Consider the following 57671-nt stretch of genomic DNA (forward strand, 5'->3'; position numbering starts at 1 on the left):
CTCGCCAGCCATAGGTATGAGTTTCATCGCTTACCAGAAACTTTGGCGCCTGGCGGGTATTGATCACACTCATGTCAATGGCATCGACAATAAATTCTGCGAATCCAACGACAGTGTTATCGCATCGGCCAGAGAGTGCCTGACACCCATGTTTGATGCTCCGGCCAAAGGCTGTGAGATCATGCCGGTTTTTTCTTCCGGCCAGTCAGTTCATCAGGTGGAAAAGACCTTTCAGGCAATGCGTACCACTGATGTTATGTATGCTGCGGGTGGTGGCATAATGGCCCATCCAATGGGACCTGCCGCGGGTGTTACAGCACTCAGACAAGCCTGGGATGCGGCAATTTCAGGTATCCCGGCGATTCAGGCTGCCAAAGATCATGCTGAACTGGCGGCTGCTTTGGGAGTATAACGTGGCATTACTGTACGGTTATTACGCAGATGATTTTACTGGCTCCACTGATGTGCTTGAACAATTAGCTGAGGGGGGAGTGAGTGCAGTATTGTTTCTTCGGGTTCCGGACAAGGCGCTGTACCAACGATTTGAAGGGGTGAAAGCCATCGGTATTGCCGGTGACAGCAGAAGTCGTTCTGTGAGTTGGATGCAAGACAAGCTGCCACAAATGTTTAGCGTGTTACAGCACGCTGAAGTGGTGCACTACAAAACCTGCTCGACATTTGACAGCAGCCCGACGGTGGGCTCTATCGGCAAGGCACTGGAAATCGGTGTCGATTTGCTGGGTGGCCCGGCGGCAATTGTTGTGGCGGCTCCTCATCTGGGGCGCTATGTGGCATTTGGCAATCTGTTTGCTAAGGCCAATGACACTTTGTATCGCATCGACCGGCACCCGACTATGTCCTGCCATCCGGTTACACCTATGGCGGAAGCTGATCTCAGATTGCATCTGGCTGAGCAAACCGGGCGCAAGATATCCTTACTGCCTCTGCCGGATTTGCACGCAGAAAATCAGCAAACCCAGTTTGAAAGCGCTGGCAACAACGTCGATGCAATCCTCTTTGATGGTGTATCCGCCGATGATCTGGCAGCGACAGGAGCCCTGATTGCCAATAACAACATGCATTTTGCCGTTGGTAGTTCGGGCCTTACCAGAGCGCTCGTGTCTCAGTGGCGCAACAGGTCGCTGACCGAAGAAGATAAAATTCAGGCACCTGCTTCGGCAGTTGAACAATTACTGGTATTGAGTGGTAGTTGCTCACCGGTGACCGGAGAGCAAATCGCAGTCGCAAAATCCAAAGGCTATGACGCCATACCGGTGGATATGACGGCATTGACCCGGGACGACGCAGAAGAGCGCCGTTTAGTCGCCGCTGCACTGGCTTCTCTGGCAGCGAAAAAAAGCTGCATTATTTATTCTGCTCAAGGGCCACTGTCCGGCCAACCTGAAGCAGCCGGGGAAGTGCTGGGTGCGACGCTGGGCCGAATAGCCAAAAAGGTCGTGCAGGAAACCGGGCTTAAGCGCATCCTGTTTGCCGGAGGTGACACTTCCAGTCATGGTGTTGCGCAACTTAACGCGGATGCCATGACCTGGCAAGCGCCCATTGAAGTGGGGGCACCACTGGTGAAGATTCACTCTCTGGATACCAGCATCGATGGTCTGGAAATGGTGCTGAAAGGCGGTCAGATGGGCCAGCCCAATTTTTTCGAATCTGTGCGTTGTGGTCGTCAACTGGCAGAATAATCATAGGTTTATTATGTGTAACCTGGCAATTGCTTCCGGTACATCGCGCAGATCATCACGGCCGATAAATTTTTGTGCCCGGTTGGCCGGCGAATTCGATACCGACGATGCGCAGCCATGCACACTTTAGAAGGATAATTATTGTGAAAACGTTAGCTTTAGTTCATACCTCACCGACACTCAGTCCATTGTTTAACGAGTTGACTGCGCGCATCATGCCGGATGTACGCATTCTGCATTTTGTCGATGAAAGTCTGATCAAAAATACCATCGCCAAAGGTTTTCTGGAAAAGTCTTCCATGAGACGCCTGATCACTATGGTAGGCTCCGGTTTTGATGCCGGTGCTGATGCTGTTCTTGTCACCTGTTCATCTATTGGTCCGGCGGTTGATATCGCTGCACAGCTCTACGATAAGCCGGTGTTGCGGGTGGACCGTCCGATGGCGGAAAAAGCGCTTGATGCCGGTCGTCGTGTAGGAGTTATTGCAACTTTACCTACTACCTTAAAGCCGACTTCGGATCTGGTGCGCAATGTTGCAGCGCAGCAGGGCAAAGAGGTAGAGATTGTTGAGTACCTTTGCGAAGGTGCATTTGAAGCGGTCATGGCCGGAGACGGCGAAACTCATGATCGCATCGTTGCTCAGGGGTTAACCGAGGGGATGAAAAGTGTCGATGCGATTGTATTGGCGCAGGCTTCAATGGCACGGGTACTGAGTACTTTACCGGATGATGCCTTAACTGCACCCGTATTTTCCAGCCCCGAACTTGGCGTACAACGTGCCCAAGCAGTATTGCAAAGTCTCAGTTGCTAAGCAGGAATTAAGAAGGTAAGCATGCCAGACAACTCGTCGCAACATACCGTAGTCATTGATATCGGCAAAACCCATATCAAGCTGCACCTGTTAAATCGCGATTTTCAATCTGTGTTCTCCAGGCAGATGAAAAACAGCGTTGTAAATTATGGGGACTATCCAGGTTTCAATACTGAAGTCATTTGGCAATGGTTGATGGATGGTATCAAAGCTGTTGCGCAGGAATATCACATTGCGGCGCTGACGGTGACCACTCACGGCGCCACCGCTGCCTTGATAAATCGCGAAAACGACGCTGATGGTGGGTTAGTTTTTCCGATACTGGATTATGAATTTCCGGGGGTTCAAAGCGACACGTCGGATTACAGTGCCTTGCGACCAAATTTTAGTGAAGCTTACTCTCCGGATTTGCCGGCGGGACTGAATCTGGGCCGACAACTGCACTGGTTAAAGCAAAGTTTTCCGGAACAATTTTCTCAGGTAACCGACATTCTCATGTATCCCCAATATTGGGTGTGGCGCTTTACCGGCCAGAGATATTCTGAAATCACATCGTTGGGTTGCCACACCGATCTGTGGTCATTTTCGCGATGGGACTATTCAGCACTGGTAGACAAGTTAGGTCTGCGCCAACTAATGCCGCCCGTGAAACCCGCCTGGCATGAATGTGGTCAGCTGTTACCGGCGTTGTCTCAACAGCTGGGCCTTAGCGCTGATTGTCGTTTTTTTAATGGCGTTCACGACAGCAATGCCAGTTTTTTACGTTACCGCCTGACACAGGGCGATGCTCCTTTTACGGTAATTTCAACGGGTACCTGGACCATATTAATGGCTTCCCGAACACCATTGGACAAGTTGAATGCCGACAAGGATATGCTCGCCAACATTGATGTGACTGGTCAGCCGGTAGCCTGCGCCCGGTTTATGGGCGGGCGAGAGTTTGAAGTTATTTGCGAGCAAGCCGGCTCCTGGCTTGGTGAGCAGTTCAGCAATCAGGATGTAGCGCACATTATCCAACAATCGGTGTTTGCATTGCCGGATTTCAGTGAGGGCAGTGGACCTTTTGGCGGAAAAAAAGGGCGCTTTGTCGGTGATATTAATCAGATAAGCGGCATTGCATTGGCAACGCTCTACTGTGCGCTGATGATTGACTATCAGCTGGATATGCTGGGCACACAGGGATCGGTATTCATTGAAGGTGCTTTTTTGAAAAACCCGTTGTTATGCGAACTTGTGGCTCAGTTACGCACTGAGCAGCCGGTATTTTTGTCCCGCGACAGCACCGGAACCGTGCAAGGTGCTGCCTGTTTAACTCATTGGGATAATGCTCAATGTGAACTCGGATTACGAGAAGTACACAAATCGACTCTTTCAGGACTGACGTCGTATCGCACTCAATGGCGTGCACTGGCTGAACTGTAGCCGGCAATGTCATGCTGTTGAAAGGTTGGTTTTTGCGGATGTGGTGCCCGAAGCACAGTTAATTTTAGGAAATTTTTATGCAAGTTTTGTTGTTTATGGTGTTGGGTCTTTTGGTTTTGTTGGCTTCCAGCCTCAGTGTTGCTCAACCGGTCACGCTCAGTGAAACAGACTGGCACGGAAGTGACACCTATAAAATTACTATGCCGATGGGAACCGTGTATTTTGAAAAGGGCAATGGCATATCAGGGTTTAAGAGTTTCATTGATTCTCAAGGCAACGACTGGATTGCTTCGTACCTGCCTCCGGGCCCCAAAGGCGAATACCGTGGATTTCCAAATAGCGTGGGGGGCTTTGGTCACGCGGGTCGCGATAGCGGCTCGGTGACCAGGGTTGTCAATAATATTATCCAGGGCGATGTGGTTATACTGGAGTCCAGCAATCCGTATTTCACCTTTCGGTATCACTTTTTTGCAGATCGCATCGCTGTTGAAGTTCTGGAGTCTTCGGGTAAAGCCTATCCCTTTATTCTTGAAACGGTCGCCGGAGGGAGTGCAGATGCTGAAGATTTTTTCGTCACTGCTGATGGTGTCAGGCACATTCCTACCGTAGCGGGGGAGCTGGATGATTTCACTCCGGAGTGGATATACATTGGCGATCCCAAGGTCAGGGATGTGATGTTTTTTGCGAAGACACCGGAAGATGATGCCCCTAACGAGAATCATCGTCAGATTCTGGATGGCAATGTTCACAATATGGATCTGTACAGTTTTGGTCGCACCGGACCGGAACAGGGTTATACGGTTAAAGGGATGCAGGGCAACCGACATGTCGCCATTATTGGGTTTACGTCAGGAGAAAAGTCTCACCAGGAGATTGCCACCCTGATTGAAGGGTTTATGGCGCAACCTTTCACACCCTGATGCCTTATCGGCAGTGCATCAGGGCTGCTACTTTGCTTAATTGCTGCGAGCCACTGGTGCGAGAATAACTTCCACGTTGTGCTTTTTCAGCATATCCAGCTGTTCTTCAGTGACGCCATCATCGGTGATTAGCACGTCTACTTCTTCCAGCTCGCACAAGATCAAACTACTGCGCTTTCCAATTTTAGAACTGTCGGCCAAAACAATAAGTTGATCGGCTTGTTTCAACAATTTGCGCTCAGAAAGGATCAGCAAAGGATCTGTTTCCATCAGGCCGAACTCGCTAATGCCGGGAGTGCCCATAAACATTTTGGAGCCGTGGTAATTGGGGATACAGTCATTGTCAAATGAGCTTAATATGATGCTTTGTTTGCGGTAAATCTCTCCACCCGGTAACGTAATCTGACAATCACTGTTTTCTGCCAGTTCGGTGGCTAAAGCAAACGAGTTCGTCAGTATATTCAGATGGCGACTATACAGCGCGTCCTTCATCATATAGGTACTGCTACCGCCATTGATAATGATGGACTCGCCGTCTTCACACAATGACACTGCCTTGGCGGCAATGGCTTGCTTTTTGTCCTGATGTGTTTCGGCATCCACCAAAAAAACGGAGCCTTTTAAATGGGTTCGTCCTTTTGTTGACCCTACCGGGTTGTTTGACTGAGCGCCACCGCGGATCTTGGTCAGCAGGTTGCGTTTCGCAAGCTTGGTCAAATCACGTCGTATGGTAGCCTCAGATGCTCTCAGTTGTGAGGACAGCGTAGGCACGGACGCAAAACCACTTTCGGCCAGCAACTCCAACAATAAATGGTGTCTTTGTTTTTCAAGCATATAGTGCACGTTTCCTTGGGAACAATAATCATTATTAAGGTCCTTCAATCAACGGCCATCAATTTCAACGCGACAAAACACTTGTGTCAGCAATTTTCATGACTAAAAAAGGCACCTTTTGAAAGAATAATACCAGTAAAGCCTTCCAATGACTAAATTTACTTGAACAAATTGTGAAAAAATTCATCCGCTGCTGCAGCCATAAAAATAATCTGAGACTGGCGACAATAGTCGCTGTAATGCTGCTCTACTCGTTTGGCAGAGCATGAATCAACGATACAACCAACAGGAACTCGCCAACACAATCATCCCTGTACGAAATGGCCTATAAATTTGCTGTATTATGATTTCCGCACAGTTTGCTTATTTAAAGATTGATACGACGTACCCTGTACGCCTGGTAGAAAAAGGTACTGGCACTGATTCAAAAAAATTAAACGTTAGATTTTACGTAGCAGGAAGCTATGAATGAATTTCTGGAAGGATGGCGCACCCGAGAGGATTCGAACCTCTGACCTCTGCCTCCGGAGGGCAGCGCTCTATCCAGCTGAGCTACGGGTGCGTAACCGGGCGCTAATAATACGGATGTCGGGCCATTCAGGCAACCGCTTTGTGGGCTTTCCTAAAATAAAAACTAATTAGCAGGCCTGATATTCCAGTTTCCGGTTGTCGGCAGGTTTTAACTGGCTATAATCGTTACAGTTTATTAACTATGGTTTACGAAAGTCATCGCGGAATAAAAGATATGAAAAAACTGCTTACCCTGATTTTAACTACCTGCATGTTTGTTTCTGTGGCACACGGAGCAAAGAAAGATACTGATGAAGAGATAAAAGAGCGTATCAAGCCGGTAGGTAGCGTTCATGTGGCTGGTGCAGCTGCTGAATCTGCTGCAGCGGCAGGGCCGCGTTCTGGCGCAGATATTTATAATGCCTCTTGTGTTGCGTGTCATGCCAGTGGGGTTTTAGGTGCCCCTAAAAAAGGTGATGCGGCTGCATGGCAGGCGCGGGTAGATGAGAAAGGTTTTGAAACGGTTTGGCAAAACGCCCTGAACGGTATCGGAGGTATGCCTCCCAGAGGAACCTGTGGCGATTGCTCTGATGATGACATCAAGGCTGCCATCGAATTTATGATGGAATAACAGACACCCGATAGCCTTTGTTAAATTGGTGTAATTAATTTCTCCAGGCGAATGTAATACAAAACAGCTTTGAGTAAAAAGTCACAATTTTGCATTAATTTCATTCCAAATATTCTAAGAAAAGGTCACCTCAAAGGTGGCCTTTTTGTTAATGTTACGTTATTTTTAGCAACGTCTATTCTGGCGAATAATTATAATTAAATTTTGACAACAATGTGTGATGGAACAAAATAATCAGGCTGGCGTACTGTCTGAGGACGAATTGCGAGAGTTGGTCCCGCAGCTTCAAAAGGTGACAGAGAAGTACAAGCGCGCCGAAGCCATTCAAAAAGCGTTATTCGATATTTCTGAACTCTCCAGTTCAGTTAGCGAATTGTCACGCCTGTATTCTGCTGTCCATGACATTATCGCCAGTTTTATGCATGCTCGTAATTTCTATGTCGCTTTCTACGATGACAGCGAGAGCATGGTAGATTTCGTTTACTTCGTTGATGAATTCGACGAACTCACTATGAACGAAATGCCCGCGGAAAAGTTAAAAGATGGTTTCACCGGCTATGTATTAGAAACCGGTAATCATCTGTTCCTCACCAAAGAGAACTACGATCAGAAAGTTGAAGAGATCGGTATCAGCAAGCTGGGTACCCGGCCCGTTGACTGGATTGGTGTGCCGCTGAAGCGAGGTCAACGCATTATTGGTGTGATGGCGGTACAAAGCTATGACGATGCGGTTCGCTACACCGAAGACGATCTGGATATTTTACTGTTTGTGTCGCAGCACATAGTAACCACAGTGGATCGGGTTAAAAACCGTGAGTTAACCGAAAAGACGATCAGACAGCGTACTAAACAATTGCGCGACATTAACAACGAGTTGCAGGAAGAAATCAAAGAACGCCAGAAAATAGAATCTCTGCAACAGGCTTTATTTGAAATATCAGAGCTTTCCGCCACGATGGAAGGTGATATCCCTGATTTTTATGCCAATCTGCACGATATCCTGGCTCGTCTTATTCATGCTCCTAACCTTTATATTGCCACTTTGGATAAAGAACGCCAGTTCTTACGCTTTCCCTATTTCAGTGATCAAAAGAGTAAGGCGGCCACCCCCCGACCGTTGGGCCTGGGGCTGACGGAATATGTACTCAAACATGGCCATGCCGAACTGATAGATGCAAAACGTGCGCAGGAACTTGCCGAAGAAGGTTTGTTATGCCCGGATATTGCTGGGCGCATGTTGGCCAGTAAAAACTCCTGGATTGGCGCACCTCTGATTGTCGATGGCGAAGTGTCGGGCGTTATAGGGATTCAGGCCTATAACGAAGATTACACCTATGGTTTTAAAGATCTGGAATTATTGCGCTTTGTTTCTCACCATATTGCGGTAGCACTGGAGCGTAAAAAGGCAGCTGAAGCGATTTACGCTTACAACAACGAACTGTCTTCCCGGGTCAAAGAGCGCACTCAGGAATTGGATGAAACCAATGCCCACCTGAAAAAACAAATCGAAGAGCGTAAGCAAATCGAATTAAAGCTGATCCACGATGCGCATCACGATGCGTTAACTGGATTACCTAACCGCGCTATGTTCCTCAATCGACTGGAGTTGGCATTGGCCAACAAACAGCGTTTCCCTGAGAACAAATTTGCGCTGTTGTTTATCGACCTGGACCGTTTCAAATTAATCAACGACACCTTGGGTCACCACGCGGGCGACAGCTTTTTAATTGAAGTGAGCTTGCGGGTTGATCAGTGCATCCGGGGGCACGATTTGTTAGCCCGACTGGGCGGAGACGAATTTGTGATCCTGCTGGACAACTTTGACGACGATGAAGATGTTGAAGAGGTTTCACAGCGCATTCTGGAAACCCTGAGCAAACCTTTCTGTCTGGATGGTTCAGAAATGTACTCAGGCGGCAGTATCGGTATTGCTTACGTTGAAAGCTGGTATCAAAGTGCCGATGAAATTATTCGTGACGCCGATTCCGCAATGTACCAGGCCAAATCACTGGGGCGTGGTCGCTATGTGATGTTCGACCAGAGTATGCGTGAAAAACTGCTGGAAGAGCTGGAGCTGGAAAATGACTTCCGCCGCACGTTAAAGTTAAAAGCATTCGATTGCAATTATCAGCCGGTGATCCACCTGGGCAGTGATGAGACCATTTACCATGAATGTTATGTGCGTTGGGTGCACCCGACTATCGGCAGTGTAAAGAAAGATCAGTTTGTGCGCATTATCGAACACAGTGGCATGACGATGGAAATGGATAATTTCATGCTGGAAAAGGCCTGTCAGATTTTGTCTGAGCAGGAAGATGTACCTTTTATTTCCAGGACCGACAAGGTTGCTATCAACCTCTCAGGTAATCACCTGATGCAGGCTTCGCTGGTCAATCAGTTGATTGAGAATGTCATGTCGTCGGGTATTTCTCCGGAAAGACTGGTGATTGAAATCGACGAAACCTTATTAAACCGCAAGTCTCAGCAGGTGTTACAGTCTATTAAAATGCTCAAAAAAGCCGGGGTTACCCTGGTGCTTGATAACTTTGGTAATGGCCTGGCATCCCTGAACTACCTGTGTTCTTACCCCTTTGATTACGTGAAGTTTGATCGCAAATTTATTCGTTCGCTGCCCGGGTCAGAACAAAACCTGAAGCTGATCCAGTCAGTGCAGCAGATTTCGCAACACTTTGGCTTCCAGTTAATAGCAGAGGGTATCGAGAATGCCGCACAATGTGAGGCATTGGTGGGAATTGGCTGTGAGTTAGGGTAGGGCTCGTTTCTGACCGAATTTCAGAATAAATCCATCGACAAGCCGAAGGCCGAACAGGATCAAAAAAAAGTCGAAAATGAAGAAAAAGTCATTCCATTGACTGCCTGAGCCAGGTTTAACGCAGCATATTGCGTAAATTGGCAATTCCGACTTCGCCCTTTTTCTGTTTTTCTTCTTTACTGGCCGACGGCTTTTTGGTTTCCCAAACGACATCATCAACCGGAAGTTCATCCAGAAAGCGGCTGGGTTCCGGAAAGTTTATCTCTCCAAACTGTCGACGCTCTTTTGCTAATGAGAATATGAGTTCTCGTTGCGCGCGGGTAATTCCCACATAGGCCAGACGTCGTTCTTCCTCGACATTGTCCTCGTCGATGCTGCTTTGATGGGGCAACAAACCTTCTTCCATACCCACCATAAATACGTAAGGAAACTCCAGGCCTTTCGAGGCATGTAAGGTCATTAATTGTACGGCGTCACTGGCGTCTTCTTCCTCGTTCTTTTCCATCATGTCCCGCAGAATAAGGCGGTTAACCACTTCCACCAGACTCATGGGAGGATCGGTATCCGTGCCTTCCAGCATACCCTGTACCCAGCCGTATAAAGTACTGATATTGGCCAGGGTCATTTCCGCAGCTTTGGGTGACGCACTGGTTTCATAGACCCATTCTTCGTATTTGGCACCTTTGATCAGATCCCGCAACGCAGCATGGGTATCTCCGCGCTGGGCATTATCTGCCAGCTCTACTATCCAGCGACCAAAACCCTGTACGGCGGCCAGTGATTTGCCGCTGAGTACCTGTGGTAATTGCGATGACAGTGACGCTTCAAATAGCGATATTTTCAGTTGATTGGCCAGATTACCCAGCTTTTCCAGTGTAGCCCGGCCAATGCCACGGGTGGGTGTGTTGATTACGCGTAACATCGCGGTATCGTCGTCGTGATTCACCAGCAATCGCAGGTAGGCCATGATGTCTTTGATTTCTGCCCGTCCAAAAAACGACATTCCACCACTGATTTTGTAGGGAATGCGATTGAGCATCAGGGATTTTTCAAAAGGCCGGGACTGGTGGTTACCGCGATATAATATGGCATAGTCTTTATAACTGGTGCCATTCATAAACTTGTGGGACATCAGTTCTGCCACCACCCGCTCTACTTCGTGATCCTCGTTTTTACACTGGATAACGCGTAATTCTGCACCGTAACTGAGTTCCGAGAATAAGCGTTTCTCAAACTCATGGGGATTATTCTGGATCAGAATATTGGCACAATGCAGAATACGACCAGAGGAGCGATAGTTTTGCTCCAGCATGATCACTCTCAGGTTAGGGTAATGTTCTTTCAGTAGGATCAGGTTTTGCGGCTTGGCACCACGCCAGGAATAAATAGACTGATCATCATCTCCCACCACGGTAAATCTGGCCCGCTCACCTACCAGTAGTCGCACCAGTTCATATTGACTGGTATTAGTATCCTGATACTCATCCACTAACATATAGCGGATTTTGTTCTGCCACTTTTGTCGGACTTGTTGGTTTTGCTGTAACAATAAGGTTGGCAACAGGATCAGGTCGTCAAAATCCAGGGCATTGTAGGCTTGCAGATGTTCCTGATACCGCAAATAAACATGGGCAAACTCTTTTTCTCCGGTGGAGCTGACCTGGTTTAACAATTGTTGTGGCGTGATGAGATCGTTTTTCCAGTTGGAAATGCAGCTTTGCAGCAAGGACAACTGTTCCTTGTCACCGTCAATGGTGTCTTCAGTGAGATCCTTAAGCAATGCCAGGGTATCTTTATCATCAAACAAAGAAAAACCAGGCTTGATGTTCAAAGCCCTGGTTTCTGATTTGATGATATTCAGACCGAGAGTGTGAAACGTCGATACTTTTAAACCCCGGGCTTCTGCTTTGCCCAGTGTCTGGCTGACCCGTTCTTTCATTTCACGAGCCGCTTTATTGGTAAAGGTTACGGCTGCGATATAGCGCGCCGGTACGTCACATTCCCGCACCAGATAGGCAATTTTATTGGTGATAACCCGCGTTTTACCACTGCCTGCGCCCGCCAATACCAGGCAGGGACCGGAAATATATTTAACTGCATCATCTTGCTGCGGATTGAGTCTCATGGGTTTCGCTTCTCAGACTGTCAACTGGGAAAATCAGGGCGGCTGATTTTACACGAGTCGGCAAAAATAATCTGTGCAATGCCACACAAAAAGTTGAGATACATAGAAAAAGCCTCCACACTGTGGTTAATCATAAAAAAGATGCAGGACTCAGTAAGTATGGTACTTGATCCAAAGAAACTGGAAGAAATTGCCAATAAAGTGGTAGACAGCATTCCGCCCGGTGTGAAACAAATGGCCGAAGGGGTGGATGCCAAGGTAAAACAGGCGCTGCAGCATCAGCTGAGTCGACTGGATTTTGTATCCAGAGAAGAGTTTGATGTGCAAACCTCTGTTTTGCAGCGTACCCGTGAGAAACTCATTGCGCTGGAAACGCGTATGGAAGAGCTGGAAAAAGCCAACTCAGCCACGGCAAAAATCGAAAACAGCACCGATTAGGCCTGTTGCGCTTCGGTATGCGCAAAGCCGAAGCGCTCGCGATAATTCTTCGGCGATAGCTGTGTGTGGTTGTTAAATAATTTACGAAACGAAGCCACATCCTCATAACCCACCTTAAACACAATCTGTTCTACAGGCAGATTCGTGGATTCCAAATAGTGTTTGGCCTTTTCTACTCTGATCTTCTGCAGGTAATTCAGCGGTGTTTCGTTGCAGGCATTTTTAAAGCGCCGGATTAAAGTGCGCTTAGTCACGGCAAACTGTTCACAGATTGCATCCAGAGAAAACGGCTCAGCGTAATGTTTCATCATCCAGGCCTGAATGCTTTCTACCAATGCGTCGTGTTTATTGATGATAAACGCGGTATCAATAAAAGGTTGCTGCGACAATCGTTGTTTGTCCAGTAACAGTAATTTTGACATTTGCGTGGCGAAGATATCGTTGGTGAGTTTTTCCAGCAGCGCCATGCAAACACTAAAGTAAGACGTGGTGGCGCCACCGGTAATGATGTTGCCATGAACAACCACCAGTTCATCCATTTTTAATTGCACATCGGGAAAGTGTTCGCTAAACAGGTTCTTCATCCACCAGACCGTGGTGGCGGGAATATCATTAAGAACTCCTGTTCTTGCAAGGCCAAAAGTGCCGGTGCAATAGCTGGCAATGAGCTTTCCTTGTTGGTGTTCCTGTCGAATAACCTCTGTTACACAATGGCAGCTATTGAGATAGGCCTCCATGTGAGCACGGTTGTGAGCAAAAATAGACACCAGAAAGACCGCATCGCCCGGTGTGTAGTCCATGATATTTTTTGCTTTAATCGAAATACCTGCCGCGCTTTTTAACTCTTCGCCTTCGGTGCTGTATATCTGACAGCGAAACAGTTTTTCATCACAGTCCGGATGCAGATAGCGCCAAAATATGTTGCAAAACTCCATAAAGTCCACAATGCCGGTCAGGCTGGAAAACACGCAGTTAGGCGTGGCAATAATGTTGATGGTCTTCATGGGATTCTCCGTACAGACTGTTAAAACGCCAAAATCGTCTACCGATGGCAATAAAGGCACTTTAATTGTCATTATTGCCACTTCTGCGCATTATTGCAAGTGGCTAAAATTACCTCAACTTAATGAGGAGAAGCAAAATGAAACGCATGTTCAGGTTACCCGTGGTTATTGTGACACTATTGATTGGTTGGGGGTTGATGATCTGGATGCAGTGGACTCAGCATCTGGAAACCAGCTTTAATCTGATTGGTATGCCCTTTATGATGTTAGTGATGGGTTTTTTAGCGGTATTAGCTGCGCAGGAATCTGACGGAAGCAGTGACTGATGACTGGTATAGGTTTGGAGCAGGCAGCCTTTGGCTTGAATAAGCCAAAGGCTATTCCCGTTTGTCAGAACACGCCATTTAAATCAGACAGAAAAAATTTGTAGGCCGGGTTTTCACTTTGATCTTCATAGTGGTAACCCAGCTTTTCCAGGTGTTGATTAAACAAGGGGGCTTCACCGTCCGGAATATCAAAACCCGCCAGCACCAGGCCTTCAGCGGCGCCATGGTTGCGATAATGAAACAGGGTAATATTCCATTGTTCGCCCAGCGTAGTTAAAAAGTTAAGCAAGGCGCCGGGGTGTTCAGGAAACTCAAAGGAGTACAGCTTTTCGGTCAGCAAAGTAGGGGGTCTGCCACCCACCATATATCTGACATGCAATTTGGCAATTTCATTGTCAGACATATCAAACCATTTGTAACCCCGGTTATCTAATTTGCTGGTGATTTCCCGGTATTCTTCTTTGCCACGACGCAATTTAATGCCCACAAAGATATGAGCAGTGTCACCGGAGGAATAACGGTAGTTAAATTCGGTTATGGCCTGTTTACCCAGAATATCGCAAAACTCTTTGAAGGCACCTTTGCGTTCAGGGATTCGCACCGCAAATACCGCTTCTTTTTGTTCACCCAGTTCGCAACGTTCTGAAACATAGCGCAGTGTGTGAAAATTAATATTGGCACCACACAAGATACCGGCAAGCTTCTGATCTTTAATATTGTTTTCAAGAACGTACTTTCTTATACCCGCAACAGACAAAGCTCCAGCCGGTTCAGCGATAACCCGGGTGTCTTCAAAAATCTCTTTAATAGCCGCACAGATTTCGTCGCTGTTAACCGTGATAATTTCGTCCACCAGACGTTGACACAAACGAAAGGTTTCCGTGCCCATGGTTTTTACGGCTACACCATCGGCAAAAATCCCCACAGAAGGTAATGTTACCGGCTTGCCTGCAGCCAGTGCCGCTTTCAAGCAGGCGGAGTCTTCCGCCTCGACGGCAACAATTTTAACATCGGGCTTGAGCTGTTTAACAAATACCGCGATTCCGGCAGCCAAACCACCCCCGCCAACGGCGATAAACAACGTATTCAGATGAGGGTTTTGTTCCAGTAACTCACGGGCAATAGTGCCCTGACCAGCGATTACGTCCGGTGTGTCAAAAGGTGGGATCATGGTGTAACCATGCTCTGCCGCCAGGCGTCTGGCTTCGTCACTGGCAGCATCAAAGCTGGTGCCATGCAGGATAATGTTTACCCAGTCACCACCAAATGAGCGCACAGCGTCAATTTTTATGTCGGGCGTGGTTTCCGGCATAACGATGGTAGCCCGTATTTTCTTCTTAAAAGCGGAATAGGCAACGCCCTGGGCATGATTACCGGCAGAGGCAGCAATGACGCCTTTTTGCAATGCTTCGTCGCTCAGGTGGGTGATGCAATTGTACGCCCCCCGGAGTTTGAAAGATTTAACCGGTTGCTGGTCTTCACGTTTCAACCAGACTTCATTGCCCATTGCCTGGGACAAACGCTGCATGTATTGCAGTTCAGTGTTCCTGGCAACATCATAAACCGGTGATAACAGGACTTTTTTCAGGTATTCACTGTCAGATACCACAACTTCAGTATCACTCATACCCTTAGTCCTTTAATTTAGCGATATCTCTTACCGCACCTTTGTCGGCACTGGTGGCCAGCATTGCAAAGACTTTCAGTGCGTTTGAGACTGCGCGTTCTCTATTAACCGGACGCCAGGGGTTGGCAGAACTCTCCATGCTGTTACGCCGTTGTTCTAATATGTCCTGACTCAAATCCACGTTAATGGTTCTGTTGGGAATATCGATAATGATGGTATCCCCTTCTTCCACCAGACCAATGCCACCACCGCTGGCTGCTTCAGGTGAACAATGCCCGATCGACAGTCCGGAAGTACCACCGGAAAAACGGCCATCAGTGATCAGGGCGCACGACTTGCCTAAGCCTTTTGATTTCAGATAAGAGGTGGGGTACAGCATTTCCTGCATACCAGGGCCACCTTTAGGGCCTTCGTAACGAATAATAACGGCGTCACCGGCCACCACTTCGTCATTTAAGATGGCTTCTACTGCCGCATCCTGACTTTCATAAATGCGCGCCCGACCGGTAAACTTCCAGATAGACTCATCCACACCGGCGGTTTTCACAATACAGCCATTTTCAGCAATGTTACCGAATAACACCGCAAGTCCACCTTCCTGGCTGTAAGCGTGTTCGATGCTTCGGATACAGCCGTTCTCACGATCTGTGTCTGGTGCCGGGTAGCGACAACTCTGACTAAAAGCCTGAGTGGTACGTATCCCTGCTGGGCCTGCAGAATAGAAAGTAAGCGCTTGCTTGTTTTGATTATTGGTTATATCCCAGTTAGCGATTACTTCACTAATGGTGCTTCCCAGAACGTGTGGAGAGTCGGAATGCAGTAAACCGCCGCGCTCCAGCTCTGCTAAAATAGCCAGTACACCACCGGCCCGGTGTACGTCTTCCATATGGTACTTATTAGTTGCCGGTGCCACTTTAGATAAATGGGGAACTTTACGGGACAACCGGTCGATATCAGCCATGGTAAAGGGAATTTCACCTTCCTGGGCCGCTGCCAATAAATGCAATATCGTGTTGGTGGAACCGCCCATGGCAATATCCAGACTCATGGCATTTTCAAAGGCGTTAAAGTTGGCAATGTTACGCGGTAACATGCTGTCATTGTCCTGCTCATAGTAGGCTTTACACATAGCTACAATTTGCTGCCCTGCCTGAATAAACAGTTTTTCACGATCAGCATGTGTGGCCAGTAACGAGCCATTGCCCGGTAGGGATAGCCCCAGAGCTTCGGTCAGACAGTTCATGGAGTTGGCGGTAAACATACCTGAGCAGGAACCACAGGTGGGGCAGGCAGAGCGCTCAATTTGCGCAGTGTCTTCGTCAGATACCTTATCGTCTGCCGCTGCTACCATGGCATCCACCAGGTCTAGCTTGATGATCTGGTCAGAAAGTTTGGTTTTTCCGGCTTCCATTGGACCACCGGAAACAAAAATTGTGGGGATATTTAAACGCATAGCCGCGTTCAGCATCCCGGGTGTGATTTTGTCGCAGTTGGAGATACACACAATGGCGTCGGCACAATGGGCGTTCACCATGTATTCCACTGAGTCTGAGATCAGGTCACGGGAAGGCAGGCTATACAGCATGCCACCGTGTCCCATCGCAATGCCATCGTCCACCGCGATAGTGTTGAACTCTTTGGCAACACCGCCGGCTTCTTCGACTGCTCTGGCAACCAGTTGCCCCAAATCTTTGAGGTGCACATGGCCCGGCACAAACTGGGTGAAGGAGTTGGCAATCGCAATAATGGGTTTGCCGAAATCATTATCCTTCATCCCTGTTGCACGCCAGAGTGCTCTGGCGCCGGCCATGTTTCTACCGTGAGTGGTGGTTGCTGAACGCAGTCGTTTTGGCATTTTTACTACCTATATCAATATGTTAATTTAAGAATGTTTATTCTACTGGTGTTAACCAGCCCCACTTGTCTTCAGTTTTTCCATTGAAAAGACCAAAGAAAGCGTCCTGTACTTTTTCGGTTATTGGGCCACGGCCACCGTTACCGACCGGAATGCCGTCAACACTGCGCACTGGCGTAACTTCGGCGGCGGTACCACACATCAGCACTTCATCAGCCAGGTATAGAGATTCACGTGGAATGTTTTCTTCGCGTACTTCATAGCCCATTTCGCGCAATAAAGTCATAACCGTGTCACGGGTGATGCCTGGCAAGATCGCCGCAGTTTTAGGTGTGGTGGCTACCACGCCGTTGCGGATCACAAACAGATTTTCACCGGCACCTTCACTGACGTAGCCGTTTACGTCCAGTGCAATACCTTCGCCGTAGCCGTGACGACGGGCTTCCATCGAGATCAGCTGCGAAGACATATAGTTACCACCGGCTTTGGCACCCGTGGGCATGGTATTGGCTGCCAGACGGTTCCAGGAAGAAACACCGGCGTCAACCCCGTTTTTCAGGGCTTCATCACCCAGGTATGCACCCCAGGGGAATGCCGCAATCGCCAGATCCACTTCCGTACCGAAGGGTACCTGCAGGCCCATACCGATATCACCATAAAAGGCGATAGGACGAATGTAGGCGGATTTCAATTCATTTTTTCTCAGAATGGCTAAGGTTGCTTCATTGATGTCATCCTGAGTGTGGGGGATAGTCATGCGATATACTTTGGCAGAATCGAACAAACGGCGGGTATGCTCCTGCATTCGGAACACACAAGGTCCTTTATCTGGCGTATCATAAGCGCGCACACCTTCAAAGACTGAAGAGCCGTAGTGAATGGCGTGAGTTAATACGTGAACCGTGGCTTTTTCCCAGGGAATGATTTCACCGTTGAACCAGATGTGATCTGCAAGTTTTTTAGACATTGTTATTTCCTAGTTTATGCCGTCGCCTTGAGCGGCATCTCATGTTGAATAGTTAAGCGAGCCAGATCATACAACTTATTCAGTTGGCTGGTTAGTATGTTGATGGAATGTTGCCCAGAAACTTTTAACTGAACTGTCAACTTATCCTGTCCTTCCGGCTGCATTTGCATACCTTCGAGATGAAATTGTCGATAGCGCACCACCTGAAGGACGCGTTCTAATACTGCGGGTTGATTGTGTAATTGCAGTTCAATTTGATATTGCATGGTGTTCCTCCATCATGTTGTGGTTTGCTGTATTGGGTGGCACGATTGGCCAGACATTTTCCTGAGAGCTTAATCTGACGTGTAATAAACTGGGTGAATCAGACTGTAAAAACCAGTCCAGTTTCGCTTCGACATCGGCAACAGACTCCAGCACATCGGCCTCTAATCCAAAGGCTTGGGCGACTTTGGAAAACTCCGGGTTGTCCGACAGATTGGTTTCGCTGTAGCGTTCCTCGTTAAACAATTCCTGCCACTGTTTCACCATGCCTAAGCGCTGATTATCCATTACCAGAATTTTTACCGGGATACGGTAGCGGTTAAGCGTAGCTAACTCCTGGATATTCATCATAAAAGAGCCATCACCACACACAGCCACCACATTTTTCTGCGGGTTTTCCAGTTGCGCTCCAATGGCGGCCGGTAAACCAAATCCCATAGTGCCCAGGCCGCCGCTGCTCAGATGACTGGTGGGAGAGGAAAACTGAATATGTTGCGCCACCCACATCTGATGTTGGCCTACGTCACAGCACACGATATCACTGTGGTTTAGTTTATTACTTAACATACGCAGTAATTTAGGGCCGGAAATCTGTTGCTCCTGCGGCGAAAACACATAATTTTGCTGGTATTGTTGTTGCAGGTTTGCACATCTGGCTTGCCAGTCGGCGAACTGTATCTCACGGCATAACTTTGGCAGTACCTGTTTGATATCCGCTTTGATGGCTGCATCAGCCGCGCGGCGCTTACCTATTTCCGCGGCATCAATATCGATATGGATCAGTTTGGCGTTGGGGGCGAATTCGTTGAGCTTGCCGGTGGCTCTGTCATCCAGACGCGCTCCTGCGACCAGCAATAAATCGGCTTCCTGAACCGCATAATTAGCAGGCGGCAAGCCGTGCATTCCTAACATGCCCAGATTCAGTGCATAATCTTTGTCCACCGTACCCAGGCCTTTTAAGGTGGAAACGGCTGGCATACCTGTGTCTTGCAAAAATTCATTCAGGGCCTGCTGAGCGTGACCCATTACTACGCCACCTCCCACATAAAGCACCGGTTTTTGACTGGATTTCAACAATTGATTGGCAATGGCGATAGATTGTAAGTTGTTGTTATCCAGCTCGTTTATAGAAGAATTAAAATTCTCTTTACCTGGTTTGGATACTGTTTCTGGCTGCGCATTTAGTTCAGCCAGAAAAACGTCTTTGGGTATATCCACTAATACCGGACCCGGTCTGCCTTCGATGGTCAGATCCCAGGCGGATTGCAAAATTTCCGGTAATTGCTCAATGCGTTCGACTACAAAGCTGTGTTTGGTGATGCTCAGGGATAAACCCAGAACATCCACTTCCTGAAAGGCATCGCTGCCCATGGCGCTGGTGGGTACCTGGCCGGTTAATACCAGCAGCGGCACAGAATCTAACTTGGCGTCTGCGACTGCCGTTAACAGGTTGGTGGCACCGGGGCCAGATGTGCCGATGCAAACAGCGGTCTGGTTACTGCTGCGGGCCTGGCCGATGGCGGCGAAAGCCGCACCCTGTTCATGCCGGGTAAGGTAATGGCTCACCGGAGAATCCAGCATGGCATCGTAAAGCGGCATAACCGCTCCACCGGGGTAACCAAAAACCCGTTGACAAGCTTGTTTCTCTAAAAACGCCAATATGTATTCTGCACCATTCATAACATTTACTTTTTCAGTGGCCCTAAAACGAAAAAACCCCCGGACTTTCGTGCGGGGGTTTTGCTAAATTCGGTATTTTCGAAAACCTATAGCCGACCCCGCAGCGAGCTAATAATCACCACGACCACGACAACGAGGCTGTTAAGAACAGTCTGCATTTTGCCTGGGTTAATGGTAAGAGTTGGGATCATTAGTCTTCTGTTTTTGGGATGCCGGGGCATCGGTTTTCGTCACTTTTTATACAATTACCATAGCGGTAGATTTTATCGCAAGCTTTATTTTTATAATTTTTGCATTAGTCTGTGGGCATAAATGAATAACGAGAGCAGAAATTGAATAGCTGGTTATATTGGGTGGACCTGGCCGGAGTAGCGGTATTTGCCATATCCGGCACCTTAATGGCCTTCAGAAAAAGCATGGATGGCTTTGGCGTTTTAGTACTGGCAGCGGTAACCGCCATTGGTGGTGGAACTTTGCGGGACATGATCCTGAACGTGCCGGTTTACTGGTTAACGGACAAGAATTTCTTTCTTGTGATCCTCGCCGCCGCGCTGTCCACCATGATGCTGTTGCGCTTTACCCACTGGTTTCCCATGCGCTACCTGTTGCTGGCTGATGCCATCGGACTGGCATTTTTCAACATGATGGGCCTGCAAAAGGCACTCGCTTATGGTACCACGCCTTTTGTGGCGGTGTTTATGGGCGTGATGACCGGCGTATTCGGTGGGTTGATTCGCGATGTGATTTGCCGGGAAATCCCGCTGGTGCTACGCGGTGAACTCTATGCCATGACCTGTGTCGCAGGTGGTCTGGTGTACATTGCCACTGAAACTTTTTTCCACAATATCCACCTAGCCATGCTGCTCTGTGTTGTAAGTACTTTGCTGCTGCGCGTTGCCGCTATTCACTGGCACTGGCATTTCTGGGTGTTTAAAGCCGGCGACCATCCCATGATGCGTGACGCCGATAAATAGTGCCTGAATCCCGGAGCATGAGGAACAGGTACTAAAAACTGTACTTTTTAGCCCTTGTTCACAGTGACGTTTGCTCTAAACTTGAGCGCAGTTTGGATTTTGCAAAGGAATTGCATATGGCACTGGCTGTGGTGAAAACACGCGCTGTTTTGGGGGTGGATGCACCTTTGGTTACGGTGGAAGTGCATCTCTCAAATGGTCTGCCGGGCTTTAATATCGTGGGCTTGCCCGAAGCCTCTGTCAGAGAAGCCCGCGATAGAGTACGAAGTGCCTTACTCAACTCTCATTTTGAATTCCCCGGCAAAAAAATCACCGTTAACCTGGCACCGGCAGATCTTCCCAAGGAAGGCGGGCGCTTTGATCTGGCGATTGCCATCGGCATCATTGCTGCTTCAGGGGTGACACCGGAGATGGATATTGCGCACTATGAGTTTATTGGCGAGTTGGCATTGTCCGGTGAATTGCGATCGGTTAGCGGCATTCTGCCCGTCTCCGTGGCGGCCCGAAATGCAGGAAAACAGCTGATTTTACCGGCTGCCAATCAGGACGAAGCCATGCTGGTATCGGATGCCCGGGTTTATGCAGCCTTGAGTTTTAAAGAGGTTTTTTTGCACCTGTCGGGAAGCCGAAAAATTGCACCTTCGCTGGTGAAAGACTCTCAGGAAGCGCAAACCGAAAACCCGGATCTGGCTGAAATCATCGGCCAGCAACAGGCCAAGCGAGCCCTGACGATAGCGGCGGCAGGTCGGCACAACCTGTTGTTTTGTGGTCCGCCGGGTACCGGAAAAACCATGCTGGCTACGCGCCTGGCAGGATTGTTACCACCTATGTCGGAACAGGAGTCCTTGCAAACGGCTACTGTAAAATCTGTCGCCAATTTGCCTTTCAATGCCAAAAACTGGCGTCTCAGGCCATTTCGCAATCCCCATCATACCTCTTCTGCTGTGGCGCTGGTGGGTGGCGGCAGTAAACCTGTACCTGACACTTACAAAATTGAAATGTAATATAACCTCAAAAACACACTCAGACCACAGCATTATGATGTAATAGGTACATCGATATGTTGTAATGCGTTGATAAATACATAATTAGTGCATAATGGATCTAGAACTGTGCCAGTCAGAACAATTCCTAAGAGTTATCGCAACGTAACAGGTCAAATGGCGTCGAAAAAATCATCCAATGTTTTATATGAATCTACTCTGGAAAGAGACTTTTTTACTCTCCTTGAATTTGACTCATCTGTAATTAACTACGATACACAACCTGTTGAGATTTTATGGTTTGATAGTCTAGATAATAGACGAACTTACACGCCAGATGTGTTGGTTCAATATGCCCCACAAATTCCAGTTTCATGCAATTTCACCAATATTATTTATGAAATAAAATATAGGGATGACCTCCGAGAAAATTGGTCAGAATATAGGCCCAAATTTAAAGCTGCCATAAGATACGCAGCAAAAAATCAGATGCGTTTTAAACTGGTCACCGAAGTAGAAATTCGTACTAACAGGATGGAAAATGCTCGCTTCTTGTTACCGTTTTTAAACAAAGAGCTTGATGAAACTCACGAGGTTATGATCCTTGAAAAGTTGGCTCAAATGCGCGAGTGCTCAGTAGAAGATTTGTTGGTTGCAATATTTCATGACAAGTGGTTGAGAGCGGAACTCATACCATCTGTCTGGCACCTTGTAGGAAGTCGCAGGATCGGGACTGACCTTAACTTACCCATTACTATGGACTCCAAAATTTGGATGGGGCTGCCATATGAGTAAAAGTCAAAAAGTATTTTCTTTGCAACCCGGAAAAGTTGTTACCTTCGAGCGTGAAGAATATGTAATTAAGCAGATCCTTGACCTTAAGTATGTGCTGGCAGAACACCTCTCTACACATGAGGTTAGTCGTATCCCAATTGGAAAAATCGCTGTAGTTGCGCAGCAAAATCCTGCATCAATTGGCATTGAGGCATTGACCGATGAGGACTGGAACGTAGCTCAACAACGTTTAGAAATTATCCAACCAGTTCTACATAAACCCGGAAGAACAAAAACAGACATGGAACGTGTTGCAGATGAGCACGGGTTACACATCAATACGCTATATAAATGGCTCAGACTTTACGAACAAAACTGTCTACTCACCAGCTTAGCACCGAAAAAACGAAGTGATAAAGGTGACTCCAGATTAAGCCAACGTGTAGATGAAATTATCAAAGAGTCCATCGAGACCGAATACCTGAACAAACTAAAAAAATCAGTCAGTTCAGTTCATGAAACGATTAAAATGTTATGCCGAGAAGAAGGAATTCCTGCACCTCATGTGAATACTGTCAGGAACAGAATTAAGCAACTTTCTGACTATGTAAAAGTGAGTAAAAGATACGGTGCCAAAAAGGCACAGGAGATGTATGAACCGTCTCCAGATCAGTTTCCGGGAGCTGACTATCCTTTAGCCGTTGTGCAGATAGATCATACACCAACTGACGTGATCCTTGTGGACGAAGAGTATAGGTTACCCATAGGAAGAGCTTGGATCACGATGGCAATAGATGTATTCAGTCGCATGGTGACGGGATTTTACATTTCTTTGGATCCGCCAAGCGCAATTAGTGTTGGCGTTGCAGTATCTCACGCTATTTTGCCAAAAGATAAGTGGTTAATTGACCACGACATTGATGGAGAATGGCCATGTTGGGGGCTTCCCAAAACATTGCATGCCGATAATGCAGGTGAGTTTCGTGGAAACATGCTGAAAAAAGCATGTGACCAATATCAGATTACGCTTGAATGGAGACCTGTAGCCAGGCCTAAATATGGTGCTCATATAGAGAGGTTGCTTGGGAGCTTCTCTTCAGAAATTCATCAAATTCCGGGAACGACGTTTTCTAATATCGAACAACGTGGTGACTACGATTCTGATAAAGAATCAGTAATGACCATGGCAGAATTTGAACAATGGCTTGCGACACTTATCGCTGAAAAGTATCACTACAAAAAACATTCCGGTATTGGAATGCCGCCAATCCGCAAGTATGAACAAGGTATTCTTGGCACTAAACGAACGAAAGGAGTAGGACTGCCAAGGAAAATCGAGGATGAGGAAACGCTTAAAATTGACTTCCTTCCTTTTGAAGAAAGAACGGTTCAGGATTATGGAATTCGTATTAATGATATTTTCTATTACCACGATGTGTTGCGCGTCTGGATAAACAGTACCGTAGATAGTCGAAGCAAACTGAAGCGTAAGTTTATCTGTCGCTACGACCCCAGAGATGTCAGTGTAATATGGTTTTTCGATCCTCAAATAAATTCTTATTTCCCAATTCCGTATCGCAACCTTTCTCATCCGGCCATTACCAAATGGGAAGTCCAGGCCGCGAGAGATTTGCTCAAAAAAGAAGGGGAAGTCGATATCGATGAAGATAAAATCTTCGGCGCAGTCAAGAAAATGCGTGAGATTGTTGAACAATCTAGTGAAAAAACAAAGAAAAGTAGACGGAGCCTGGCAAGGAAAAAAGCTGCAGAGAAGAAATCTGGAGGATATATTGAGAAACCATCAGAGGACTATTTAGCTAACAGTTCATCGCACAAAGAGGATGTCTTAGAAGACGAAGACATATTACCGTTTGATGAGATGGAAGAGGTGCAAAGCCATGGATGATATGGTGAAAAACGCTCATGAGCATCTCAATGAAGTCGCAAGGGAAGCGCTGGCACTGTCGAATACTGAACGCAAAAAATATATCCGTTCAGCACGGTGGATTGGTTATACAAGAGCCAAAACAGTCCTAAACAAAATGGAAGATCTGCTGGCATATCCGAAAAAACATCGAATGCCAAATTTGCTGATTGTCGGAGACAGTAATTCCGGGAAAACCATGATTGCAGAAAGGTTTATTTCTCTCAATCCTTCATACGAGAAGGAAACCAATGATGGTATCGTTATTCCTGCACTATTCGTTCAATCGCCGCCAGTTCCTAATGAATCTCGCCTGTATTCTCATATCCTAGACAAGCTATTTGCACCATATAGACCATCAGACTCTCCTGATAAGAAGTTATTTCAGGTAAAGAAGCTAATGGAAGCCTGTGATGTCAGAATGCTTATCATTGATGAATTCCATTCTATGTTGGCAGGGCCTCTAGATAAGCAAAGAATTTATTTAAGTGCAATACGGAGCCTGGGAAATGCCCTTCGTATCCCAATTGTTGCATTAGGTACGAAAGATGCCCTGCGGGCTATAAAAACGGATCCACAACTAGATAATCGGTTCAAAGCCTCATTCCTACCGAGATGGGAGCAGAATATTGAGTTCAAGAGATTATTGCTGAGTTTCGAGAGGATGCTACCTCTGCGAAAAGCTTCTGATTTGAAGTCTCAAACACTCTCTAAGCAACTTTATGCCATGAGTGAAGGGTTATTGGGTGAATTGGCTGAAATCCTTTCTGAGGCTGCTATAGATGCCCTTAACGATGGAAGTGAATGTATAACCTTGCAAGGATTAAAGAACTTAGACTGGGAACCTCCATCAAAGCGCAGGCGAGAGAATGGCTGAATTAGCTCACAATGCAGTACTTCCTATGCACCCCCCTCCTTTTGAGGATGAGACCCTAAGCTCGTGGTTGATGCGTCTTGCAAGAGCAAACGGGACTAAGTTTTATTCGCTATGTCGTTGGATTCAAAAATCTAACAAAAATATAGGGAGGAAGCTTGATATAGGGGTGCCGCGGCCTTTTATTCATCGTCTTGCATATTTAACGGGTCTAACAGAGCGGCGTGTCATGAATACGACTCTGGATAGTTTTATCGGTTTTTTGGTTCCAGGACTTCAGAAACATCACCACTTCTCCGGCATTTTGATGGCGGGAATTGAAAGGTATGCAGAACTGAGGTATTTGCAACAGTTTTGCCCGCTTTGTCTCAGGGATAGCAACCCGTTTTTTAGGAAATCATGGCGGATCACCTTTATAACTGCATGTGTGAAACACGAAATAAGGCTGCAGGATAGGTGCCCTCAATGTCAGGCGCCGGTAGTACCCTTTAAAAACGACACCAAAAATCAATCTATCCCTTTTGAGGGCCAATGGTCTGAATGCTTCAAGTGCGGTTTTGACGTCAAATATGCGCCAATTCTCCGTGCAGAAAGAGAGGTTGTCAGGTCCACAAAGCTTATTAATTCGATTCTTAAAAAAGGATATTGGGACCTTGGCAATGGGGAATGGATTTACTCGTTTTCTTTCTTTTCTGTATTGAAGCACTTGATGCGCCTTGTGATATACAAAGAGCGAAAGCCGTATTCGAAAGTTCAAGTAGATTCAATCGATGTAGATATGCGGTATTGGGCCTTTTCCGAAATGAACCAAATATTCGATTTATGGCCAGATAATTTTATCAGGTTTGCTGAGTCTCATGGTCTTTTCTTATACGACTTTTATTCAATGTATAAAACGAATCCCGTATTACCATTTTGGCTTGTAGAACCACTTAAAGAGCACAGACACTTTCCAAAAGTTGCGCCTGAATCTGACCACGTTAAATGCGCATGTGCTTATTTAAAAGCAAACGGTAAGAAAGTGAATAAATATAGCATTAGTAGGTTACTCGGGGTTTGCAACTCTTTTGTTATAGACCAAATATTTGACCAGGAAAAATAAATGGAAAAGTACAACTTTATATTGAATTACATTGCTAACGATCAAGATGATGCTGATGCCATTTTAAATTTTAATGATGTGCTTGCATTAATTAAGGGGCATATTGAGGGGATGCCTGAGTCTGGACTAAGAGAAAGTGCGGTCAAACAAGCTGAACTTCATTTCCGGCTCGAAGAATTGCTCCAGAACTATCCGGACATGAAGATTAAGGAGCTGGAAGGTTATTTCGAGTTACCAGTTAATTCAACGCACAAGTATTATGATGACCGGATTTTGGCTCGACTTAGACGAATTATGATCATATTCGATATGTGCTATGAACTGGTTAAAATAGAATCTAGTGTTATGAATCACCTGCAATGCAGTGATAGAGAAACGTTCAATAAAATACAAGAGGCTCGACACATTTTCATGGGGGGCAGAAAGTTCCTGGGCGACTATTTTCAGTAATGTGTTGCAAAATATGCAATGTCACGTTTCTAATATTTCAATTTACTCAATGTAGACATGTGTGCGAGCATGCTTTCTACCAACGATTGAGTCTGGGTTCATCGTCACAAATAAATTGAGAATAATGTCGTTGGGATCTCATAAGTATCTAATCGAAACTAACTGAAGGAGTAACCCTCTCGGACGTACCTTAACGATAGTATTCGCGTTTGAGGTAGTGTTTTAAATTGCTTCATTTTATACCGTTGTGCGATGTCACATGTTATTGCTCTTTTTGTCACTACCATAATAAAAAGTGCGGCAAGGTACGGTTGTGAGTTCATATATCTCTAACCTGTTTATGACTTCAACTAAAGGATGCCTAAAACTATTTGAGAGTCCGACGACAACCCTCTTAAATCCGCCAAATAAAATGACTTGAGTTAACACTATTAATCGCAATACTAGGGTTTTGGTGAAATATTAAGGCATTATGTTTGAGCGATTATTTGGGCTATTTTCCAGAAGGAACGATAAAAAGACACTGAATGAATGCAAGCCATTGACGGTGACGTTCAAAAACAGAGTTATTATGGTTCTTCAAGATCATTTAGGTATGGGCTTTGAGGACTCTATGAGCAGTCTTCATAGGGAAGTCGCGATGTCATTAGGCCTGCATAGATTGTCTCACACTGGTAAGCCGCAGAGTACATGTGAAGACCTTATTCAATACATGTTTGAATGTGAAGACGATAAGTTTTTCGATATATTGGAATTGCTGTTCCATTCCAGAGTTAGTGGTATCACCTACCCGGATAGCCCTCTAATTAAGGCTATAAACCAATTTTTGCAACTGGATGAACTCCCCTATCATCTTACCGATTATGTCGTCGTTGAAGGTGTTACAGAGCATTGGGGCCGAGAATCCAAGACAATGAAAATCACGGGTACACCTCAAATCATAATGAAAAACAATGATGTAATTCATCACCGGTGTATAGAGCCCACGCTAAATCTATTGTCTAGTGACATCAGATTTCAACAAGCCAATGATGAATTTCTTAATGCACTAGAGGATTTCCGAAACTCTGATTACAGAGATTGTTTGACCAAATGTTGCAGTGCCTTTGAGAGCACTATGAAAGTATTATGCTCAATTAATAGCATTGCTTTTAAACAAACCGACTCAGCATCTCCGCTCTTAAAATCATTGATTGAAAAATCGGATTTGGATTCGTTTTGGGAGCAACCACTGATATTAATCGCAACGATTAGAAATCGATTAAGCTCTTCACATGGAGCTGGCACTCAGGAAAAGCAAGTTTCTAAACAGGTGGCAAATTACACCATCAATGCAACTGCGGCCGCCATTCTCTTGCTTGTTGAAGAGTGGGCCTGAGTGGCAAGATATTAAGGTCATTACCAATTTACACTTTAACAGCACAGCCTATTTCAATGTTCTTTGACTTATTGTAGCGAAATTAGGCGACCGGAACTTATGATTTACTTACCGAAAGATATAAGCCCACAACAATTGGCATTGTACGGCGCCATATCAACGTTTCTGAAGGAACGGTTTGGATATAAACGATTGAGATTTGATTGTATTTCCGAGTCGAGACTACAGGGGAGAATGAGTAAGTTTGAATTGTTTCTCAGGGTTAATATAAATCAATATAGTTGGAACGGATTAGATAACATTTTCATTATTGCGAGAATTGCATTCCAGGAGCGCCGAAAAGGACATTTTACGGCTTTAATCCGTTCCATTTTACCAACGCTGGAGCAGATAGGAATGCAATACATTGGTATTGAGGCTGCTAACACTGCCAGTAGTCAGTTTGCACGCAAAATAGGTATGAATACTTCAAACGATAATCGCAATTTCTATGGTTCATTATCAGACATCAAGTTGGCATTATTAAGCATTGATTGAATAGCTTGATAGACACTTGTGACGAAAAAACGTGAAGATTAGATTTTGCCCTGCATATATCAATTGTAGTGACTCATATCTGCCTTGATACTTTTTATAGAAGGTTTAGACTTGGTCTGACTGTTGTTACTTTATTTCGGCTGCACACGATTCTGAATTGTAGGGTTTTAGAAAACTGCTTGAAGGATTAAGCAATTATTAAAACATCCGAGTCAGCCTGTAAGTTAACTGAATAGACGGTTCACAATCTGGAATGACTGTAAATTGAATAGTTTCAGGTGGCTAGCTATTGTAGTGGCTTGTACCAAGCCATGTACAACAAGTACACGGATTTAAATTAAGATGTGTAAGATTTTTGCTAACCGACAGTAAGTCAAAGCGGTTGCGAAAACTTTTAGTAAAAAAGTTGACTAGCGACCGTCAACTAAACTCTCCCAGAATATTCAACCTAATTTGCCGTATCCTATTTATCTTTGGTTTATCGGTTCAGTTCTTTTATTTGTTTGGTTTGTGGAGTATCACGGCAGCCTCCTCACAAATTGTCTCGTCAGACATTAGGATAGGTGAAACTTTTAATCGCTCAACAATGATTGTGGTAAAGCCTGAAAGGCCAGGGACGTCACCATCTCCAAAGTGGGGATGACACAGAACTCCCTCCTCAGTTAATAACTTTTTCATTAGTTCAGCCATTTGAGCACGAGATTTAATCCACTTTTCATAATTGCCCCCTCCAGCTTCTGTATAATCAAACGGATCAAAAAATATAAAATCATATTTCTGCTTAATTAGCTGTCTCCGCCAATCTCCCAAGTGCGTTCGCACTGAAGGTCGCCCTACTGAAAACTCTTCCAGATCCCTGTAAATAGAACTTTCAATCTCATAAATATCATGCAACTGTGGATTCAGATGCTTTTGAATCAATTCCGCAGAAATCCCTAACCCAAAGCCAATCTCGAGTACTTTTTTGGGCTGTAGGTCAGCAAGACGAGAAAAAATGGCTTTGAAATATGGTTCTTCAGATCTAGACATTACAACCTGCCCTTTCCATATCAATATATCATTGGTCTTTTTCTCAAATTCAAGCTGAATGTTAGTCATGGGGCATTCTTCACTTCGAGGTTCTTTAAAATCTGCTTACTGTAGCAATACACTTCTAGAATAGTTCTATATTATGTATGTGCTATATTTAGGCACTCAGTCAGACTTAGATTTTTTGTCTAATTGGGTTTACGCCAAACCATTACGAGTTGCATATCCTCTTGGGAAGTTACATCTACAAACCCTGCATATTCCGCTGCCTTTCGAGATGCAATATTTGACTTGCGCATGTGAGCATAAATGACATCATATTTGCTCCGAGAACAGCAGCTCTTATAAACAATACGTCCAATATGTCGCCCTTGGCTCGGACGATTTAAAAATACATGAAATGATGGGTGAAGACCTCGTATCGGATCATCTAACATGTTTATATATGCCTTTCCGGCTCTTTTTCCATCAACCATTACAAGCCAAGCTTCGCCACCACTTCCCCCTCCTTTATTTCGAGTACCTGCGGTGCCAATTAGCTCTACATTGTCAGTGCTAACTGGCCCAAGGTTTGATTTAGCCTTTACTGAAGGATGTTTTTGATTTGTGTGCTTTACTCGCCTGATGCGTTTAGTTTTCGCGGGCCGAACCATTAAAGTTCACCTAATCCCTCAAGGAGCCTCTCACAACTTGGGGCCCAGAACTCTGACGGAAAGAAACCGGGAGATAAGGCAATCACAATATCATCGAGACTTGTTAGTATTGAGTGACTCCGTAAAGTCTCTGTTAGATTATCGATCTGTTCTAATACTTGAGGTAATGAAAGATCTAGTGGGCAAGGGTGAAGCACTGCATCACTATCTCCATCATAACGGTTGCAAAAATAATCCATATCAATATGGAGAAGAAATGCTGTATCATTTTCCTCCACTTGAAGGTCTAGACCTTCGAGCCATACATCGAGGTCGTTTGTGAAACGATAGCGGCCATGTACTACTCCGTTGGACTTTGAGTTTAAAGCTGTTGTTTCCTCTAAGGTAACAGATGGTCGACGAGCATCTAAATTGAGCAATATATCAGGGGTTGTATCTAATCTAATAATAAAATCAGATGTATCCTTACATTTAGGAGGTTGACAAAGATGACGGACATCGGAATGTGGGACAAGATGTAAAAAGGGAGTAAGAAAGCTTCCCATTCCAAACGCACCACTTTCAATTGCATCTGAAACTGAATTAGGGTTTTCAAAATCTACAACTCGACCTGTTATAGGGTCTATCCAACCATTGGGGCTTATGAATACTCTGGGTGAACCAAGATCTTTGTGGTCGTCTACATGAAGCACTACAACGTTATTTTTTTCGGTATCCCGATTAAACCATTCACTCCAACTTTCTAAAGTCCATGTGTCATTTAAAGATAGAAGCACACGACCTTTACGCTTGCGTGCCACAGCCATATCTTTAAATTGAAGCTCATTTCCCCACCACGAAAGACCTTCATTTAAACAAGGGTCAACATACCTATAAGGATCATTTGACCACTCTAATTCAAGTTGCCACTCATCCCCTATTTGAGTTGCGATCGCATCTTTGTCACAAAAATAATCCCGGAGCTGCGCATGCCTGCGCAATTTGTCAGGCGATAATCGAGTCAGTGGAATGTAAATCAACGAGTCCATTTGAACTATTTTCCTTAGATGCGAGCTTGAGTATATCCGCTAACTTCTGCCCAGTTTGTGTTAAAGGACATTGCTCCAAAGTATCAAATGCTTGCTTAAGACGACAGTCTGAATCAGCAATCTGATTTAGAGCTCGAGTACGAAGCCTGTTAGGACCACAGTCACGAACATATATCCAAAAGCGTCTCAGCTCAACGAATACAAAGACAGCATGATATAACCCTGAAGGAGGTCTAAGATCTTCGCGCCATGGGGAAATCACTAGTTTATCAGTTGGCTCAATAGTCTGAGCATAGCGTTCGAACAAGTACAACTTCTGGTGACGATGCTCATGAATTAGGGAATCTGCTAGGTCGTAAGGGTCAATCAATCCCTCACCCTGAAATATTGAAACATATAGGGTTCCAGGAACTGAGTTATCACTGAACGAGACAATCTTTCGTGGATCAGCCATTGGATCCCTAATAAATTGCACAGCGCGGCATGTTTCTATCATTTCAGTTGCAAGTGCTGGACGCCACTTTTTTACAATATCCATAGCCTGCTTAACTAGTCCTTGGCCAGCCTTCGTAAGTTCACTTCCTTCAAATGTAATAGTTTTACCGAAAGGAGTTCGAAGCCAATAGTCGTTTCGACCTACATCCCAAGTGTCTTTCACACTGCCTTTGTCCAAGACTGATTGTAAAAAATCGAAATAATCAGGTGAGACATTAATTTCATGACCATCTAACGAGTACAGTCTCAACCCTTGTTTCTTAGCGTTTACGGCCTTAGACCAAGCAATCGCACCTGGACGACTTGCCAACAATTCTAATTTGCTTGGTGTTATCGACTTATTAATAAGCTCTAAAGCAATCTCCAAATCCTTAAATGACTCGGCGAATGCACCGTCGCGCAGTGAATCAAGCGAAGGCTTTGCTGTCTCGGCCAGTTCAAAGCTCTTAAGAGAAAACTCTTCGGGTAAAGAGCATGATACGACTTCGCCTCTCTCAGAAGACAAGAGTTCCTTCAATCGACTCTTAATGTGGTTTATTAGTCGTTTCATCTCTTCGCAGTAGACTGTCGGATTGATAAAACCATCTTTATTAAATCGGTGAGGTAAAGCCCCACCGCCACAAATATCAACAATATCACACGACTGGCAAACCTCAGCTAGCCCTTCTTTACGTAAATAACGTCGGTGCTGCTCTATTGAAGGTGATAATGCTACTTCTGAAATCGCAGTATCAGATAGGCTACCTGTAAGCTTTGTAGCACCATCTTGAGTAACTTTCAAAACATCCAAATCGTGATAGCTACCATCCGTTTCTATTGATAAAAGACTAACATCTCCAAAACCGAATGCATCTGTCCCAGAAGGCAACCCCGCACAAACATCTAACAATGATTCAAACGTTCTCAACTTAATATGAGGGTACTTGTCCAACCATAAATCAAAAGCATCAACTAACCACTCCTGATAAACAGTTGGAGCTTGCCCTCTGTTTGGAGGTGGTCGAAGCCAATGGGCATCTGGTAGTAAAAAATCTAACTGAGGTATTTCAAATTGATCAAAATACTCAAAAAGTTCCTTAGAACTTGTGTATGCGTCAATAACAGCGATTACTCCAGCAAAGATTGATGGATATTTTTGAAGCTTGAGCAACGCTTGTTCAGTCTCAACAAAACTAGACCGCCCTTTGCGGGTTAATCGATGTTTATCGTTAGCTGATTTCGGTCCATCTAAGCTGAGTGATATACCAATATCATTTTTCTCAAAAAGTCTCAGAGCTTCCTCAGTAAGCAGTACTCCATTGGTTTGGATGCTAACATCTACAGGTATGTTACATGATTTGCGAAGCATGGTGGCGAAATCAACTATTGTTTGCGTTCCAGCCAATAGGGGTTCTCCGCCGTGAAAAATAACCGCACAACGAGTCAGACCACTTTGTAAAACATATTCTTGAAGACGATAAACAAATAATTCACGATGCTCCGCCGAAAGGAGTTTTGGCATAGAACGCCAACTCTGATCGGCGTGGTGATAGACATAACAGTAATCGCAATCAAGGTTACATCGTGAAGCGACTTTCACCAAAAATGATGAAAACTTAGTAACGCCCACTATACTCATCTAAGAGCGATTATGGCGATGGTGCATGCGGTCGTAACTGGTGATAACTTGGCTGGCATCTGATTCTGCTATTACACGAAAACGCAGACGCTGAATTGCAGGGTTGGAACTTTTCCCTTTTGTTAATCCTTGGCGAATCTCTGATTCGGTCGACTCTTCAATCTTAAGTGTTGCAGATGACATGTGATACTCCATTATATATTTTTTTTAGCAACTCACCTGAGTATTACATAAATTTCCAATAAACCACAAGATGGTAGTGTAGAAGTTTTAATCAAAATTAAGCCTCCCAACTAAGTTCAACTCAGTACGGCTCAATTTATCTGTGTTTTAAAAGAATCATCATCTTCGCTGCTACCTTTTGAGCAAAATCAAGTTCTATAAATCTTAATTTATTTAGGCGTAAAATTTCTGATCATAGTAACGCGACACAGAATCCGTTCCCGTTCTATTGAGAAACCAAAAACAACGTTTTTTTGCTCTAGTAATCGCTACATAACAAAGCCTGATTGCCTCGTCATTTTGCGCTCTTTTGTATGTTTTCTCTAGTTTTCTGATACCAGAATAAGCATAACAGGCATCTTTGATAGGGTGACTGTCAGGTGGCGCGATGTCTCCAATAATGAACACTGTTGAGCTCTCAAGGCCTTTACTTGCATGAATCGTCAGCACTTTTACGTCTGAATGACCATACTCATCAACCTTCTTCCATTCTGCCAGGCGTGAATTAAACAAATCATTTCCACTTTCATTGACTAATCTGCGTGATTTGGTGAGTAATAACACGGGGAGATTACCGGTTTTTCTCGCCAGCTCAATTTCATTGTCCACCGCTGCGACCAATTGTTCGTAATTGATACTTGTTTTATTTGAGTTATCGCCTGCATTTGGGTCATCTATCTGTCGGTATATCTTGAACTCACTGTCGGTGGACGAATTTGCTTCCCCCTTGGCCAAATAATCCCTGGATTTACACGCTGTAAGTCCTACGAGGCATTTATCTGCGGCTTGCAGAATTTTTCGGTGACTGCGGTAATTCTCAATAATAGAGAGTTTCCTGAATTTGTCTGTACCCGGGAAAAACAAATTAAAATGATTAATAAAACACGGAGAACTGCCGCGCCAACTGTATATTGCTTGCTTTTCATCACCAACACACATTAGAGAGCCAGTGTTTTCCCTGAACTCCATAATTTCGGAGATTTGTTTTTCTCTGGCAGTATCGTTCATTGTGTTGAGTTGCTTTAAAGTGGTGATGAAGTCGATAATATTTTTCGATATGTCCTGAAACTCATCTATGAGCAAATGTGAAATTTTATCCAGGCGGAAATTTTCTTTGCGCAGCTTCATTGCCACTTCAGTATCGATGTTCCGTAGTTCATAGAAGATTCGTTCGAATGTTACAGAGTTTGCCTCTTCGCAATATTCTTCAAAGAACTCCTGAAACTCTCTGGCTGCTTTCATGAAAACAATATCGTTTGGCGTGCACTCTTTGAATAGTGTTGATACCTGATGTTCTGGTAGGTCAGCCAATCGTTTTCCCAAAGAGTACAGGAAGTCACTGTATTCTTTAAACTTGGCGAAAATAGGGACTGGCTCTTTGGCTGGCAGGTCGCCTGCGCAGGTATAATCAAACGGGTGATTAATTTGCATGTTGTTTAACGCTTCACTCTCCAGCTCTTCAAGTCTTATTAATCGATTGAGATCGCGAATATTGTCAACATAAACAAAACTTTCCGGTGCCTTCAGCCAGAGTAATTTAGCGCGATTGAAGATGATTGGTGACACTTTTTGTTTCATTTTTTCATCAAAAAACATGCCTCCAAAATCTTCACCAGGGGCACCCAAGGACACATTGGCATTCAGGTTTGGCAGAAACAGCTGGAATTGGATACCGACTCCATCGATTTCTTTTCGTACTGCTTTACCGTATTTCGATATGATTTCATCGTATCTGACTTCGAGATTATCTTTCCACCATTGGTTAAACATCGGAATCAATTGATTTTCATAAAATCCAACGTATTTGTAATCTTTGTATTCTGATGGTGGGTTCTTGCAATTTCTTAAACTCGCAATATGTAGAGAGGTTATATAACCTCTGAACTTGTCAGATTTACCATACAGCTTCTTGTATGCCACGTTAAGTTGATAGCTTAGGGATGAATCATTATCCGTCTTTCTTTTTTTTTGTCCTTTTTCCATAGCCATTGGATTCTCTATATCTGAACCGTATTGGTCTTCCGGATCAATAGTGGGCATTCCATCGGGGAACAGTAATTGTCGTGAACCCTGTGATATTTGTCTGTTCACTTCATACGCAACAGAATGAAAGGTCCGAACGATGGAACGAGCAACCTCTTCATCAAGTGGCATGGCTGGATTTCTTTTGAGATATAGCTCTTTAAGTTTGTCTATAAAGTCTAGTTTCGATTCGTTGGTGAAAGTCATCACTGAGATCTTTTCAAGAGGAATGTGAACAACTTGATTAAGGAACAAAACGCGGCAACATAGAGTTGTACTTTTTCCTGCTCCGGCGCCGGCCAGCACATTTACAGCAGTGTGTTTACAGAAAAGGACTTTTCTCTGTCGCCTGTTTAGTTTGATTTTACTCTTTTTCATCCAGCGAAGAAATTCAGCGGCTTCCGAATCATCGAAATTCATAAACTCCTGATGCAATACTGGATTAGGATCCCTTGTTCGGCCTATATCGGTATGTTTATAGTTAATTTTATTTAGCATCCGAAATAGTTTGTCAGTCCATTCAGCTTTCTTTTTCTCCAGTGTTTCAATATGGTCCTCTTTCAATGTTTTTATTTCTCGATCATATTCCTTTTTTAGTTCCTCAATTTCCTCGTTATGCTTGTTCTGTTGGGTAATAAGCACAGTTATGGCATTGTGTTTAAATTTGTCAAAATAGGTTTTGCTTAAGAGGCCTGTCAGGCTCCCAAGGATAGTACGAATCATTCCAGAGCGAGGAATGGCATCTTGAATTAATTGGTCAGGCAAGACTGAATCTTTTTTAGTTTCAGAGGCTTTGTCAGTCTTTTGATTCATTAATTCAGGTCCATTAGTTGAAGTAGCTTATCGTACATTGCGTCTGTGTATGTGCCTTGCTCTATGTGATCATTAACAGGATGTTTAAACGCTTTTAATTCCGAACCCTCAAAATATCGACTCGCTTCGTCTTTTTTAAGGATGCCTCTAGACCGGACAAGTTCACGCATGAGTGCTTCTAACTGCCATTTGGTTATTGAGTTGGATGAATGGTTAGTTATCCTTATACCTGACAGTTGATTTTCTTCTTTCCATTTATCATTTTCCTTGGTAATTCTGCGTTCCTGTTCAATAAACACGTATTCAGCTGAAGGGGTCACCACACGAATCACAATTGCTTCTCGGTTGGATTTTCGGCTAATAGTGGTTGATACATCATGTCTATCTACCTGATGCCATGTAGACCAACGCTCATCGGAAATTTTTACTGCGGGATAACATGATCTTGCGGAATTAGAGGATTTTAGCCTTTCATTCAGTTTAATAAGTTTGACAGTGAGCACATGGGGGTGTTGATGAAGCAGACTGGCGGCATTATAAAACAACCTCAGTCTGTCAACTTTTCGGGAGAACAGGAATGGTTCGTTTTTTCGTTCGGTAGAGTCAAATTCGCCGCCATCTGCGAAGATTCCGGGGCCTGTATTTCCAGTAGAATGGCCTCCCCCGGTGTTTATGTTTGTTATATCTTGTGTATCACCGGGAGGCGTATAGAAATCGTTGTTTTCTTTATGTTCCACTTGGCGTTGTTTTGTAATTTTGACACGATGTAAATCGTCCAGGTCAGCACCTTCTCTCGCCTGGAATAATGTATCTTCGACTGAGTTATTATTTTCTTCATCAGGAGCGAGTTCTGGCTCCTGGACAAGGTTTGGTCTCTTTTTTCTTGGTGGTGTCCCGGCTTTATTAGGTATTTGTCCTCGAGATGGCTTTCCTGGTCTTTTGTCACCGGGATTATCCCTGAAATACTCTAACTCACTGAAAGGCAATGGAGCTGAACAGGACAATATTTCAAATGCAAGGAATGTCCATAGGCTTTCGCCGCGCTTAATCCACTGACCTCGCAGATTTAAATCCGTTTTTGCTTTGAAAGGAAAACATGTTTTTGGTGATAAAAATTGTTTTTCAAATTGAGAAGATTGTAATGCGAGGCTCTCACTGACTTTTTTGGCTGCCGCATTTGCTGCAGGGTCAAATGCGATTCGGGCAACCTCGGCCGCAGCCACATCGTGCGTTTTTGTTTTTAAATGGACATATGCTTTGCCAGATGCATCGATGTGGCTCTTGGAAGGATCAAAGATTTCATCCAGAACCATGCCAAACTGAAAAAGTTTGCGAAAAACATAAGAGCATTTAGAGAAATACGCTTGAAGGATGACGTAATGCGGGATGAGAATTACTGTGTTATGTGAAAAATCAATTAGTTCACAGTTAATGCGTGGACAATGTGAGTGAAAAGAGTGCTCAGAAAAAGGTAGATAAAAGTTCCCTTCTTTATCTTTCGCACTGGTAACAATCGGACCAATTGAATCCTTTGGTATTTCAATATTCTCAAATACTTTTTCTCGATAGTGCGCGTTATATTCAGGTAACAGGCTTCCGTTGTGCCATATATCTCCAAGTCGCAATGCACACAGATATTCTATGGGAACTTTCACTTTACTTAGCACTGGTTCATATGAACGTTTCATGTTCCATATGTTTGATGAACCAAGGGAGTCTTTTAGTCGTGCCATTGTGACATCTATAAAGGGCTCCGAGAATCTATCTCCAAACCCATTGGCATAGTCCATGTAACCAAACCAACACACGCGCCAATAGCCGTCATCACCGTTCGTTAACTTTCTAAAACTAAACTCCGCTCTTTCAGACATTGGCCGTTCTTTCCTGCCCTTATGGTTTAATAATGCAAAACCTATCCATTACATTATAAACATGTGGTAACAGTACAAAGTGCGGTGTTATTGTTTAAATTCAACTAGCGATGTGCATATTTACGACCTAATGGTGAATCATCTGATACATTAAGTATTTTCAGCGCTAGAGAAGAAGGCCGATTTCAGCGAGAAAAACTACAGTAGCCCTGTGGAAAATGAGTGAGTGTTTCAGAAGTAAAAATAAGAGTTAAGCTGTCGAATAAATGATAGTGCAAAGTTCAAGCTATAAAATTGAAGGGTACATATGGAATTTTTAACAGCGGCAGTACTGTCAGGAATCATCTATGACGGTATAAAGGCAGGGGCCACCCTGAGCGGTGATTTCTTAAAAACAAAATTGAAAAACTGGTTGGTTTCAGACGAACAGATCACGGAAATGCTAAAGAGATTGAAAGAGGCTGGCATAAACGGCGACCTCGGTGAACACGCCATTGAGAGAAAAATAAATCAAAGTGAAGACTTGCTAAACTTACTGAGATCAATACCGGCTTCAACAACTGAAATAAAGGTAAGTCAGTCATCAGAAATAGGCAATAATGTATATATCCAGGGAAATGGAAATGTGACGGTTGGCGGCATCACAGTTAACAAGAGGGATAATAAATAAGAATGAATAACGGCCCGGTCAATCAGAGTGCTGGCATTGGCATTAATGTTAATGCTCAACCTGACTCAATAGTGAATATTGGTAATCTGACGATCAACAATTTGTCGTCTCCAAACTTAACTATATTCACGAAACAATACCTTACTTATTTGTTTCACAATGAACAGGAAAAGGCATCAGTTTCACTGGAGTGTTTAAGAGTTACCAATTCCCTTGACGATGAATGCCAAACACTATTAAAAGTGCTTGAGTGCAAAAAAGCGCTACTGCTAAAACAAGATTATTCCATTAGCCCAGATGATTTTACGACATTGTTGAGGAGTGAACGTTCGGGTGCCGTGATAAAAGATGCAGTTGAATCGGTCTACATAGGGCACCTTTCACAAACATCAGAGGAAAGAGCCAGGAACCGTTTTATGAATTCTGGCTTTAGAGACTCATATTGCAAAGCTGTATTCTTCGGTAATCTTGCTAGCGAATCTGAGCTCAGAGAGCAACTCACTAATGGTTTCGATGGCTTCTATGAGCACGAGTTGTGTGCGTTTGTTAGCGCCGCAAGTCGACTTGAACAATTTGAACTTGCACGGGAGTTATGCGAATACTTAAAAGTTAACTATCCGTCTCTAAATAGTGAAATCCTATTTTCTCTTTCTAGTGCATATTGTCTACATAAAGCGGTCAATGGACTCCATTTCTGGGTTATTGACAGTAGTTTACTGGTTGAACTGGAGTCACAAACTCAAACAGTGTTGGCCCTCTCCGAGAGAGTAAAGGATTATCGGGTGGTGCAGAGTGCCGCTGTACTCCTTGCAACGACCTGGTTTAGGCATTCTAAATTATTTGATTACTGTATTGCGAACGTTGAAGAAGCAAAGAAATCTGTTCCCCAGATTGAAGAGTTTATTGAACTCAAATCCACAAATGGAGAAAGTGAAAAGAAAACCAGAGAGTTACTTAACGAGAAAAACCAGCTCTTAAGCGAGCTGGAGTTTGTGCAGGTTACTTCAGCTATCGCTAATGGGGCAATTCCAAATCGGCTCGTTAAGAAGTGGTTGGATAAAGGAGGTGCGGTATCTACGACCGAACAGGTGGTTTCTGACTTAACCTCCGTATTCTTAAATTGTACAGTATGCGATTCGCGAAATACGGAACTCAAAAACAAAATCTGCGACGCAATCGAGTCTCTGGTGAAGGTACATTCAGACAAATTGAGCGAAATAAATTTGGAGGTTCTTAGCAGACTGTCTGCAGTGTTATTGCAACTGGAACTTCCGCTTTCAGTTATTAAATTACTTCAGCCTTTGATTCCTGAAAGTCCATGGCCATCTCCAATAATCACCGCCTATGCAGAAGCCTTATTCGCTTCAGAACAGGTCAAAGAATTAAGCCGACTCCTGGTTGCAATAGAGCGCAAAGAGGAAAGCTTCAGATTGACGACACTCCAGGTTGAAGTGTTGATGTCTTTGGGTAACAACCAGGAGGCTTTCACCTGTGCGAAAGATGCGTCGGAATATTTTAGCGACAGCCCATATCTATGGTTATTGATATTGCGTCTAAACCATATTACTGAATCGAGTGTTGAAGAAATTAATCGGGAAATCACAGGCATTCCCATGACCGTTTTTTCGCAATTTAGTGGGCATGGTATGACCTTGATCAGACTCATCTCAAGGACCAATCTTATACTATGCGAATCTGTTTTGTTGGAGTGGTTTCTGGATGATCCGGTAGGTATGTCCAAACACATCACCAATTTTAGTATGGATAGGATGAAAAGTGTTGCGGACTCTGATCCCTCGCTAATCACATCTGAGCGGTGTTCTGTTGCTGTCGTGTATGTTCACCTTGGAAAAGTATACACGAAGATGCTCTTAGAAGACGGGGCATCAAATGAGTACTTTATAAGCAAAGATAGTCCCTTGGGGGAAAGTCTTGCTGAAATGAATGTTGGAGATGTGTCAGGGGATGGAGTCGGTAAGGTTGAGTTAAAAGAAGTTTTATCGCCTGTGGTAGGGGCGTTTCGAATTGCATCGGAAATACGAATCCACGTTAATTCTGGAGATGATTGTTTCTATTCCTTCACTGTTAATAAGCATTCTCCTGTGGAGGGATTTAAGCAGGCACTGGATATGGTTCCTGAAAGTGACAGTCTTTCTGAACCCGAAATAAATGGTGTCCACATCCCTCTATTGATGCGGCTCCGCAATACACATGACCACGAGGAAGTAAAGGGTGCCTTTATTTACTTAATGGACAAAAATAGTAATCAGTATTTGAAACTAAATAACGATGGAATTGAAGGCAGCGATAGCCTTGTTTTAGATGCTTTATCCTTAACGTACTTTAGTCTAACTGGGCTGGGAAGCGTTTTAATTGAATCTGAATTCAACATCTACGTCACGCCTGAAACTCATGAAGTAGCCTCTACCTGGCTTAATGAAATGGGGAGGCCCGAATATTTAGCGTTACGAAAAGATGGGGAGCACGTTATAAGGGTAACTGCTGACGATATTGCCCAAGATGTAAACTTAAGGAATTTACGACATTTACTGGATCATAGCACAATACTTTATCCGGATTCATTTGATATGCCAGAAGTGTTGGTAGAGCTTAGAGACTCTATCAGTATTACCCACTTCAGTTCTGTTAAAACTGCTTTATCTCACTCTATGCCAGTGCTGTGTCTCGATAGCAGTTTTTGCGCACTATATAAATCCATTGATGTACCTGTAGTCAATATTGCTGAATTAATGCACCGAATACGAAATACGGACCAGATTGAGTCCCATCGACTAGCGCGTTGCCTGATCTGGTATGGTCTACCTGTACCATTATTAGTTCAGGACGTACGCCAATTTTGTTCCGAAGATGAAGAAGGACAATACCTGGCTGCGCAATTACTCACAAATGTTCCTGTCAGTTTTAAGTCGACGGAGGAATCTTTGGCTGTTCTGTCGATGTACTGTGTCCAGTCTATTTGCATGGCATATACAACTCCTTTTTCATACTTGAGTTTATCTGAATGGAAACACACTGAAAATATCATAAACCGTTGTTGCATATTATCGATGACACAACTGCAAGGAGAATCGAGTGAGGAAAGATTGGCCCAACTAATTTTTGAGGTGTTATATCGGACCGGACTTTTAAAGCGAGCCTTCAATCTCAGTCTAATGTTTTTCCGTCAGTTCGTTCGCGGACATTTTTTGGATACAACTCGTATAGATGTTGAGATTCAAAAATTATACGAAGAAAAAGAAAATGGAAATGAATGATTTAGAAGGGATTTCTCGGTCTAAGCAGTGCTTTACCAAGAAGTTAAGCATTTCTATCGGACTACGTAAAAGAGCAAATTAAAGGGGACCATCTTCTTTTTGCATACTAACTCTAACTCAAAATGTCAAAATTGGTACAGATACAACTGCGCTCAATGACGACCTCGATGCCATCTATTTAAGTGTGCATAATGTAATAGTTGAGGGTAAGCGTGCGGCAAACAGCACATTCTAGGGGTGATGAAATCTCAGTAAGCTGTCTCTAAAGTTAAAAACGGAGGGAGCAATGAGAAAGTTTCGAAGCCCGGACCAGTGGCGACAAATCCTGGAAGATCAGCAGAGAAGCGGTTTAACCATTTCGGAATTTTGTCGCCAGTATAAAATTTTAACCAAACGTTGGCCTCATTAGCGGGTTGCTGGGCACATGCCAGACGAAAGTTTAAAGAGGCCGAAGTGGTACAAGAAAAGGGCAAAAACGGTAAAGCGAACTGGGTACTGAACCTCATTCAGAAGCTATACCGGATTGAAACCCGCATCAAAGGCCAGTCAGCACTGCAGAAATATCAGATAAGGCAAACCGAATCACTTCCTTTGCTAACCCAATACAAAGCCTAGCTGTATAAATCGGCATTGAAGGTGCCACCTAAAACGGCATTGGGTAAAGCGCTTGGCTACAGCCTGAATAAATGGCACAAACTGGTTCGCTATGTCGATGATGGCAACCTTGCCATCGATAACAAACGCGCCGAACGAGCCATCAAGCCCTTTGTCATTGGCAGAAAATCAACTTAACAAACTGTCCGGAATTAGTTGACCACTACACAATCGACACCTTAAGAGCGGCACATACCGTCATTGTGTGAATTAATCAGGACGTAATCTGCCAGTTCTCTAACAGCGATGTAATCAGATCTGACAGGTTACTCTAGCTCACTTTTGCCCCAAAGCTTGTTAGCACACGTTTGTTCGTTCTGGACTTTACGAAAGAGTTACCCTACAAAATCTCATCTATTAGCCCTCCAATTTAGTGCTTCTCTATAACAGCGGAATCCTGATTAGATATACAGTCATATCGTATTGCGATAGTTTTTGAGGGTTTCGAGAGCAACATCCGTGCGCGTTTTTCCGGATGGTGTATTTTTAAAAAATCTGATAACTTCTTTACATAAAGATAGTTAACTGTGCGCGTTTTCACAGGTCCAACGAGGTAAACGCGCATGCGCACAAATAATATGTTAGGGAGTTTCCATAGAATGGAGAAGACTATGAAGGGGCAGGATTCAAACTTAGATTTCTACAATGCTCACTACGATATAATTGGTCAATGGCTGGTTCGGCCTGGCGATAAAGTAGTTTTGGGTGACAGAGATAACCGTAGCTGCCGTTTCTGCGGAAAAACGACGCCGGAGGTAACTTTCAAAAAAGTAGCTCACGCAATCCCTGAGCTACTAGGAAATAAGAGTATCGAAAGTGCCTATGAGTGCGATACCTGCAATAAAGGATTTGGGCAAGGGATAGAGAATGACCTTGGGAATTGGTCAAAAGCAATGCGCACTCTCGTTCGCATCAGAGGGAAGAGCGGCGTGCCAACGCTAAAAAAAGGCGGAGACAAACCCGGTTGGAGAATCGAATACGACCAATCTAGGCTTAATATCACTGCGTATGAAAATGACCCAATTTTCGAAGTTGATGAAGAAAACAAAACGGTTACCTTCAAACTAAGGCGAGATTCTTATACACCGGTAGCTGTGCTAAAAGCGTTTATGAAAATCGGGATTACTCTATTGCCGGATAGTGAAATTCCGAACTTTTCGGGCTTGATGCGATGGGTAAAGGAACCTGATCATTCCAAGGCCTACATAAACAAATGCCCCGTTATTTACGCCTTTCAGCCGGGCCCCATGCCAAACGATTTAATCACAGCTTTGATCTTGCGGCGTAAAAGTACGGTTACTGGCTACCCGTATGCATTCCTTGTTCTTGGTTATGGAAATGAAGTATTTCAAGTTGTCTTGCCGTCTGAAAAGAATGACAATCAAATGAATGGGAAGTCTGTTTCGATTCCCCCTTTTCCTGTGCCCGGCCATCCCGATCAAGGTCGTTATGGCCAGCCTAGAACTACTGTTTTGGATTGGATGGATAGCGAAGTGCGAAAGGGTGAAATCATGACTATGCAAATGGGGTTTGACGATAGATTTCCTGTGGAATTTCCGGAATCAGAGTAGTGCCTAACAAAGCGCTGTTACGGAAAATTTACTCGCTGGTGCTCTCAAATTTCCGCAGAGCGCGGCGTTAACCCATAGAAATATTTATTCGAAACTGACGAGTTAGAGTTAAGTCTTTAACTCGAAAATGTCCAGAAGCGATTTTGGTGGCATAAGGGACAACCTGTTCGACTAGGTTTCGCTTTAGACTATAGGTGTCAGATCGTGTATGAGTCAGTACAATTGATGGACGTTATCGCATTTTTGAGGCGTCATTTTCCCAAAATCATCCGGACGTATTTATGAGTCACTGTTGACTGTCCGTCTTCCTGATAGCACCTCCCGGAAAAAGGCCAAATCCTGCATCGCTGTTTTGGTTTGAAATGTCAGATTTTCTTTAACCTCATCTTCAGTGTAAATCAATCCCGCTTCGGCTTCTTTCAGTAATGCTTCCAGTTGATTGGTGTCGATGAGGAGGCCATTTTCAGGGTTCGAAGCGACTGATTTGGTCAGGTAGTAGGCCATTAAGTACATTACCGAACGCTTTTCTTTAAAGAAAGCCTGAAAGAATTTATCATCAATAAAATTGGCAACTTTTATGAGTAGGTCTTCAGGTGTGTCTTCAGACTGTTCTAACCGCCAAAGGTCAAATGATGCTATTAAATGTTCAATGGCCATTCTATTCAGTGCAAGCAAATGGGTGACCTTGTTGGTATAAACATCTTTCATCAGTGCCAGCTGCTCTCTTGCCTGCTCGAAATCACCTCGCAAACCATAGATTTTGTACAGATAAAAGTGTGACCATGCCTTGCGCTCTTGATGGTCGGGTTGCACTGCCATTGAGATTATTTTTTGCAATAATCCCTCGGCCTTTTCCCATTCCTCCCTTTCCCAGTGAACGCGTACCTTAGAGTAATATAAGTCTGGCAACGCGCGCCGGCAACTATCACTTAATGATGAATCAAAGAGAACGATTTCCGAAATAAGCGTGCTAAAAGACACTGACGGGACGACAAGATTACTGTTGGCCTGTGATTCGCAATAGCGAATATTTCTTTCGGTCAGCTCCGCGTATCGCTGCAAATCCTTTTTAATATCCAGCCACATACGCTCAATTTCATCAAGTTGCATCCGGGCGTAAAATGAACTGTGTTCTTCATGAAGCTCATTCCATTGCGCTTCGCTGGGTTTTCCACGTTGATTTATGATGTTTTCAAGACGCACCTTTTGGTATGCGAGCATTGCCCGAGTGCCTTCAATACCCGCAACATGTCTATTGGCAAATATCGCCGTATTTCTTTGAATAACTTCAATGTATCTGATTGCTTCTTCCGGCTCAGTCAGCTGGGCGAGAATTTTTGCGGAGAATACCACAGATAGTTGGTGCAGCTCTTTTTCATCTTCAGGATTTTCTTTAATGTGAGACAGAAGCTCATTAAGTATCCGTTTTGCGTCATTGAGCCACATTTCAGAGAGTCGGGAAAAAGGGGCTACCTGAAAGCCTATGGCTAATGCGAGTATTTCAGATACTAAATCCCCTTCGGGCGTTTCTGCCGCCGCTGTAAAGTATTTTACCGCTGCATGGCTGTCCAGGTTTCCGGAAGATGCCAACCCCATCGCCCGGTAATAGTGCTTTGTTTGATCCATTGTAATATTGCTGCGCGCCTCTTCCAACCGGATCAGTGCTGTTGGATAATCCCTTCTTTTAATGGCATCCATCGCAAGGGATAATGCGGGAATTTCAGGCTCGCTCTCTAAAGTCCTGGACGCAAGCTTGCTGGCGATATTGTCCACATCTTCCAGCAACTCGTTCAAAGAATTCTGAGTACTCTTCCCGTATTCTTCTGTTTTTTCTCGACTGAGTCTGTCCGATGCCAGTACTTCTTCATGGTGCTGTAGGTCTCGTATTTTCGTTTCATCCGACCTTGCCTGCGCATTAACATCATTGGCAATCTGTCCTTCCTTGATCACCGTATTATCATGACTGGATTCTTCAGCAGTTTTTTGTCCATCAAAATGAGTAAAAACAGCGAAAGCAAGACCAATAATTCCCACCCAAAAACCAGCAACATTAAGAGCCCTAATTTTCTTTGTTCGGCTATCTAACCTTCCTAACAGAAAAAGTGTGATAGTCTTAAATGGACCTCCCTGGTTAAGCCGATTGTGCTGGTGATCTGCGTTATTATCTAATTCCTTTTGTGACATCAGATGTCTCCGTCAGCCTATTGATGTAGGCTTTCAACATACCTGAAACAATCGTAATCGGGAAGTATCCAGTTTCACTTCTAACATAACTTACGCCGTTGTTAACCACCGGGTTTTTGTTTCATTTCTGCTATCAGTTCACGCAGACACAGTTGAGGAGCAAGAGTCGCTCATACAACCTAACACCAACGCTAAGAATATCTCTACAGTTAAATTGGGGCTAATACTAGTGAGTGCAGTTGTTCTTAACGAAAGGATTACTGTTTCCCTGACTTGCTTCAATCCTTTTGTCTCTCTCGCACTCCCAGGCATCAACGGGGTCATGATGATCCCAAAACATCATCATTTGAAAGACGTCAGGTTCAAGTTCAACTTCATTGTGTTGTTGCGACATGTAAAGATAAACCCTTGCGATGTTCCCTTTTACGCTATCAGGAGGCTCAGCTAAGTCTTTATCGAAATCAATTTCAAAATCGCAAGCTCCATAATTTCTTTTTTCTCCGGAAATTTCTCCAAAAGAATAATTCGAACGGTCACCATTCAGCTCACCGATTGCGGGAGTCAGATTATGCATATCATCATGCGCTTTCTTGAACCACGGTACGAGCTTTTCTGCACATTGACGCCCTCCGATTGATTTTCCACTACTAGTTTCGCACTCTTCATAATTCTGATGATTTTGCCATTGGTCCAACTGTCCACCAAAGTGAGAGGCAGGCATTATATGCTCCCATTCAATACGGGATGCTCTTGCATTAGGTTTTCCCGAACTCGTTATCGGTTTTCTGGGTACATAACCACAATTTTGAGGGTATATCATCGTTTCCTTGATATTACCGTCACCATCCCTGTCTTCTGTATCATCAAAGACAAAATCGCAACCACAATAAAAAGTGGTTAGCCTGTCAAAATAGACTTCGCTTTCTGCTCTACTTTTGGCTTGACTAAAACTGGTGGGCCAGCTTTGCGCAAAGGAGAGGGTTGGCAATATCAGAACAGCCAAAAATAACTTTTTCATATCCATGTTCCCTGTACTTTAAAACCAAATTAGGTTAAAAATAGACCCGTTCTCAAAAAGAATCAACATCGTCAGAGACCAAAATGTATGTGGATTGCATATTCAACTACGTAAAAATGGCAGGGGAAGGTGAAACTCTTACCAGTGCGGCCGAGCGCCTACAAGTTGAAGTTGAGGAACTCCAAGACTGGTCAAATTGGCGAAAGACAGGAAGGTTTCCTGACGATACTCACATTCAAAAAATCGCTACATTTATTCAATGGGATTTGGAAGATACGCGAGAGGCCTTTGTTGCAGCAAAGCTGCTATATAAAAGCTTAAGCCTCTCATAGTACTATCTATAATTTGGACAGCATAATTGACAGATAGAATAGCTTTTGTCGAAGAAGACTGGACAATTTAACGAAAGTATAGAGTTCTTCTATGGACATGCTAAAAACAGAGAAACGCTTCACCGGGGAATTGCTATGGTATTTTTGGTGTTTTATGTACGCAAAGACAGTCCAGGCATGTGCATTAACCATTAAAACTGGTTAAGTTCCTTAAGCGGAGCGGCCCAATACCCAGCCCCTTGTTTATAGAGAAAATTATTTTCAACCAAAGCTTGAATATAATGCTCGATATAATAGCGAACATTCAAAAGATAACTTTGACCCAGTAAAATCAATGAGTCCGAATGCATTTTTATTTCGGGGGCAATTTCTAGACCGAGATTTGTGAGAGTCCTGTCTAAATTCTCAATGTAAACCAAACGAATTCCATGTGATGCAATTTCTCGCAAAAGCACATACTGCCAGGCCCTGGGTGAGACAGAAAATGCATACAGAGGATCAATTTGAGGGACAAAAAAGTCCCAATCATATTTTCTACTTCGAAGAATTCTTGAAGCCCACGCTATAGACTTCTCAAAGCAATCTATTGAATCTCCGGGCAGAGATTTTCTGATGTTGTCTCCTATATTCTGTCTTGAATAAATCAGTTGATTTAAACACTTTTTGGCATCTTGAGTATGCCGGTAAAACGTTTTTTTGAGACTTTGAATACATTGGGCTCTGTATTTGGTTGTTCTAACATTGTGCCCCCATTTAAGTTTTTCGAAAAATGACATTTCATCATTGAAATAATGGGGCGCGGCAACCAGGTAACTAAAAGTTCTTTGCTTTTTTGGTGGTGCCACTTGATATACCAGTAAAGGTATAGTTTTCAGTTGCGATTTATGTGTGAAGCTTAACTCAAATCTACCATTTCGTTTCCACCTTAATGATTTAATAACAACGTTGTGGTCGTTTTTTGGCGTGGGTAATTCGTCGATTGAGGTTTTTATAACGTCATTGGGTATCGTCATTGCTATTCGTCTATGCACCCAATGACAGTCTGGTTTTTCATACTTTACTGGCGGTAGTTGAAGGAGCTTGTTTTTATAATTGGCATTTATTTTTTCTAAGCTTCTGAGAATTTTCGAGTTGATTTCATTCAAGTTGAGGGAGGTGTTGATGTTATTTTGATTGATTAACTCGCGCTTCCATTCACGAGAAATATGAACACACTGATGATTTTTTGGATCAAGCAGAGCTTGTGTTACTGCTGATTCCGTGTAGCTTTCTTCTTTTAACAAATGTGAAAGGTCCAACTCCAGGGTGGTTAAGTCAATATTTGCAAGCTTTAGGTGTTTATCCTTATCTACAGCGTTGTGCACCTTGATCTCGAAAGCTATCTGATGAACGCTTCCATTTATACTCGCATCAACGAGAATATCTGGTTGCACTGTATTGTCTCCCATCATTCGGCTCTCTAATTTGGCGTTGATGAAAGAAAGGTGTTTGAAAGGGGTAATTGTATCGACCGGATGACATGGATTTGCCAACATGTCTTCGAAAGATTGTTTTTTAATCGGTAGTGTCAATGTTGACGAAAATGTTACTAGCTGACTCAGTATCAGTTTTCCAATTTTATGAAGTGCGGTTTCGTTACAGCGTCTTTCAGTCGAGTGCTTGTAAGAAAAATACCAACGTTTTTTAGTGCCAATATTGGCAACTAAATCAGTATTACATGAGGGGCAAACACAATTACACTTTAGTCCATTCGAATTTCGGTTAAATTCGGTTATCCATCGAACAGAGCCACTGTCATTATCGAGTCCATAAGGGATTTTTAATTTTGTCATGACAAGTTAATAGAGCCAGAAATGTAAAGTTGATGCAAGCTATTAGACTGTTTTTAACCCAATCCCTCCTTTTCCTGCCGCACAGTCAGACATCACTACCCAAAAATACTTTTTTGAATTTATTGTTTATTAGTAGGTACTTGCTTTATTTGTTCTTGAACCGAACTGCTAGAAAGTTCGAATGATTCCTTTTTTTGACTCCGCTATTACACGTTAATTCTGTTATTACAATTTATTCATGTGCATTAGTGTTTATTGTTGTAACTGTCAGTACCAGGAGAGATCAGTCTGGCGCACAATGGTATTTTGTTCCTGGATGAACTAACTGAATTCCCGCGCAAGGTGCTGGATGTGCTGCGGGAGCCGCTGGAAGCCGGGGAAATCACCATATCCAGAGCTGCACAAAAAGCGGTGTTCCCGGCCCGTTTTCAACTGATTGCGGCCTTAAATCCCAGCCCCTCCGGCGATGTGAATGACGGCAGGCACACGCCTGACCAAATATTGAAGTATCTGAACCGGGTGTCAGGCCCGTTTTTAGACCGCATAGATTTGCAGGTAGACGTCCCGAGATTGTCAAAACAGGATCTGCAACTGGCGCGAACACAACCGGTTGAAAACAGCCAACAGGTACGGCAACAGGTGTTGACGGCAATGGCGGTGCAGTATGAAAGAGCCGGAAAACTCAATGCTGAACTGAGTAATGCCGAGGTGAAACAGTTTTGCATTTTATCCGAGTCCGATCAGCAATTTCTGGATATGGTACTGGAAAAACTGCGGCTTTCTATTCGCACCTATCAGCGCCTGTTAAAAGTTGCCCGAACCATCGCCGATCTGGCGGGGCAGGAAGACATTAAGCGTCAGCATTTGAGCGAAGCGCTGGGTTATCGCGCTCTGGATCGCATCATCGCCAATCTGTTGCGCTGAACCTTAAATTTGCTCAAAAAACGCTTTTATCACCGGCTCATCACGGCGTTTTTCCAGACAACATAATCCCAGGCGATAAGATTCTATGTTATTGATTTCTATGATATTTACCTTGTCGGCGATGGTGGAGTAGTGGACCACAATTTCCGGCACTATGGCAATACCACAGCCCAGTGCCACCATACTCAAAATGGCCTCGTTACCGCCAACGCTGGCATATACTCTGGGTCGTATACCCTGCTCGCTGAGCCAGTGATGTACTATGCGTTTTGACGGGCCGATATCCGGTAAAATCATTTGTTCGTCAGTCCAGACCAGGTCTGATATTTTGCGCGCCGGGTGTTTTTTGGGGGTGATCATCACCAGTGGCACCTGATCCAGGTGCTGAAAATACAGTTCCTGCGGAAAGTTAGGGGTGTGAATGGCAATGGCCAGGTCGGAACTTTGCTCCATGACCCGTTGCACCGACTCGCCCGGGTTACCTGTGGCCAGTTTGATTTCAACTCTGGGGTGACTATCGCGAAAGCCTTCCAGCAGCGGTGGCAGGTGACTGACACTGGCCGTTACGGTACAAAACAGACTGAGTTCGCCCTGCAAAGCCTGCATTTGTTCGTTGATATCCCCTTGCAACGTTTGCCATTGGCGCGTGATTTCTTCGGCAAACACTAAAAAACGCTGTCCCGCCGGGGTGAGCTTGGCGGTTCTGTTATCCCGCACAAGGAGACTGGAACCCACTTCATCTTCCAGCCGTTGGATCACACGGGATAATGTGGAAGGGCTGATATACATAGCTTCAGCGGTTTTCCCAAAGTGCAGGGACTGCGCCAGATGTTTGAATATTTGCAGTGACCGGAAGTCCATTACTTATCCATATTGCAAAAAATGAAACGTGATGTTGCGAATATATCATTTTTCACAACGACTAAAAAGTCGTATTGTTGTTCCCGGATTAATCGTCACAGATTATTAAGAGTTATGGGAAATTATTTTAATTCATTGCCTTTGCGTAAGCAGTTAGACCAGTTAGGTCGTTGTCGTTTCATGAGCCGTTCTGAATTTGCAGATGGCTGTGATTTTATGAAAGGTAAAAAAATCGTCATCGTAGGTTGTGGTGCTCAGGGTCTGAATCAGGGCCTGAATATGAGAGATTCCGGCCTGGATGTGAGTTATGCATTACGTCAGTCAGCGATTGACGAAAAGCGCGCATCTTATCAAAGAGCCACTGAAAACGGCTTTACGGTAGGTAACTATCAGGATCTGATCCCTCAGGCTGATTTGGTCTACAACCTGACGCCGGATAAGCAACACGCCAGCGTGGTTGAAGCCGTAATGCCGCTGATGAAAGACGGCGCAGCATTGGGCTATTCGCACGGTTTTAATATCGTTGAAGAAGGTCAACAGATCCGCCCTGACATCACGGTTGTGATGTGTGCACCTAAGTGCCCAGGCACAGAAGTGCGTGAAGAATACAAGCGTGGTTTCGGTGTGCCGACATTGATTGCGGTTCACCCAGAAAATGACCCCAAAGGTGAAGGTTGGGATATCGCGAAAGCCCTGGCCTCTGCAACAGGCGGAGACAGAGCCGGCGTGTTGGAGTCCTCTTTCGTTGCGGAAGTAAAATCCGACCTGATGGGTGAACAAACCATTCTGTGCGGTATGCAGCAAACTGCTGCGATTCTGGCTTACGATAAAATGGTAGCCGAAGGCATCGATGCCGGCTATGCCGGAGCATTGGTTCAGTATGGCCTTGAAGCAATCACTGAAGCACTGAAAATCGGTGGAGTTACCAACATGTTGGACCGTTTGTCGAATGCCGACAAATTGAAAGCGGTAGCTTTGTCCGATGAACTAAATAGTTTATTGCGTCCTCTGTTTGAAAAGCACATGGACGACATCATGTGCGGTGAGTTTTCCAAAACGATGATGGAAGACTGGGCCAATGGTGATGCCAACTTATTGAAATGGCGTGAAGAAACAAACTCTACCGGGTTTGAGCAGGCACCCAAATACGATGGCACCATCAATGAGCAAGAATTTTTTGATAACGGCATCTTTATGGTGGCCATGATCAAAACGGGTGTAGAACTGGCCTTCGACGTTATGGTTGAGGCGGGAATTCTGCCAGAGTCAGCTTACTACGAATCTCTGCACGAGACACCGTTAATAGCAAACACTATTGCCCGTAAGCGTTTATACGAAATGAATGTGGTTATTTCGGATACTGCAGAGTATGGAAACTATCTGTTTGCGAATGTAGCTGTACCACTTCTGAGAGAGAAGTTGATGCCTGAAATTGGTACCGACCTGATCGGTAAAAGTTCCGGTGCATCCAACAGTGTTGATAACAAAGCATTAGTTCTGGCGAACCATGCATTGCGCAATCACCCTGTTGAAACCATTGGTACAGACTTACGCGGTTACATGACTGACATGAAAACAATTGTGGCAGCCAGTAACTAAGTTCCCAAACAGATTTGTCTCCCACGTTGACAATTTCTGTCGTTAGGTGCTTTAAAAGCCCTGTTAGCCCGGTGAATTTCGCCGGGCTTTTTTTATGTGGTTCGGCAAAAATTCCCCGACTGACAAAACCGTAAGGCAATGTCTTACAGCAACTGAATTTTTTTAGCCTTTGCTTCTGAACGTCATACAGGTAGTCTGACGAAAATTTTTTGACCTAACGGAAAGAATCAAGGAAGCTCACATGAAAAAGGTACTGATACCCCTAATACTGTTTTTCGTTTCTACCGCCAATGCTACGCAGGATAAGGCTGCACTGGTGGATGCCGTACTGAAGCAATCCAGCATCGAAATTTCCATCATGAATATGCCTGCACAGTTGTCTCAACTGCCAGCCATGATGCCAATGGAGGCACAGCAAAAACAAGTTCTGATGGATGATGTTGTGGCAACGATTATGAATGACTTTAACGAAGTTGAAGTATTCAACGCCGTTAAACAGCATTTTGTACAGCAGGGTGACAGCGATAAATTGCGTTTAGTCCTGAATTGGTTAAATAGTCCGGAAGGTCGGGAGATCACACAGGTGGAAATCCTGGCGCAACAAATCGACCCACTGGCAATGCAGCAATATATTATGGCTTTTACTCCAGAAGCGTTAGGGCGACGTAAAATGGCGTTGTTTAGCGATTTGGTTGCTGCTTCTGAAATGAACGAAATGATGTTCAAGATGATGGAAAAGTTCATGCCTGCCATGATGAAGGGCGTGGTGGAAATTGATAAGGCGCTGGGCCAAAATCGCATCAGCGATCCGGTGGAGTTTGAACGGACCTTTCGCAAGCAAATTACCATGATGCGTGATCAACTGGGGCCTATGTTGGAAATGCAAATGGTTGCTACATTTAGCTATATGTTTCGCGATGCTTCTGACCCGTCATTAGAGGCCTATAGTGAGTTCCTGGCGTCAGAAGCTGGACAGCATTACATGGCGTTGAGTGTCGATTCAATATTAGAGTACGGCGTTGACTGGATGGAACACATGTTGACCGGAATGGCAAAAGTCATTGTCGCTAATAGTGTCAATGAGTAGGTAAGCAATGCCGATTATTGGACCAGTTTTTGAGTACTTAATAAGTGACTAAAAACTGGCTAGGCATACTTTTCCTCGAATTTTCCTCAGTCTGCTATGCTCCTTAGTATGAAAAATCATGTGAGCTGACTGAATATCTGATTTTGTTGCTCCATTTAAAAAACGTGATTTAAGGAGTGCTATTTTGGATCTAACCTCAAAATCGGATGCGGAAATACATCAAATTGCAGAACCCATTTATCGTGAGCTTGTTGAAGGTTCAAATACCAGAAATTGGGATGTATTCACCAAATACGCTCCGGAAGAACTAAAAACGCCGGAGCTTAAAAGGGATGTAGAAGAGCAATGGAAGCACGTCCCTTTTTTAACTTCTTTAAGTGAACAAAAAGAGTTGTTGGGTATTCTTCGCAGAGGAGAAACCATTCATGTGCTCTGGAAGCAGTGGAGTCTCAACGATGATATGCAATACCTTGGGGTCTTAATTTTACAAAATCAGGTTTCTCCAATCAGAGTAAATGGCTTTTTTTTCAAATAAGGGACATTTACTAGCAGGCTAAACCAATTTCAACTCCATAAACTGGGCGGTGCCAGCGGCTTCATCCAGTTGATATAATTTAAAACCAAATTTGTTGTAAGCCTGAATGGCGGCTTTGTTATTGGATAACACTTCCAGAGTCACTTTGCAGCAGCCGTCTTTTTTGGCCTTTTCTGCAACCGCAGATAGTAAATGCTTACTTAATCCTTGCCCTCTGAAATCGCTGTGCACCACAAAGTCATGGATATTGATAAGCGGTTTGCAGGCAAAGGTGGAAAACCCTGTAAAGCAGTTACACATGGCAGCGGGTTTGCCTTCTATATAAATGATAAAGGAGAATGCACCCGGAGTCTGTGCCAGGGATTTAGCCAGATTTTGCTGAACAAATTCGCTCAGTGGTTCGCCACCACCCATAGGGTCCTGAGCATAATGATTGAGCATAGCAACTAAATCACTGGCCTGATGAGGGTTGTTGTAATCTACTTCGATAAGGTTAAACGTCATGTCTGTGTTCCCTGTTAATTCCTGTTGTAGCCGCTGGTATCCCCTGTTTTAGCGCTAATCCGGCCTGATGGGTGGCTAATTTCGGTAATTCGCATTTTTTACTTGTTCAATTAAATTTTTGGTGCTAGTTTTAATCTTGTTCACACCTGAACATCCTTGTTACTCACGATTTCTATCCGAGAATAAACAAAATAATTGACCCAGACAACAGCAAACACGCCAGAGGCGTATCACATCAATTATAAAGATCCTTCCATATGAACCTGACTGAACTGAAAAAGAAACCCATCAATGAACTCGTCTCTTTAGCGGAAGAAATGGGCATTGAAAACATGGCCCGCGCCCGTAAACAAGACATCATCTTCGCGATCCTTAAAACTCACGCAAAAAGCGGCGAAGATATTTTTGGCGACGGTGTCCTTGAAATTTTACAAGATGGTTTTGGCTTTCTGCGCTCTGCTGACTCATCTTATTTGGCCGGACCGGACGATATCTATGTATCTCCCAGCCAAATCAGACGCTTTAACCTTCGCACTGGTGATACCATTTCAGGAAAAATCAGACCGCCAAAGGATAGTGAGCGCTACTTTGCACTGTTGAAGATAAACCAGGTTAACTTTGATAAACCTGAAAATTCCAGAAACAAAATTTTATTCGAAAACCTGACGCCACTGCATGCAGAACAACGCCTGAGAATGGAACGTGGCAACGGTAGTACCGAAGACATTACCGCGCGAGTGTTAGATCTTGCTTCTCCTATCGGTAATGGTCAGCGTGGTCTGATTGTAGCCCCGCCAAAAGCCGGTAAAACATTGTTATTACAGAACATCGCCCAGTCAATTGCTGCCAATCACCCGGATTGCCAGTTAATGGTATTGCTGATTGATGAACGTCCGGAAGAAGTAACCGAAATGCAGCGCCTGGTGCAGGGCGAAGTGGTTGCCTCTACCTTTGATGAGCCAGCCAGCCGTCACGTGCAGGTGGCTGAAATGGTGATTGAGAAAGCCAAGCGTCTGGTAGAGCACAAGAAAGACGTGGTTATTTTATTGGATTCAATTGCTCGTCTGGCACGTGCCTACAACACCGTTATTCCAAGTTCCGGTAAGGTACTGACTGGTGGTGTTGATGCTAACGCGCTACACAAGCCTAAGCGTTTCTTTGGTGCGGCTCGAAATGTAGAAGAAGGTGGCAGCCTGACTATCATCGCAACGGCATTGATCGATACCGGCTCTAAAATGGATGAAGTTATCTACGAAGAGTTTAAAGGTACCGGTAACATGGAATTGCACCTGAACCGCAAGATTGCGGAAAAACGCGTATTCCCGGCTATCGACTTTAACCGCTCTGGTACCCGTCGCGAGGAGCTACTGACTTCACAGGATGAGCTGCAGAAAATGTGGATCCTGAGAAAAATCGTGCACGAAATGTCAGAGATTGATGCGATGGAATTCCTCATTGGCAAGCTGTCTATGACTAAAACCAATGATGAGTTCTTTGATGCCATGAAGCGTCAAAAGAGCTGATAAACGGCAGAAATACCAAAAAAGGCGCTGTTTTAGCGCCTTTTTTTATGCTTTTAGTAAGCTTTAGTTCACTGGTTTTTTGATGCGATCCAGCAGCATATCTTCCAGCTCAAAACGCTCTTCCAGTTTTTCTCCCAGCAACGTCAGATTCTTCACAAAATCCTGCATTTCCTGTTCATCGTTTAGCTCGGCATAGCTGTCATTGAAAGACAAAGCGGTATCCGTTGTCGCCTTGATCTTTTCCGTGACCTCGCTGATCCACTGTTCGTTATCGGCGTTTTGCTCACACTCGCCCAGAATTTTATCGTACAGCTCAAAATGGCCGGTGGAGGCATAATCCATTAATGTTTCACAGAAGGCTTCAATATCTTCGTACCCAGGTAACGCATTGCTCGTTCGCTCAAACGGCGGTAAAGCCGCTAATTTACAGTATTGCACCAGCAAGGTTTTACGCTCTTCCAGCCAGG

General features: G+C 44.4%; 48 protein-coding genes, 1 tRNA gene and 2 pseudogenes (2 of these 51 running past the window's edge). 29 read left to right on the forward strand and 22 right to left on the reverse strand.

What is annotated here, in order from left to right; genetic code table 11:
* From LJ740_RS14335 to LJ740_RS14355, 5 genes are all read left to right on the forward strand, one after another.
* Positions 1-412 carry the 3' end of a ribulose-bisphosphate carboxylase large subunit family protein gene (locus tag LJ740_RS14335; protein WP_229529796.1) on the forward strand. Its footprint begins 848 nt before the window's first position, so the window shows 412 of its 1260 coding nt (coding positions 849-1260); its start codon lies beyond the left edge, outside the window; its stop codon occupies positions 410-412.
* Position 413: 1 nt separating this feature from the next.
* A complete protein-coding gene (locus LJ740_RS14340; RefSeq protein ID WP_229529797.1) occupies positions 414-1700 on the forward strand; it encodes a four-carbon acid sugar kinase family protein in 1287 nt (428 codons plus the stop codon).
* A 143-nt stretch (positions 1701-1843) separates the two neighbouring features.
* Positions 1844-2512 (forward strand): aspartate/glutamate racemase family protein, encoded by a 669-nt coding sequence (locus LJ740_RS14345; RefSeq protein WP_229529798.1) that lies wholly within the window; start codon positions 1844-1846, stop codon positions 2510-2512.
* Between the two features lie 21 nt (positions 2513-2533).
* Complete coding sequence (locus tag LJ740_RS14350; protein WP_229529799.1) at positions 2534-3934, forward strand: FGGY-family carbohydrate kinase; 1401 nt, start codon at positions 2534-2536, stop codon at positions 3932-3934.
* Positions 3935-4011: 77 nt separating this feature from the next.
* Entirely contained in the window at positions 4012-4854 is an 843-nt protein-coding gene (locus LJ740_RS14355; protein WP_229529800.1) for a hypothetical protein, read from the forward strand.
* A 36-nt stretch (positions 4855-4890) separates the two neighbouring features.
* Here LJ740_RS14355 and LJ740_RS14360 read toward each other — a convergent pair whose 3' ends face one another.
* Both LJ740_RS14360 and LJ740_RS14365 read right to left on the reverse strand, forming a co-directional pair.
* Positions 4891-5688, reverse strand: a complete 798-nt coding sequence (locus LJ740_RS14360; RefSeq protein ID WP_229529801.1) for a DeoR/GlpR family DNA-binding transcription regulator — start codon at positions 5686-5688, stop codon at positions 4891-4893.
* Positions 5689-6173: 485 nt separating this feature from the next.
* Positions 6174-6250, reverse strand: a tRNA-Arg gene (locus tag LJ740_RS14365).
* A gap of 183 nt (positions 6251-6433) precedes the next feature.
* Here LJ740_RS14365 and LJ740_RS14370 point away from each other — a divergent pair.
* Together LJ740_RS14370 and LJ740_RS14375 are read left to right on the forward strand one after the other, a co-directional pair.
* Complete coding sequence (locus LJ740_RS14370; RefSeq protein ID WP_229529802.1) at positions 6434-6829, forward strand: c-type cytochrome; 396 nt, start codon at positions 6434-6436, stop codon at positions 6827-6829.
* 220 nt (positions 6830-7049) lie between these two features.
* Entirely contained in the window at positions 7050-9602 is a 2553-nt protein-coding gene (locus LJ740_RS14375) for a bifunctional diguanylate cyclase/phosphodiesterase (RefSeq protein WP_229529803.1), read from the forward strand.
* A 115-nt stretch (positions 9603-9717) separates the two neighbouring features.
* Here LJ740_RS14375 and rep read toward each other — a convergent pair whose 3' ends face one another.
* A complete protein-coding gene (gene rep / locus LJ740_RS14380) occupies positions 9718-11727 on the reverse strand; it encodes a DNA helicase Rep (RefSeq protein WP_229529804.1) in 2010 nt (669 codons plus the stop codon).
* 159 nt (positions 11728-11886) lie between these two features.
* On the opposite strand from rep, the gene ubiK reads away from it, so the two are divergent.
* On the forward strand, positions 11887-12165 hold the full coding sequence (gene ubiK / locus LJ740_RS14385; RefSeq protein WP_229529805.1) for a ubiquinone biosynthesis accessory factor UbiK: 279 nt from the start codon (positions 11887-11889) through the stop codon (positions 12163-12165).
* Here the strand turns inward: ubiK and LJ740_RS14390 are convergent.
* Positions 12162-13241, reverse strand: coding sequence for a GlxA family transcriptional regulator (locus tag LJ740_RS14390; RefSeq protein ID WP_229529806.1), 1080 nt, complete (start codon positions 13239-13241; stop codon positions 12162-12164). The two genes, ubiK and LJ740_RS14390, sit on opposite strands and share 4 nt — an antisense overlap.
* 65 nt (positions 13242-13306) lie before the next feature.
* Here LJ740_RS14390 and LJ740_RS14395 point away from each other — a divergent pair, with 65 nt between their 5' ends.
* Positions 13307-13495, forward strand: coding sequence for a hypothetical protein (locus tag LJ740_RS14395; RefSeq protein WP_229529807.1), 189 nt, complete (start codon positions 13307-13309; stop codon positions 13493-13495).
* A gap of 64 nt (positions 13496-13559) precedes the next feature.
* Here LJ740_RS14395 and ilvA read toward each other — a convergent pair whose 3' ends face one another.
* Genes ilvA through ilvG form a run of 5 tightly spaced genes read right to left on the reverse strand, consistent with a single transcriptional unit; the run spans position 13560 to position 19888 of the window.
* A complete protein-coding gene (gene ilvA / locus LJ740_RS14400; RefSeq protein ID WP_229529808.1) occupies positions 13560-15122 on the reverse strand; it encodes a threonine ammonia-lyase, biosynthetic in 1563 nt (520 codons plus the stop codon).
* 4 nt (positions 15123-15126) lie between these two features.
* Positions 15127-16977: a dihydroxy-acid dehydratase gene (gene ilvD / locus LJ740_RS14405; protein ID WP_229529809.1), complete on the reverse strand. Its 1851-nt coding sequence runs from the start codon at positions 16975-16977 to the stop codon at positions 15127-15129.
* A 37-nt stretch (positions 16978-17014) separates the two neighbouring features.
* Positions 17015-17944: a branched-chain amino acid transaminase gene (locus LJ740_RS14410; RefSeq protein ID WP_229529810.1), complete on the reverse strand. Its 930-nt coding sequence runs from the start codon at positions 17942-17944 to the stop codon at positions 17015-17017.
* A 14-nt stretch (positions 17945-17958) separates the two neighbouring features.
* Positions 17959-18210, reverse strand: a complete 252-nt coding sequence (gene ilvM, locus LJ740_RS14415; protein WP_229529811.1) for an acetolactate synthase 2 small subunit — start codon at positions 18208-18210, stop codon at positions 17959-17961.
* Positions 18194-19888 carry an acetolactate synthase 2 catalytic subunit gene (gene ilvG / locus LJ740_RS14420; RefSeq protein WP_229529812.1) on the reverse strand — a complete coding sequence of 565 codons (1695 nt, stop codon included), beginning with the start codon at positions 19886-19888 and terminating at the stop codon, positions 18194-18196. Before ilvG ends, ilvM begins: the two co-directional genes overlap by 17 nt.
* A 332-nt stretch (positions 19889-20220) precedes the next feature.
* Between ilvG and LJ740_RS14425 the strand changes: the two genes are divergently transcribed.
* From LJ740_RS14425 to LJ740_RS14465, 9 genes are all read left to right on the forward strand, one after another.
* Positions 20221-20862 (forward strand): trimeric intracellular cation channel family protein, encoded by a 642-nt coding sequence (locus LJ740_RS14425; RefSeq protein ID WP_229529813.1) that lies wholly within the window; start codon positions 20221-20223, stop codon positions 20860-20862.
* A gap of 116 nt (positions 20863-20978) precedes the next feature.
* On the forward strand, positions 20979-21866 hold the full coding sequence (locus LJ740_RS14430) for a YifB family Mg chelatase-like AAA ATPase (protein WP_229529814.1): 888 nt from the start codon (positions 20979-20981) through the stop codon (positions 21864-21866).
* A 108-nt stretch (positions 21867-21974) separates the two neighbouring features.
* The gene (locus tag LJ740_RS14435) at positions 21975-22640 is read left to right on the forward strand and encodes a TnsA endonuclease N-terminal domain-containing protein (RefSeq protein ID WP_229529815.1); all 666 of its coding nucleotides are present in this window, start codon (positions 21975-21977) and stop codon (positions 22638-22640) included.
* On the forward strand, positions 22633-24525 hold the full coding sequence (locus tag LJ740_RS14440; protein WP_229529816.1) for a Mu transposase C-terminal domain-containing protein: 1893 nt from the start codon (positions 22633-22635) through the stop codon (positions 24523-24525). Before LJ740_RS14435 ends, LJ740_RS14440 begins: the two co-directional genes overlap by 8 nt.
* Complete coding sequence (locus LJ740_RS14445) at positions 24518-25420, forward strand: TniB family NTP-binding protein (protein WP_229529817.1); 903 nt, start codon at positions 24518-24520, stop codon at positions 25418-25420. Before LJ740_RS14440 ends, LJ740_RS14445 begins: the two co-directional genes overlap by 8 nt.
* Positions 25413-26519, forward strand: a complete 1107-nt coding sequence (locus LJ740_RS14450; protein WP_229529818.1) for a TniQ family protein — start codon at positions 25413-25415, stop codon at positions 26517-26519. The genes LJ740_RS14445 and LJ740_RS14450 overlap by 8 nt, the downstream gene beginning before the upstream one ends.
* The gene (locus tag LJ740_RS14455; protein ID WP_229529819.1) at positions 26520-26969 is read left to right on the forward strand and encodes a hypothetical protein; all 450 of its coding nucleotides are present in this window, start codon (positions 26520-26522) and stop codon (positions 26967-26969) included.
* Between the two features lie 472 nt (positions 26970-27441).
* Positions 27442-28347, forward strand: coding sequence for a DUF7014 domain-containing protein (locus tag LJ740_RS14460; protein WP_324255614.1), 906 nt, complete (start codon positions 27442-27444; stop codon positions 28345-28347).
* Positions 28348-28581: 234 nt separating this feature from the next.
* Positions 28582-28884 (forward strand): hypothetical protein, encoded by a 303-nt coding sequence (locus LJ740_RS14465; protein WP_229529821.1) that lies wholly within the window; start codon positions 28582-28584, stop codon positions 28882-28884.
* A 495-nt stretch (positions 28885-29379) separates the two neighbouring features.
* Here the strand turns inward: LJ740_RS14465 and LJ740_RS14470 are convergent, their stop codons facing one another.
* The 7 genes from LJ740_RS14470 to LJ740_RS14500 all read right to left on the reverse strand — a co-directional run bounded on the left by LJ740_RS14470 (position 29380) and on the right by LJ740_RS14500 (position 38635).
* Positions 29380-29982, reverse strand: a complete 603-nt coding sequence (locus LJ740_RS14470; protein WP_229529822.1) for a spermidine synthase family protein — start codon at positions 29980-29982, stop codon at positions 29380-29382.
* 119 nt (positions 29983-30101) lie between these two features.
* Positions 30102-30566, reverse strand: a complete 465-nt coding sequence (locus LJ740_RS14475) for a hypothetical protein (protein ID WP_229529823.1) — start codon at positions 30564-30566, stop codon at positions 30102-30104.
* Positions 30566-31594, reverse strand: a complete 1029-nt coding sequence (locus tag LJ740_RS14480) for a UPF0489 family protein (RefSeq protein ID WP_229529824.1) — start codon at positions 31592-31594, stop codon at positions 30566-30568. Before LJ740_RS14480 ends, LJ740_RS14475 begins: the two co-directional genes overlap by 1 nt.
* On the reverse strand, positions 31551-33707 hold the full coding sequence (gene yhhB, locus LJ740_RS14485) for a cyclophane-forming radical SAM/SPASM peptide maturase YhhB (RefSeq protein ID WP_229529825.1): 2157 nt from the start codon (positions 33705-33707) through the stop codon (positions 31551-31553). The genes LJ740_RS14480 and yhhB overlap by 44 nt, the downstream gene beginning before the upstream one ends.
* The gene (gene yhhA / locus LJ740_RS14490) at positions 33708-33890 is read right to left on the reverse strand and encodes a YhhA family cyclophane-containing RiPP (RefSeq protein ID WP_229529826.1); all 183 of its coding nucleotides are present in this window, start codon (positions 33888-33890) and stop codon (positions 33708-33710) included.
* Between the two features lie 213 nt (positions 33891-34103).
* Positions 34104-36764, reverse strand: a complete 2661-nt coding sequence (locus LJ740_RS14495; protein ID WP_229529827.1) for a UvrD-helicase domain-containing protein — start codon at positions 36762-36764, stop codon at positions 34104-34106.
* On the reverse strand, positions 36764-38635 hold the full coding sequence (locus LJ740_RS14500) for a hypothetical protein (RefSeq protein WP_229529828.1): 1872 nt from the start codon (positions 38633-38635) through the stop codon (positions 36764-36766). The genes LJ740_RS14495 and LJ740_RS14500 overlap by 1 nt, the downstream gene beginning before the upstream one ends.
* 307 nt (positions 38636-38942) lie before the next feature.
* On the opposite strand from LJ740_RS14500, the gene gapS6a reads away from it, so the two are divergent.
* The 5 genes and pseudogenes from gapS6a (at position 38943) to LJ740_RS14525 (ending at position 44805) form a co-directional block, all read left to right on the forward strand.
* Positions 38943-39305 carry a GapS6a family protein gene (gene gapS6a, locus LJ740_RS14505; protein WP_229529829.1) on the forward strand — a complete coding sequence of 121 codons (363 nt, stop codon included), beginning with the start codon at positions 38943-38945 and terminating at the stop codon, positions 39303-39305.
* A gap of 2 nt (positions 39306-39307) precedes the next feature.
* Positions 39308-42580, forward strand: coding sequence for a GapS6b family protein (gapS6b, locus tag LJ740_RS14510; protein WP_229529830.1), 3273 nt, complete (start codon positions 39308-39310; stop codon positions 42578-42580).
* 286 nt (positions 42581-42866) lie between these two features.
* Positions 42867-42989 (forward strand): IS66 family insertion sequence element accessory protein TnpA, encoded by a 123-nt coding sequence (gene tnpA / locus LJ740_RS23465; RefSeq protein WP_407676419.1) that lies wholly within the window; start codon positions 42867-42869, stop codon positions 42987-42989.
* 2 nt (positions 42990-42991) lie between these two features.
* Positions 42992-43366 (forward strand): annotated as a pseudogene (locus LJ740_RS23470) (IS66 family transposase); the annotation flags it as partial.
* Positions 43367-43845: 479 nt separating this feature from the next.
* Positions 43846-44805, forward strand: a complete 960-nt coding sequence (locus LJ740_RS14525; RefSeq protein ID WP_229529833.1) for an HNH endonuclease — start codon at positions 43846-43848, stop codon at positions 44803-44805.
* A gap of 279 nt (positions 44806-45084) precedes the next feature.
* Here LJ740_RS14525 and LJ740_RS14530 read toward each other — a convergent pair whose 3' ends face one another.
* A complete protein-coding gene (locus LJ740_RS14530; RefSeq protein ID WP_229529834.1) occupies positions 45085-46989 on the reverse strand; it encodes a hypothetical protein in 1905 nt (634 codons plus the stop codon).
* Between the two features lie 226 nt (positions 46990-47215).
* Positions 47216-48007, reverse strand: a complete 792-nt coding sequence (locus tag LJ740_RS14535; RefSeq protein WP_229529835.1) for an endonuclease — start codon at positions 48005-48007, stop codon at positions 47216-47218.
* Positions 48008-48090: 83 nt separating this feature from the next.
* Between LJ740_RS14535 and LJ740_RS14540 the strand changes: the two genes are divergently transcribed.
* Positions 48091-48339: a hypothetical protein gene (locus LJ740_RS14540; RefSeq protein ID WP_229529836.1), complete on the forward strand. Its 249-nt coding sequence runs from the start codon at positions 48091-48093 to the stop codon at positions 48337-48339.
* 191 nt (positions 48340-48530) lie between these two features.
* On the opposite strand, the gene LJ740_RS14545 is transcribed toward LJ740_RS14540, so the two are convergent.
* Positions 48531-50171 (reverse strand): competence protein CoiA family protein, encoded by a 1641-nt coding sequence (locus tag LJ740_RS14545; RefSeq protein ID WP_229529837.1) that lies wholly within the window; start codon positions 50169-50171, stop codon positions 48531-48533.
* A 273-nt stretch (positions 50172-50444) separates the two neighbouring features.
* Between LJ740_RS14545 and LJ740_RS14550 the strand changes: the two are divergent.
* Positions 50445-51095 (forward strand): annotated as a pseudogene (locus tag LJ740_RS14550) (ATP-binding protein); the annotation flags it as partial.
* Between the two features lie 3 nt (positions 51096-51098).
* Here LJ740_RS14550 and ilvY read toward each other — a convergent pair.
* Complete coding sequence (gene ilvY, locus LJ740_RS14555; protein WP_229529839.1) at positions 51099-51956, reverse strand: HTH-type transcriptional activator IlvY; 858 nt, start codon at positions 51954-51956, stop codon at positions 51099-51101.
* A gap of 114 nt (positions 51957-52070) precedes the next feature.
* Between ilvY and ilvC the strand changes: the two genes are divergently transcribed.
* The 3 genes from ilvC to LJ740_RS14570 all read left to right on the forward strand — a co-directional run bounded on the left by ilvC (position 52071) and on the right by LJ740_RS14570 (position 55177).
* Entirely contained in the window at positions 52071-53555 is a 1485-nt protein-coding gene (gene ilvC / locus LJ740_RS14560; RefSeq protein ID WP_229529840.1) for a ketol-acid reductoisomerase, read from the forward strand.
* Positions 53556-53796: 241 nt separating this feature from the next.
* Positions 53797-54642, forward strand: a complete 846-nt coding sequence (locus LJ740_RS14565; RefSeq protein ID WP_229529841.1) for a hypothetical protein — start codon at positions 53797-53799, stop codon at positions 54640-54642.
* Between the two features lie 184 nt (positions 54643-54826).
* Positions 54827-55177 carry a hypothetical protein gene (locus LJ740_RS14570; RefSeq protein WP_229529842.1) on the forward strand — a complete coding sequence of 117 codons (351 nt, stop codon included), beginning with the start codon at positions 54827-54829 and terminating at the stop codon, positions 55175-55177.
* 18 nt (positions 55178-55195) lie between these two features.
* Here the strand turns inward: LJ740_RS14570 and LJ740_RS14575 are convergent, their stop codons facing one another.
* On the reverse strand, positions 55196-55681 hold the full coding sequence (locus LJ740_RS14575; RefSeq protein ID WP_229529843.1) for a GNAT family N-acetyltransferase: 486 nt from the start codon (positions 55679-55681) through the stop codon (positions 55196-55198).
* A 257-nt stretch (positions 55682-55938) separates the two neighbouring features.
* Between LJ740_RS14575 and rho the strand changes: the two genes are divergently transcribed.
* A complete protein-coding gene (gene rho, locus LJ740_RS14580) occupies positions 55939-57204 on the forward strand; it encodes a transcription termination factor Rho (RefSeq protein WP_229529844.1) in 1266 nt (421 codons plus the stop codon).
* 63 nt (positions 57205-57267) lie between these two features.
* Here the strand turns inward: rho and rsd are convergent, their stop codons facing one another.
* Positions 57268-57671, reverse strand: the 3' portion of a protein-coding gene (gene rsd / locus LJ740_RS14585) for a sigma D regulator (protein WP_229529845.1). Its footprint extends 61 nt past the window's final position; 404 of the gene's 465 nt are visible here — the last part of the coding sequence; its start codon lies beyond the right edge, outside the window; its stop codon occupies positions 57268-57270.

Source organism: Planctobacterium marinum (assembly GCF_020687805.1).
In the GTDB taxonomy this organism is placed as follows: Bacteria; Pseudomonadota; Gammaproteobacteria; order Enterobacterales; family Alteromonadaceae; genus Planctobacterium; species Planctobacterium marinum.

What these genes read in the sequence shown, in the direction of transcription:
- LJ740_RS14540 (WP_229529836.1), top strand. Translation starts at nt 48,091, where the DNA reads ATGTATGTGGATTGCATATTCAACTACGTAAAAATGGCAGGGGAAGGT.
- LJ740_RS14375 (WP_229529803.1), top strand. Translation starts at nt 7,050, where the DNA reads ATGGAACAAAATAATCAGGCTGGCGTACTGTCTGAGGACGAATTGCGA.
- LJ740_RS14575 (WP_229529843.1), bottom strand. Translation starts at nt 55,681, where the DNA reads ATGACGTTTAACCTTATCGAAGTAGATTACAACAACCCTCATCAGGCC.
- LJ740_RS14395 (WP_229529807.1), top strand. Translation starts at nt 13,307, where the DNA reads ATGAAACGCATGTTCAGGTTACCCGTGGTTATTGTGACACTATTGATT.
- LJ740_RS14350 (WP_229529799.1), top strand. Translation starts at nt 2,534, where the DNA reads ATGCCAGACAACTCGTCGCAACATACCGTAGTCATTGATATCGGCAAA.
- LJ740_RS14440 (WP_229529816.1), top strand. Translation starts at nt 22,633, where the DNA reads ATGAGTAAAAGTCAAAAAGTATTTTCTTTGCAACCCGGAAAAGTTGTT.
- LJ740_RS14465 (WP_229529821.1), top strand. Translation starts at nt 28,582, where the DNA reads ATGAGTAAGTTTGAATTGTTTCTCAGGGTTAATATAAATCAATATAGT.
- LJ740_RS14565 (WP_229529841.1), top strand. Translation starts at nt 53,797, where the DNA reads ATGAAAAAGGTACTGATACCCCTAATACTGTTTTTCGTTTCTACCGCC.
- LJ740_RS14480 (WP_229529824.1), bottom strand. Translation starts at nt 31,594, where the DNA reads ATGGACTCGTTGATTTACATTCCACTGACTCGATTATCGCCTGACAAA.
- LJ740_RS14360 (WP_229529801.1), bottom strand. Translation starts at nt 5,688, where the DNA reads ATGCTTGAAAAACAAAGACACCATTTATTGTTGGAGTTGCTGGCCGAA.
- LJ740_RS14470 (WP_229529822.1), bottom strand. Translation starts at nt 29,982, where the DNA reads ATGACTAACATTCAGCTTGAATTTGAGAAAAAGACCAATGATATATTG.
- LJ740_RS14530 (WP_229529834.1), bottom strand. Translation starts at nt 46,989, where the DNA reads ATGTCACAAAAGGAATTAGATAATAACGCAGATCACCAGCACAATCGG.
- LJ740_RS14525 (WP_229529833.1), top strand. Translation starts at nt 43,846, where the DNA reads ATGAAGGGGCAGGATTCAAACTTAGATTTCTACAATGCTCACTACGAT.
- ubiK (WP_229529805.1), top strand. Translation starts at nt 11,887, where the DNA reads ATGGTACTTGATCCAAAGAAACTGGAAGAAATTGCCAATAAAGTGGTA.
- LJ740_RS14475 (WP_229529823.1), bottom strand. Translation starts at nt 30,566, where the DNA reads ATGGTTCGGCCCGCGAAAACTAAACGCATCAGGCGAGTAAAGCACACA.
- LJ740_RS14455 (WP_229529819.1), top strand. Translation starts at nt 26,520, where the DNA reads ATGGAAAAGTACAACTTTATATTGAATTACATTGCTAACGATCAAGAT.
- LJ740_RS14545 (WP_229529837.1), bottom strand. Translation starts at nt 50,171, where the DNA reads ATGACAAAATTAAAAATCCCTTATGGACTCGATAATGACAGTGGCTCT.
- LJ740_RS14355 (WP_229529800.1), top strand. Translation starts at nt 4,012, where the DNA reads ATGCAAGTTTTGTTGTTTATGGTGTTGGGTCTTTTGGTTTTGTTGGCT.
- LJ740_RS14410 (WP_229529810.1), bottom strand. Translation starts at nt 17,944, where the DNA reads ATGTCTAAAAAACTTGCAGATCACATCTGGTTCAACGGTGAAATCATT.
- gapS6b (WP_229529830.1), top strand. Translation starts at nt 39,308, where the DNA reads ATGAATAACGGCCCGGTCAATCAGAGTGCTGGCATTGGCATTAATGTT.
- ilvA (WP_229529808.1), bottom strand. Translation starts at nt 15,122, where the DNA reads ATGAGTGATACTGAAGTTGTGGTATCTGACAGTGAATACCTGAAAAAA.
- gapS6a (WP_229529829.1), top strand. Translation starts at nt 38,943, where the DNA reads ATGGAATTTTTAACAGCGGCAGTACTGTCAGGAATCATCTATGACGGT.
- LJ740_RS14460 (WP_324255614.1), top strand. Translation starts at nt 27,442, where the DNA reads ATGTTTGAGCGATTATTTGGGCTATTTTCCAGAAGGAACGATAAAAAG.
- LJ740_RS14450 (WP_229529818.1), top strand. Translation starts at nt 25,413, where the DNA reads ATGGCTGAATTAGCTCACAATGCAGTACTTCCTATGCACCCCCCTCCT.
- ilvC (WP_229529840.1), top strand. Translation starts at nt 52,071, where the DNA reads ATGGGAAATTATTTTAATTCATTGCCTTTGCGTAAGCAGTTAGACCAG.
- rho (WP_229529844.1), top strand. Translation starts at nt 55,939, where the DNA reads ATGAACCTGACTGAACTGAAAAAGAAACCCATCAATGAACTCGTCTCT.
- LJ740_RS14495 (WP_229529827.1), bottom strand. Translation starts at nt 36,764, where the DNA reads ATGAATCAAAAGACTGACAAAGCCTCTGAAACTAAAAAAGATTCAGTC.
- ilvY (WP_229529839.1), bottom strand. Translation starts at nt 51,956, where the DNA reads ATGGACTTCCGGTCACTGCAAATATTCAAACATCTGGCGCAGTCCCTG.
- LJ740_RS14430 (WP_229529814.1), top strand. Translation starts at nt 20,979, where the DNA reads ATGGCACTGGCTGTGGTGAAAACACGCGCTGTTTTGGGGGTGGATGCA.
- LJ740_RS14535 (WP_229529835.1), bottom strand. Translation starts at nt 48,007, where the DNA reads ATGAAAAAGTTATTTTTGGCTGTTCTGATATTGCCAACCCTCTCCTTT.
- LJ740_RS14390 (WP_229529806.1), bottom strand. Translation starts at nt 13,241, where the DNA reads ATGACAATTAAAGTGCCTTTATTGCCATCGGTAGACGATTTTGGCGTT.
- yhhA (WP_229529826.1), bottom strand. Translation starts at nt 33,890, where the DNA reads ATGTCATCTGCAACACTTAAGATTGAAGAGTCGACCGAATCAGAGATT.
- LJ740_RS14500 (WP_229529828.1), bottom strand. Translation starts at nt 38,635, where the DNA reads ATGTCTGAAAGAGCGGAGTTTAGTTTTAGAAAGTTAACGAACGGTGAT.
- ilvG (WP_229529812.1), bottom strand. Translation starts at nt 19,888, where the DNA reads ATGAATGGTGCAGAATACATATTGGCGTTTTTAGAGAAACAAGCTTGT.
- yhhB (WP_229529825.1), bottom strand. Translation starts at nt 33,707, where the DNA reads ATGAGTATAGTGGGCGTTACTAAGTTTTCATCATTTTTGGTGAAAGTC.
- rep (WP_229529804.1), bottom strand. Translation starts at nt 11,727, where the DNA reads ATGAGACTCAATCCGCAGCAAGATGATGCAGTTAAATATATTTCCGGT.
- LJ740_RS14370 (WP_229529802.1), top strand. Translation starts at nt 6,434, where the DNA reads ATGAAAAAACTGCTTACCCTGATTTTAACTACCTGCATGTTTGTTTCT.
- LJ740_RS14445 (WP_229529817.1), top strand. Translation starts at nt 24,518, where the DNA reads ATGGATGATATGGTGAAAAACGCTCATGAGCATCTCAATGAAGTCGCA.
- tnpA (WP_407676419.1), top strand. Translation starts at nt 42,867, where the DNA reads ATGAGAAAGTTTCGAAGCCCGGACCAGTGGCGACAAATCCTGGAAGAT.
- ilvM (WP_229529811.1), bottom strand. Translation starts at nt 18,210, where the DNA reads ATGCAATATCAAATTGAACTGCAATTACACAATCAACCCGCAGTATTA.
- ilvD (WP_229529809.1), bottom strand. Translation starts at nt 16,977, where the DNA reads ATGCCAAAACGACTGCGTTCAGCAACCACCACTCACGGTAGAAACATG.